We start from the raw sequence: 51,408 nt of genomic DNA, 5'->3' as shown, positions 1-51,408 counted from the left end.
CGGTTAGCGTCGCACGGTCAGCAGATTCGCATCCCGCGCAATCCGCCACTGGCCATCCGCGTCCTTGCGCAGAAGGGTCAGGGTGTTCCCGGAACGGCGAATGGGCTCCCCGGCGGGAGGAGTGATCTGCAGCTCAATGTGGTTGCGAACGAACGCCCAGTGTCCGAGCACCTGCAATTCCAGGATTTCGCTCGTACCCTCCAGCCGCATGTTGCCCATGCCGTCCGAAAGCCGGGCAAACACATCCTTGCCAAACGGCTCCTGCCCCGGAACCATGAAGATCACATCGTCGGTCATGAGAGCGAGAACAGCTGCGACATCGCCGTTCTTGCTTGCCGCCATCCAGGTCGCGACCACCTCCCGGACAGCCTCCGCATCGTCGCTCATGCAGCAACTCCGTACTCGCAGAACGCTAGGAGGCCTCTTCCCCCTCACAGTCCTTGGCTTCCCGCGCGCGCGCCTGCTCCTTGCGCTTCTTCAGGTTCTCGCGCAGGCGTTCGGCCAGCCGGTCTTGGCGGTCCGGGCTCTTGACCTTTCCCGGCTTGGACGTGGTCGTCTCGCTCATGCGGCGCTCGCGGTCGGTTCAGCGGCGGCGGGGGCCTTGTCCCAGCGCGCCTTCCAGGCCTGGAACATCAGCACCACCCACAGCTGGTGCTGCCGGTTGCGGCGGCCCGACAGGTGCTCGGCCCAGGCGCGGCGGACGACGGCGGCGTCGAGCAGCCCATCCTCGCGCAGACGGCGCTCGTCCAGCAGGTCCTCGGCCCAGGGGCGCAGCGGACCGCGCAGCCAGTCGGCGATCGGCACGGCGAAGCCCATCTTGGGGCGCTCGATCAGCGCGCGCGGGACGTGGCGGTAGAGCACCCGGCGCAGCAGGTGCTTGCCCTGTCCGTCGCGGAGCTTTTGGTGCAGCGGCAGGCGCCAGGCGAACTCCACCACCCGGTGGTCGAGCAGCGGCACCCGCGCCTCCAGCGCCACCGCCATGCTGGCGCGGTCCACCTTGGCGAGGATGTCGTCCGGCAGGTAGGTCGCGGAGTCGAGGTACTGCATGCGCTCGGTGAAGTCGGGCACTTGGTCGGCCACGCGCGCGTCCCACGGCAGGCCGTGCGGCTCGCGCCCGCCGAGGACCAGCGCTTCGGGGTGCTGCCACTGGCTGGCCAGCGTGCGGTACAGCGTGTCGGCGTCCGCCGAGCCGAGGATGCCCGCCAGCTTGTGCGCCTTGTCGCCGGCCATGCGCATGCCGGGAAGGCGGCCGAGCAGCGCGTCCCAGCGCCCCGGCGGCACGGCCTGGATCAGCCCGGCGGCGGCGGCGCGCAGGCCGGCCGGCACCCGGCCCATGCCGCGCCACAGCCGCGCGCCCAGCAGATAGCGGCGGTAGCCGGCGAACAGCTCGTCGCCACCATCGCCGGACAGCGCCACGGTGACCGAGCGGCGGGTCAGCTGCGACACCAGGAAGGTCGGCACCTGCGAGGAATCGGCGAACGGCTCGTCGTACCAGTCGGCCAGCGTCGGAATGACGTTCAGGGCGTCGGCGGGTTCGACGGTCAGCTCGGTGTGGTCGGTGCCGAGGTGCGCGGCGACGGCCCGCGCGTCGGCGGATTCATCGTAGCCGGCCTCGCGGAAGCCGATGGTGAAGGTGCGCACCGGACGGGACGACTGCGCCTGCATCATTGCGACGACGGTGGAGGAATCCACCCCGCCCGACAGGAAGGCGCCGAGCGGCACGTCGGCGACCATCTGCCGGCCGACGGCGTCCTTCAGCAGGGCTTCCAGGCGGTCGGCGGCCTCGTCGTCGGACAGGTCCAGCCGGTCCGACAGGCCGGCGCGCACGGCGCCCTCCAGCGACCAGTAGGCGGTTCGCTCCGGCTCGCCGTCCGGACGGACGGTCAGGATGCAGCCGGGCTCCAGCTTGTGCACGCCGGCGTAGATGGTGTGCGGCGCCGGCACGTAGGCGAAGCGGACATAGGCGGTGAGCGCGTCGCGGTCGATCTCCGCGCGGAAGGCGGGATGCGCGCGCAGCGCCTTCGGCTGCGAGCCGAACAGCACCGTGCCGCCGAAGCGCGCCCAGTACAGCGGCTTGACGCCCACCTGGTCGCGCACGAGGTGCAGCGTGCGCTCCCGCCGGTCCCACAGCGCCATGGCGAAGATGCCGACCAGCCGGCGTGCCGTCGCCTCGACGCCCCAGCGGGCGACGCCCTCTACCAGCACCTCAGTGTCGGAATGGCCGCGGAAGCGGTGCCCGGCGGCCTCCAACTCGGCGCGCAGGTCCTGGTAATTGTAGATCTCGCCGTTGTAGGCGACGACCCAGCGCCCGTCGGCCGACTCCATCGGCTGCCGGCCGAGCGGCGACAGATCGACGATGGCGAGGCGCCGGTGCGCCAGCGCAATCCCCGCCGCCTCGTCCACCCAGATGCCGTCGCCGTCCGGCCCGCGATGGGCGATGGTGTCGTTCATGCGGCGCACGGCCGCCTCCATCCCCCTCTCGGGGGACGTGGTCAGCACTCCGCAAAAGCCGCACACGGGCCGCCGGCCTCAGTGATCGGAGCGGTGCAGGATGTCGTCGCGCATCCCGGTGTCGTAGGCCATCGCGTCGGCCGTGAGCACGACCCCGCCGCCCTCGTTGGAGCGGACCAGCCCCTTGCGCTCCAGCGCCACCCAGACCGCCGGGTTGTTGAGTCCGGTGGCGTCGCGCCCGGACACCACTGCGTCGCCGAGGTGGAAGTGGTTGCCGTGCGCGTGCGGCAGCTGCGTGACCTTGAAGCCGCCCGGCTCCTCGGCCGGCGCGTTCTCGAGCCGCGCGATCTCCTGCAGCAGGGTCAGCGTCTTCAGCTGCAGGGGGTTCAGGTTCAGCGGATTCTTCTTGGGGGCCATGGGTGCTTTCGCCGCCGTTCGTTCGGGTGCGGCAGTAGATCGGGTGATCCTCGGCCCTGTCAAGCGCGGGGCTGGAATCCGGCACGCGCCTGGGGCATAAGGTCAGCCGTCTCCCCTATAGGATATGAGCGATATGACGATCCTGGTCACCGGCGCCGCCGGCTTCATCGGCTCGCACCTGTCGACGGCGCTGATGGCGCGCGGGGAGACGGTGCTCGGCATCGACAACGTCAACGCCTACTACTCGGTGGCGCTCAAGGAGGCGCGGCTGGCGCGCCTGACGCCCAACCCGGCGTTCCGCTTCCTCAAGGCCGACATCGCCGACCGCGCCGCCATGGAGGCCCTGCGCCCGCAGCTGGGCGATGTCACCGGCATCGTCCACCTCGCCGCGCAGGCGGGTGTACGCTACTCGCTGGAGAACCCGTACGCCTACGTCGAGGCGAACGTCATGGGCCACCTCTGCATGCTGGAGATGGCGCGCAACCTGCCGTCCGTGAAGAACTTCGTGTATGCCTCCTCCTCGTCGGTGTACGGCGGCAACACCAAGCTGCCCTTCTCGGTGGACGACCGCGTCGACAGCCCGGTGTCCATCTACGCCGCCACCAAGAAGGCGGACGAGCTGATGAGCCACGCGTACAGCCACCTGTACGGCTTCCCGGCGACGGGGCTGCGCTTCTTCACCGTGTACGGCCCCTGGGGCCGGCCGGACATGGCGGCGTACCTGTTCGCCGACGCCATCCTCGCCGGCCAGCCGATCCGCGTCTTCAACGCCGGCGAGATGCAGCGCGACTTCACCTACATCGACGACATCGTCGCCGGCATCCTGGCCGCGCTCGACCGCCCGGCGCAGCCGGACGGCAACGGCGTGCGCCACCGCGTCTACAACCTGGGCAACCACCGCTCGGAACGGCTGCTGGACTTCATCGGCGTGCTGGAGGCGGCGCTCGGCCGCACCGCCGTCAAGCAGATGGAGCCGATGCAGCCCGGCGACGTGCCCGCCACCTACGCCGACATCGAGGCGAGCCGCCGCGACCTCGGCTTCGAGCCCACCACGCCGGTGTCCGTGGGCATCCCACGGTTCGTCGAGTGGTACAAAGAGTATCACGGCGTCAAGTAAGGCCCTCCCCGTGCCCACCACGACCACGCGCCGCAAGAAGGCCACCACCGTTCCGGTCAAGACTTCCGCGTTGAAGCCCCTTGGAAAAGCCGGGGGCCGTCCGACGCTGCTCTACCTCGTCACCGAGGACTGGTATTTCTGGTCGCACCGCCTGCCGATGGCGCGGGCGGCGAAGAAGGCCGGCTTCGACGTGGTGGTCGCCACCCGCGTCGACCAGCACCGCGAGCGCATCGAGGCGGAGGGCTTCCGCGTCGTCCCGCTGAACTGGCGGCGGCGCAGCGTCAGCCCGTCGCACGCGCTGGCCTGCATCCGCGAGATCGACGCGGTCTACCGCCGCGAGCGGCCGGCCATCGTGCACCACGTGGCGCTGAAGCCGATCTTGCTGGGCGGCCTGGCCGCCATCGCCGCCGGGGTGCCGGCGGTGGTCAACGGGCTGACCGGGCTCGGCTCGGCGCTGATGGGCAAGGGCGGGCTGAAGGGGCGCGTCGCCGGGCTGGTGGCGCGGCCGCTGCTCGGCGTCGTGTTGAAGCGGCCGAACAGCCGGCTGATCCTGCAGAATGCCGACGACCGCGACCTGCTGGTCGAGCGCAAACTGGTGAAGCCCGACGCGGTCAGCCTGATCCGCGGCTCCGGCATCGACGTGAAGCACTTCGCCGTGTTGCCCGAGCCGGAGGGGCCGGTCACCGTCGGCTTCGTCGGCCGCCTGCTGGAGGACAAGGGCGTGCGCCCGCTGGTCGAGGCGCACCAGCGCCTGCGCGCCGAGGGGCTGGACATCAACCTGATCCTCGCCGGCACGCCGGACCCGGAGAACCCCACCTCCATCAAGCCGGCCGAGCTTGAGCGCTGGAAGGCCCTGCCCGGCGTCGAGCTGCCCGGCCACATTGCCGACGTGCGCGAGGTGTGGAAGCGCGCCCACATCGCGGTGCTGCCGTCGCGCCGCGAGGGCCTGCCGAAGAGCCTGCTGGAAGCCGCGAGCTGCGGCCGCGCCATCGTCGCCACCGACGTGCCGGGCTGCCGCGAGGTGGCGCACGCCGGCGAGAACGCGCTGCTGGTGCCGGTGGACGACGCCGCGGCGCTGGCCGAGGCCATCGGCACGCTGGCCCGCGACGCCGACCTGCGCCGCCGCTTCGCCAAAGCCAGCCGCGCGCTGGTCGAATCCGACATGGCCGCCGACCGCGTCGGGGCCCAGACGGTGGAGCTGTACCGTTCGCTGCTGGCCGGCATCACCCGGAAGACCGCGCGGTGAGCGCCCTGGCGGCCCTGCTGGTGCTGGCGGGAACGCTGGCCGCCTCCTGGCTGCTGGTCGGGCGGGTGACGGCGTACCTGCGGCACAGGGCGATCCTCGACCATCCCAACGACCGCTCCAGCCATACCATCCCGACGCCGCGCGGCGGCGGCTGGGGCGTCATGCTGGCGCTGCTGCCGGCGTGGGCTCTGATCGGCGGCGGACCCGGCGAGTTGCGCATCGTGCTGCCGGTCCTGGCGGGCGCCGCGGCGCTGATGGCGATCTCGTGGATGGACGACCGCCGGGGACTGGGGCCGGCGCCGCGATTCCTGACGCAGATCGGCGCGGTGGTGGTCGGCATGGCGGCGCTGCCGCCGGACGGGCTGGTGCTGCAGGGCTTGGCGCCGCTGTGGCTCGACCGCGTGCTGGCGGGCGTCGCGTGGCTGTGGTTCGTGAACCTCTTCAACTTCATGGACGGCATCAACGGGCTGGCCGGCAGCGAGGCGGCGACCGTGGGCGGCGGGCTGGCGCTGGTTGCCGCGCTGGCCGGTCTGAAGCCGGAGCTGGCGCTGTACGGACTGGCCGCGGCCGGGGCGGCGCTGGGCTTCCTGCGCTGGAACTGGGATCCGGCCAAGGTCTTCATGGGCGACGTCGGCAGCGTGCCGCTGGGCTACACGCTGGGCTGGCTGCTGCTGACGGTGGCCGCCGAGGGGATGTGGGTGGCGGCGCTGCTGGTGCCGGCCTATTTCCTGACCGACGCGACGGTCACCCTGCTGCGCCGCGCCGCCGAGGGGAAGAAGGTCTGGCAGGCGCACCGCGAGCACTTCTATCAGAAGGCCACGCAACGCGGCCGCAGCCACGCCGAAGTGGTGCGCGCCGTGCTGGCCGCCAACGCCGCCCTGGTGGCGCTCGCCGCCGCCTCGCTCAGCGTCGGCTGGGCGGCGCTGCCGGCGGGCGCGGCGGTGATCCTGCTGCTGCTGGCCCATCTGGCGCGGCCGGCGCGGCGGGTGCCCGCATGAGCCGCATCCTCGTCACCGGCGCCACCGGCTTCCTCGGCAGGGCCCTCGTGCCGTTGCTCGTGGAGCGCGGTCACCAGGTGCGCGCCGCGGCGCGCCGTCCCGAAGCGCACGTCCTCGGCGCGGACCTCGTCGCCGTCGGCGACATCGGCCCGGACACCGACTGGGCCGAGGCGCTGGAGGGCGTCGACGCCGTCGCCCACCTCGCCGCCCGCGTCCATGTGATGCGCGACACCGCGTCCGATCCGCTGGCCGAATTCCGCCGCACCAACACCGACGGCACCCGCCGCCTCGCCGAGGCGTGCGCCGGGCGCGGCGTGCGGCGCTTCGTCTATCTCAGTTCGATCAAGGCGGTGGTGGACGAGAGCCGGCCCGATCCGGTCACCGACGCCACCCCGGCTGACCCGCACTCCCCCTACGGGATCTCCAAGCGGGAGGCGGAGCAGGCGCTGGAACACCTCCACACCCTGGGCGTGCTCGACCCGGTGATCCTGCGCCCGCCGCTGGTCTACGGCCCGGGGGTCGCCGGCAACCTGCGCGCCCTGCTGCGCCTCTGCCAGAAGCGCGTCCCGCTGCCCCTGGGCTTGGTGGCGAACCGACGCAGCCTGATCGGCGTCGGCAACCTCGCGGACGCGGTCGCCCTGTGCCTGACGCACCCGGCGGCGCCCGGGCGGACGTTCCTCGTCAGCGACGGCACGCCGCTGTCCACGGCCGACCTCGTGCGCCATCTCAGCGCCGGCCTCGGCGTGCGCCCGCGCCTGCTGCCGGTACCGCCGGCGATGCTGGCTCTTGCCGCCGCGCTGCTCGGCCGGCGCGACGCCTGGGACCGGGTGGGCGGCTCGCTCGTTGTCGAGGATGCGGCGATTCGCGCCACGCTGGGCTGGTCTCCGCCGACCGACGCCGCGTCCGGCTTGCGCGCCACCGCCGAATGGTTCAAAGCTTCGCTCGGCTGAGCGTTCCGAAGGTCTCATGATGCGCATCCCGTCGCCGCGGGCGTTCCTCGTCTACCTGCATGACCTCGTGATGACCGGTGCTGCCTTCGTGGTGGCGCTGTACCTGCGCGTCGGCATGCAGGCCTTCGACCAGTACGCCGATGTGCTGACGCTGGCCGCGCCGATCATGGTCGGCATCTCTGGCCTGGTCTTCATGACGCTGGGCCTGTACCGCGGCATCTGGCGCTACGCCTCGGTCCCCGACCTCGCGCACGTGGTGCGCGCGGTGACGGTGTCGGTGCTGACCTTCGTGCTGGTCATGTTCATGGTGACCCGCCTGAACGCCCTGCCCCGTTCGCTGCCGCCGATCCTCTGGCTGGTGCAGATCGTGCTGCTAGGCGGGCCGCGCTTCGCCTACCGCCTGCTGAAGGACCGCCGTCTGGCGCTGCGCGAGGAGCTGTCGGGCGTGCCGCGCATCCCGGTGCTGCTGCTGGGCGTCGGCGACGCAGCGGAGCTGTTCATCCGCTCGCAGGCCAACACGGTGTACCGCGTCGTCGGCATGCTGGACGACAAGAACCGCCGCATGGGGCAGTCGGTGCGCGGTGTGCCCGTGCTGGGCGGCACCGACGACCTGCGCGGCGTGGTCGAGACGCTGGCCCGCAAGGGCGAGCGCCCGCAGCGCCTGATCCTCACCAAAGGGCACGCCGAGGTGACGGGCGCCGCCGTGCGCGCCCTGCTGGACGAGGCGGAGGCGCTGGGCCTCACACTGTCCCGCCTGCCCAGCCTGACCGAGTTCAAGTCGGCCCTCGACGAGGGCAAGATCGAGGTCCGCCCGATCGCCATCGAGGACCTGCTGGGACGGCCGCAGTCGGTGCTCGACCGCGGCGCCATCAGCGGCCTGATCGCCGCGCGGCGCGTGCTGGTCACCGGCGCCGGCGGCACCATCGGCAGCGAGCTGGTGCGGCAGATCGCGGCGCTGGGGCCGAGCGACCTCGTGCTGGTCGATGCCGGGGAGTTCAACCTCTACGCCATCGACCTGGAGATCCGCGGGCGCTTCCCGGACCTCGCCGTGCACACGGTGCTGGCCGACGTGCGCGACCGCGACCGCGTCCACCGCCTGTTCCAGGAGCACCACCCGGTCATGGTGTTCCACGCCGCGGCGCTGAAGCACGTGCCGCTGGTCGAGGAGAACCCGACCGAGGGCGCGCTGACCAACGTCGTCGGCACCCGCAACGTCGCCGACGCGGCGCGCGCGGCGGGCTGCCTCGCCATGGTGATGATCTCGACCGACAAGGCGATCCGCCCGACCAGCGTGATGGGCGCCACCAAGCGCTTCGCCGAGAGCTACTGCCAGGCGCTCGACGTGCTGCCGGGGCGCGACGGCGCCACCACCACGCGCTTCATGACGGTGCGCTTCGGCAACGTGCTGGGCTCGTCGGGCTCGGTGGTGCCGCTGTTCCAGCGCCAGTTGGCGGCCGGCGGGCCGCTGACCGTCACCCACCCGGACATGCGCCGCTACTTCATGACCGTGCGCGAGGCGGTGGAGCTGGTGCTGCAGGCCTCCGCGCACGGCGCCGCCCGGGCCGAGGAGCGCGGCAAGGTGCTGGTGCTCGACATGGGCGAGCCGGTGAAGATCGTCGATCTGGCGCGGCAGATGATCCGCCTCGCCGGCTACCGGCCGGACGTCGACATCAAGGTCGAGTTCACCGGCCTGCGCCCCGGCGAGAAGCTGTTCGAGGAGATCCTGTCCGCCGCCGAGGCGCCGACGCGCACCGAGGCCGACGGCGTCTTCCTGGCCTCGCCGCGGGTCATCGACTACGCGCTGGTCAACCGCGCGCTGGGCGAACTGGAGGCGGCGGCGCGGGCCGGCGACGCCGACCGCGTGCTGACCATCATCGCCAACATCGTGCCGGATTTCCGGGCCGAGGCGGTGGTCCCGCTGGCCGACGCAAAGGCCTGATTTTTTGTTTTAGGGGGTTGCGTGGGCCGAAAGCCTGTCGTATAACCCGCGCCACCTCAGGACGGGGCTGCCGTAGCTCAGTGGTAGAGCACTCCCTTGGTAAGGGAGAGGTCGAGAGTTCAATCCTCTCTGGCAGCACCATTCCCCTCCCCCCCCGATAGCGCCAGCACACACGGACATCGCCTTCCGGCGATGCGTCATGCAACCGTTGTATGCGGTCCGGCATGGTTGCGGCTTACCGCGACCTGTGATGTGCTTGTGACTTCCCGGTTGAGGCGCCCCTTTGGGGCATATCATCGAGCCATGATCAACGTCACGCTCATCGAAGACGACGCCATGGTCCGCGAAGGCACGGAGGCCTTCCTTCGCGCCGCCGGCTACCTGGTGATCTCCGGCGCCACCGGCGGCGAGTTGGCGTGGAAGATCGCCGAATCCGGCGTGCAGCCGGACGTGCTGCTCTGCGATTTCCGGCTCGGCGGCTGCACCGCGCTGGAAGCGGTGCCCGAGGCGATGGGCGCCATCGCCGGCCGGGTGCCGGTGATCATCCTGACCGGGGACTCTGCCCCGGAGGTGCGCGAAGAGATCCTCGCCCGCGGCTGGCACCGGATGCTGAAGCCGTTCACCCCGAACGAGCTGCTGTTCATGCTCAGCCAGATCGAGACCCGGGTCGCCTGACGGCGTGCCGATTCGCGTACGGCTTTGGCCACGGTCGTAGCGCTCCCCCTCCCTTCCTACCACCTCCCGCAGCCGCCGGACGTTCAGGCGTTTTCAGGCGAAAAGCCAAGGCGCCGACCGGCGGTTGCGCTGCTATGGTGAACCCAAGACCGGACTCGCTGTGGGACTTCTCCCGCGCGCCGGGCTTTCCTTCCTGGGGTTTGGGCCAGGGGTTAGGGGTACGGAATGCGCGTCACCGCCTTCCTCGTCGATTTCGAGAACGCCACGGACGTGGCTCGGAAACGGAAGCTGCTGCAGGGCTGGAGCGAGGACGCCCTGCGCGGCACGCTCAACCGCAACCGCCTTGAGACCATGAGCGACCCGGACGGCCCCACGCTGCGCCTGCTGCTGTCCGGCTCCATCCTGATCCGCTGCGAACTGGCCCGGCGCACCACCGACGCCGCGCTGGAGGCCCAAACGCCCGCTCCGCAGCCGGCCGGTCGCCGCTCCTCCGCTGCCTGAGCCGACGATATAACCCATTTACACTATGGGATATTTTCGCCCCCGAAGGGATTATCCCCAAAAGCTGTGGATAACCCTGTTGGCGAATCTCGGGACGAATCACTCCTCCTGTGACAGATAAAGGACCGAAGACGCTTTGCTCCCTTTTTAGGCAGCGCGGAAAACGGCGGAAATCCTGACCTCAAAGCGCATCCGCCTATTTTTTCGGCGCAATTTCGTGTTGCCGGCGGCCCTTGCTCGAGTCAAGCGAACGTCTCGGCAACCTGTGAACAATCCCCGCCGCGGCACGCCGTTTCCGGATCCCCCTTTGGTCGTAGGGCGTCGCCGCGCGGCCGGCCGAATTGGGGCGTGCGCGCCGGGACCGCGGCGTGGTAGGAACGCCGCGTCCAGGAAAGGGGTGCCGCCTTGGCTCCAGCGATCTTCAAGCCCTACAAGGTGCAGTTCAGCCGCATCACCAGCGGCCTGCGCGGCCGGTCGGAGCGCGACCTGCACGTCGACCGCCTGAAGCGCTTCGTCTCCGAGCAGGGCATGGCCGGCGAGTTGCACTCGATCCTGCCGTCGGGCGCCTTCGGCATCCTGGAGATCCTGTGCACCGAACGCCTCGCCCGCCGCCTCAGCGACCTGAGCGAGGTCGAGGTGGTGCTGGAGGGATAGCGTCGCGGCCCCCTCCCCATCCCTGCCCTGCGAGGCGGGAAAGGTCAGAGAAGGGGCACAATGCGTCCACCGCCCCCGCGTCACGCCAAGCGGGCGTTCAACGTGATCTCGGCTCCGGCCAGCGCCTTCGACACCGGGCAGCCCTTCTTGGCCTCGTCGGCGAGCTTGCTGAACGTCGCCTGGTCGATGCCGGGAACTTGCGCCTGGCAATCCAGCTCGACGCGGGTGATGGCGAAGCCGCCGCCAGCCTGCTCCAGGTGCACGCGCGCCGTGGTGCGCACGCTGGTGGGCGTGTGTCCGGCCGAGGCCAGCCCGTGCGAGAACGCCATCGAGAAGCAGCCGGCGTGCGCCGCCGCGATCAGCTCCTCCGGGTTGGTGCCCTGGCCGTTCTCGAATCGTGACGGAAAGGAGTACGAGCCCTCGAACGCCCCGGAGCCGAGCCGCATCGAGCCCTTGCCGCTCTTCAGGTCGCCGCGCCACTCGGCGTCGGAACTGCGCATCACCATGGTGGACCTCCCTCGTGTTGACTGGCACGCGAGGAAGCTAGGGCCGCCGCAGCGCCCTCCAAGGCTCATATGTCATATCAAAGGCGCTTGATGGCTCCCATCAAGCGCCTTTGATGAAAACCCGGCAGCTCAATGCAATGCATTGAGCGGGAGGGTGATACGGCCGGCCGATCATGGAAGCATCCATGCGCCGGCCGTATCAGTCGAACTCCTGCAGCACCTTCGGGCTCTGGTCGAGCAGGCGGCCGATCATCGCCAGCGTGTGCTCGATCTTGGTGCGGGTGGCGTCCAGCTCGTCGGCGGTTTTGTCGTCGATGCCCGCTTCGAAGAGCATCATGTCGAAGTAGCCGAGCACCTCGTTGAACGAGGCCTGCTCCGAGGTGAGCACGTCGAACGCCCCCAGCGAGTGGGTCAGCGCGATCGGCGGGTCGCTGATGAAGGCGTGGCTGATGTCGGTGAAGAACGCCAGCTCGTTCAGCTTCTGCCGCACCAGCCACTGCGCGAAATTGGCCGGCAGCAGGTCGCCGCTTTCGGCAATGCGCTCCTGGATGGAGAACATCAACCCCTGGATCTCGCGGTGCCGGTTCCGGATCTCGCGGAACTGCGGAAACGTCTTGGGCGGCGGCCCGTTGCGCAGCCTGCCCATGTCGGCAATGTCGGCCTGGAGCTTGCGCGCCATCTGCTTGACGACGTTCGCCACCCGCGGATCCGCGGGCTTCTTCTCCGCCATCGGGAACCCCTTGTCACCCCAGCGTCTTCAGAGATTCATACTCCCAAGCGACACCAAAGTGGAGAAACAAAAGCGCACGGCCCGCCCCGCCCGGTAGGGCTTTATTGCCGCAGCGCCTCGGCGATCATCGGCGCCAGCGGCAACGCGTTGGACGGGTGCGGGACGCCGTCGCAGGACATCACGCTGTCGATCCCCTCCGTCGGGAAGCGGGCCGCCGTCTCCGCGGTGAACAGCGCGTGCACCGCCGCCACGCGGACCGACGCGGCGCCCAGCGCGCGGGCGGCGCGGGCGCAGGAGAAGATGGTCTCGCCGGAGCTGATGACGTCGTCCACGATCACCACCGGCCGGCCGCGCAGGTCCGCGGTCTCGGGCAGCACCACGGTGACGTCGCGGTCGCCGCGCCGCTCCTTGCGGCCGCAGGCCCAGGCGACGCCGAGACCGCGGGCGGTCGCTTCGATCAGCGGTTCGGCCTCCTCGTCCGGGCCGACGACGACGCTGTCGGAGTCGAGGCCGCGCAGCGCGGCGGCGATCACCGGGGCGCCGGACAGCGCGTCGGTGCGCCGGCCGGGAAACACCTCGTCGAGCTGGCCGGTGCGGTGCAGGTGCGGCTCGACACAGAGGATGCGGTCGAAATGCTGCGCCAGCCACGCGCCGACCACCTTCTGGCTGACCGGCTCGCCGGGGCGGAACACGGCATCCTGGCGCATGTAAGCCATGTAGGGGGCGACCAGGCACAGCTCCTTCGCCCCCTCCCGCCGCAGCACCGAGGCGGCGAGCATCAGCTCGACCAGCTTGTCGTTCGGGCGGTGGAGAGAGCGGTAGACGACGGCGCGCTCCATGCGCTCCGGCACGCGCACCAGACTCTCGCCATCGGGGAAGCGGTGCAGCTCGGCGATGGCGCAGGGAACGCCCAGCGCCGCGGCCAGACGCTGTGCGCCCTCCGCCGATTCCGGGAAGCCGTAGACGCCGGTGTAGCGGCTTGACGGGGTTTGATGCGCGGTCACGATGGCGGACTCGGTTGCCGAAACGATGGGCAGCTTTGCAAAGGCACTCGGGCACGGTCAAGGGAGGCGGGCGGCCTATGCAGTCCTGGGTTGGCCGCGCGAAAGCTGGTCCAACCTATGATCCGCACGCCCGATCACCAGCCCTCGCGCTTCCAGCCCTGCAGGATCTTCTGGTAGTTGCCGCGCTCGAACGCCGCGGGGTCCGGGCAGCGCAGCAGGTTCATGCTGCCCTGCGCCTGGGCGAGGGACTCGTATTCGTGCTCCTCCAGCCAGCGGGTCAGGTCGTCCCGCAGGACCGTCAGCCGCTCCGGCCCGTGCCTGAGCAGCGCCGAGACCACCTGCACGGCGTGCGCCCCGGCCATCACCGCCTTCAGCGCGTCCACCGCCGTGTGCACGCCGCCCGACGCCGCCAGCGACGGCGTCACCCGCCCGGACAGCGCCGCCAGCCAGCGCAGCCGCAGGCGCAGTTCGTCGGGTCGCGACAGCTCCAGCGTCGGCGCGGCCTCCAGCGCCTCCACGTCGATGTCCGGCTGGTAGAAGCGGTTGAACAGCACCAGCCCGCTCACCCCCTCCGCCTCCAGCCGCTTCACCAGCGCCGGCAGCGCGGTGACGTAGGGCGACAGCTTGACCGCCAAGGGAATACCCACCGCCGCGCGGACCATGCGCACCAGCTCGACCATGCGGTCCTCGACCGCCTGCCCCGATACGCCGGGATCGGTCGCCATGAAGTACAGGTTCAGCTCCAGCGCGTCCGCCCCCGCCTGCTCGATCAAACCGGCGTAGCGGGTCCAGCCGGCGGGCGTCATGCCGTTCAGCGACGCGATCACCGGGACGGAGACCGCCTCCTTGATGCGGGCCACCTGCCCCAAATAGGCGTCGGGGCCGAGCGCGTAGCGGTCCAGCGGCGGGAAGAAGCCGCGCGCCTCGGCCGACAGGTGCGCGGTGCTCTCGCGCGCCTCCAGCGCGCCCATCTCGACGCGGGTGATCTGCTCCTCGAACAGCGAGTGCATGACGATGGCGCTGGCCCCGGAATCCTCCAGCCGGCGCACCACGTCCAGGTCGTCCACCAGCGGCGAGGCGCCGGGCATCAGCGGGTGGGCCAGCGTCAGGCCCAGGTACTCGGTCGTCAGGTCCATCGTGCCCCTCCGCGCAGGTGGTTCCCCGTAAGCCCCTCCCCCCTCGCGGGGGAGGGGTTTGGGGAGAGGGGGATGGCGGCCGGACGGCTGCGGATAATGTGGCCGGCATTCGCCGGCGCCACCCTCTCCCCACCCCCTCTCCCGTCAAGGGAGAGGGGCTTGCTTTCATTAATCGTCGTCGCTCGGCATGCCGGGCAGCGGTTCGGCGAAGCCGGCCATGTGCTTGTAGAGGTCGTATTTCAGCCGGTTGGTCTCCTCGGCCCGCTTCAGCAGCTCGCGAAAGCGCTCGGGGTCGTCGCGCTCGACCACCTGGAAGCGCGCCTCGCCGGCCATGAAGTCGCCCAGCTTCACCTTCGGCGGGCCGCTGTCCATCTCCAGCGGCGCCTCCCCGGTGTCGAGCCGGCGCGGGTCGTGCCGGTACAGCGGCCAGTGCCCGCTGTCCACCGCCAGCTTCTGCTGCCGCAGGCCGTGCGCCATGTCGTAGCCGTGCGCAATGCAGTGGCTGTAGGCGATGATCAGCGACGGGCCGCGGTGGCTCTCCGCCTCCATGAAGGCGGCCACCGTCTGCGAGTCCTTGGCGCCGAAGGCGACCTGCGCGACGTACACGTGCTCGTACGCCATGGCGATCATGCCCAGGTCCTTCTTGGCCACCGAGCGGCCGGCCATGGCGAACTTGGCCGAGGCGCCGATCGGCGTCGCCTTCGACTGCTGGCCGCCGGTGTTGGAGTACACCTCGGTGTCCAGCACCAGGATGTTCACGTCGCGGTCGGACGCCAGCACGTGGTCGAGGCCGCCGTAGCCGATGTCGTAGGCCCAGCCGTCGCCGCCGACGATCCACACGCTCTTGCGCACCAGATGGTCGGCCAGCTCCTCCAGCCGCCGCGCCGCCGGGCCGTCGAGGCGGGCGAGCTGCCGGCGCAGCTCCGCCACCCGCTCGCGCTGGGCGGCGATGCCGGCCTCCTGGTTCATGTCGGCTGGCGCCATGTCGGCGGACAGGATCGCCGTCACCAGATCGGGGTTCAGGCCGGACGCCAGCTGCGCCAGCAGGTCGCGCGCCTGCTCGCCCAGCGCGTCGAGCGCGACCCGGATGCCCAGGCCGAATTCCGCGTTGTCCTCGAACAGCGAGTTGGCCCAGGCCGGGCCCCGGCCGTCGGCATTGGTGGTGTAGGGCGTGGTCGGCAGGTTGCCGCCGTAGATCGACGAGCAGCCGGTGGCGTTGGCGATCACCGCCCGGTCGCCGAACAGCTGGGTGAGCAGTTTCAAATACGGCGTCTCGCCGCAGCCGGAGCAGGCACCGGGAAACTCGAACAACGGCTCCAGCAGCTGCGTGTGCTTGACGGTGAACGGCACCTGGGCGCGCGGCGCCTCGGGCAGCGTCAGGAAGTAGTCGAACAGCGGCTGCTCGTGCGCCATCTCGGCGAAGGAACGCATCTCCAGCGCCTTGCGGCGCGGGTTGGCCTTGTCCTTGGCCGGGCACACCTCGACGCACAGCGTGCAGCCGGTGCAGTCGGCCGGCGAGACCTGCAGGCGGTAGCGGCTCGGCCCGAACTCGTTGCCCTTGTAGGCCAGCGTGGTGAAGCCCTCCGGCGCCTCCGCCACGACCGCCTCGGGCACCGCCTTCACGCGGATCACCGCGTGCGGGCAGACCATCGCGCACTTGTTGCACTGGATGCACAGCTCGGCGTTCCAGGCCGGCACCTCGGTGGCGATGCAGCGCTTCTCGTACTTGGCGGTGCCGGTCGGCCAGGTGCCGTCCACCGGGAAGGCGGAGACCGGCAGCCGGTCGCCGTGCCCGGCGATGATCGCCGCGGTGACCCGCTGCACGAAGTCCGGCGCGTGCGCCGGCACCACGGCGGGCCGTCCGTGGTCGGCGGTGACCTCGGCCGGCAGCTCGATGCGGTGCAGGTGGGTCAGCGCCTCGTCCACCGCGGCGTAGTTGCGCTTCACCGCCTCCTCGCTGCGGCGGCCGTAGGTCTTCTGGATGGCGGCCTTGATGTCGTCGATGGCCTCGTCCTGCGGCATCACGCCGGACAGCGCGAAGAAGCAGGTCTGCATGATGGTGTTGATGCGCCGGCCCATGCCGGTCTCGCGCGCCACCGCGGTGGCGTCCACGGTGTAGAGCTTCACCTGCTTGTCGATGCAGGCCGTCTGCACCTCGCGCGGCAGCGTCGCCCACACCTCCGCCGGCGTGCCCGGCGCGTTGAGCAGCACGGTGGCGCCTGGCGCCGCCATCTCCACCACCTCCATGCGCTCCATCAGCGGGAAGTGGTGGCAGGCGACGAACTGCGCCCGACGGATCAGGTAGGGCGCGCGGATCGGCGTCTTCGCGAAGCGCAGGTGCGACACGGTGGTCGAGCCGGACTTGCGGCTGTCGTAGACGAAGTACGCCTGCGCGTACTGTCCGGTGTGGCCCTGGATGATCTTGATGGAGTTCTTGTTGGCCCCCACCGTGCCGTCGGCGCCCAGGCCGAAGAACACGGCGCGCTGCACCTCGTCACCCTCGATGGCGAAGTCCTCGTCCCAGGGGATGGAGCCGTGCGTCACGTCATCGACGATGCCCACCGTGAAGCGCCGCTTCGGCCGCTCGCGCGCCAGCTCGTCGAACACGCCCTTGACCATGGCCGGCGTGAACTCCTTGGACGACAGGCCGTAGCGGCCGCCGACCACCATGGGTTCGTCCTTGAGGCTGCCCGCCGCCCGCGCCTCGCCCAGCGCCGCGACCACGTCGAGGTACAGCGGGTCGGCGACGGCGCCCGGCTCCTTCGTGCGGTCGAGCACGGCAACGCGCCGCACCGTCTCCGGCAGCGCCGCCACGAAGTCGACGATGGAGAAGGGCCGGAACAGGCGCACGATGACGCAGCCGACGCGCTCTCCCCTTGCCGCGAGGAAGGCGGCGGTCTCGGCGCAGGTCTCAGCACCGGAGCCCATGGCGATCACCACGCGCTCGGCCTGCGGGTGGCCGACGTAGTCGAACAGGCGGTAGCGGCGGCCGGTGCGCTTGGCCAGCCGGTCCATCATCTCCTGCACGGTGGCCGGGCAGGCCTCGTAGAAGCGGTTGCAGGATTCGCGGGCCTGGAAGAACACGTCCGGATTCTGCGCCGAGCCGCGCAGCACCGGATGGTCGGGGCTCAGCGCGTGGCGGCGGTGCGCGGTGACCGCCTCGTCGCTCAAGAGCGCGCGGAGGTCCTCGTCCGACAGCGTCTCGACCCGGCTGACCTCGTGCGAGGTGCGGAAGCCGTCGAAGAAGTGCAGGAACGGGATGCGCGCGGCCAGCGTGGCGGCGTGCGCCACCAGCGCCAGGTCATGCGCCTCCTGCACGTTGGCCGAGGCCAGCATGGCGAAGCCGGTCTGCCGGCAGGCCATGACGTCGGAATGGTCGCCGAAGATGGAGAGCGCGTGCGTCGCCACCGTGCGCGCGGCCACGTGCATGCAGAACGGCGTCAGCTCCCCGGCGATCTTGTACATGTTGGGGATCATCAGCAGCAGGCCCTGCGACGCCGTGAAGGTCGTCGCCAGGGCGCCGGCCTGGAGGGCACCGTGCACGGCGCCGGCGGCGCCGCCCTCCGACTGCATCTCGATCACCTGGGGGATGGCGCCCCAGACGTTGGCCTTGCGGTGCGCCGCCCACTCGTCCGACAGCTCGCCCATCGGCGAGGACGGGGTGATCGGGTAGATGGCGATGACCTCGCTGGCGCGATACGCAACCGACGCGGCGGCCTCGTTGCCGTCCATGATGGCGATGGCGGGGTTCGGCATGGCGCTTCCCTTCGGCAGGCGATGCGGGCCTGTCGACTGTGCGCCTTCGAAGGGTTCGGTGCCATGACCGAGGTCAGTTCGTGGGCTGCGGCGTATTGCCCCCTTTTGCCCCCTCCCCATCCCTCCCCCGCTTCGCGGGAGAGGGGGCAGAGTGGCGGAGTTCCCTCCACCTCGAAGAGGGGGAGGGCCAGGGAGGGGGCAATCGTATCCTACGCCCCCCGCTTCGCCGTCGCCGCGAGGTATTGCGCCGCCGCCTTCAGCAGGAACTCCGCCACCGCGAGGTCGCCGACGTCGCGGTCCGGGCCGCCGAGCCGCTGGTCGCCCTCGGCGTGGACCAGCGCGGCGGCGATCACCTCGGCGGTGATCCAGGCCCGGCGCTCGTCTTCCGGCACCTCGTCCAGGCGCTCCATCAGTTCGCCGCAGGCGGATTCGATGTCGGCCAGCGTCGGGTGCTCGGCGGTGAGGTAGGCGACCTCGCCGTCCGGAGTCGCCGCGCCATGGTAGGCGCGGGCGAGCAGCGCCGTCTCGATGGCCTGCCGGAAGATCGTGCTGCGCGGCCGGGTGCGGCGGCGCAGGCGCATCGCCATCATGGTGAACAGCTGGGCCACCGGCTCCGCGCGGTCCGGCGGCACCTCGTCGAGGATGTCGAGGATCTCGGCCGTGACGGCGTTGCGCGCCGGCTGGCCGGGCCTCTGCACCGAGGTGGCGAAGACCGCGATCAGCGTGCGCAACGCGTCCGCCTGCTCGTCGGCGGTGATGCGGCCGAGGTCCCCGGGATCGAACATGAAGCACCCTCCGCCAGTTCAGGAACGATGGGATGGGATCGGATTCTTGAACTGGGGTGCTGCGGGCGGGCCGGAAAGCCGCCCCGTCCGTTCGCGCCGGGCGCGTTCTTCCGGCGGCATTTTCGTGTTATCACCTGAGGGCAGACGTTCCGGAGCCCCGTGCCATGGCCACCGCCATCTACGCCGCCAGCCTCGACCCGATCACCCGCGGGCACTTGTGGATGATCCAGCAGGGGACCCGGCTGTTCGACCGCGTCATCGTCGGCATCGGCCATAATCCCGGCAAGACACCCACCTTTCCGCTGGAGCAGCGCCTTGAGCTGACCCGCACCAGCATCGCCGAGGCCGGGCTGGACGGCCGCATCGAGGTGGACAGCTTCGAGCGGGTGTTCCTGGTCGACTTCGCCCGCACGCGCGGCGCCGACATCCTGCTGCGCGGCATCCGCAACGAGTCGGACTTCACCTACGAAATGACCATGCGCCACGTGAACGGCGATCTGGCGCCGGACATGCTGACCGTGGCGCTGATGCCGCCGCGCGAGTTGCGCGAGATCAGCTCCAGCTTCGTGCGCGGGCTGGTCGGGCATGCCGGATGGGAAAAGGTGGTCGGCCGCTACGTCACGCCCAGCGTGCTGGCCGCCATGCAGGACCGCTACGCCGACGGCCTGAACCTCTAGCCCCTCTGCGCGGGAACCACCCGGCCCTTGCCCTGTTCTCAGGGGCAGCACAGAGGGACCATGACCGCTCATCGGCCCCGCCGTCGTCATCAAGGACGCGGCGGGGCCGAACCGTTTCGGGGGATCAGTTCCCGCCGGTCTCGCCGGTGGTGCGCTTGCCGGCGTCGCCCGACAGGGTGCCCGGCGACAGGCTCGGTGCGTCGTTGGCCGGTTCGATGGGCATGCCGGCGCCCGGCGAGTTGCCGCTGCGGCGGTTCTGCGGCGCCACCCCATATCCGGGATCGCCGCTGCTGCCCGAAGCGGAGGCGGTGCTGCGGCTTCCCGAGGCGCCGGCGGTGCCGGCGTCCGTTCCCGTCCGATCCTGCGCACAGCCGGTCACCGCGACCAGCGCCGCCACGGACATCCCGGCGATCAGCGTACGATGCATGGCGTCTCCCGTCCTTCCCGGCCGGTCGGGCGGGCGGAATTGCACCGCTTGCGCCGGCCCCTCGGGCGGAAGAACAGCGCAGGCGCGCCTTCGTCGCGTCAGCGCTTCGCCTGCGCGGTGGCGCGTGCCTGCCGCTCGCGCGCGGCGGGCGGCCAGGCGCTCTTGATGTAGGCCAGCACGGCGACGATCTCGCGCTCGCTCAGCACGTCCTTGAAGCCCGGCATGTCGCTGACGTAGCCCGCCGGGGCGAAGGGCGCCATGCCCTCGCGCACCATGGCGAGCAGTTGCTCATCGGCGTGGTGCCACGTGTGCCCCTCGGCGTCGTGCGGCGGGGCCGGCAGGCGGCCGTCCGGCCGGCGCTCGCGCCAGTTCGGCTGGCCCTCCAGGCTGGCGCCGTGGCACGACGCGCAGTGCTGCGCGTACGTCAGCTTACCCAGCGCGACCAGCGGTGCGTTGTCGGGATCCGGACGGAGGTCGCCGTCGCCGCCGAGCACCAGGGCGTAGGCCAGCCCCGCCACCGCGGCGATTCCCAGCAGCCAGACGCTGATCCGCACCATGCCAAAGCCCTTCCCTCTCCGCCGCCACCTCGACAGCGGGCGGGCGGCGCGTCTAGGCTCCTAGCAGATTTCAGGGACCGGAGGAAACGCATGAGCCGGGTTGTCGCCTCCGCCGCCTACCACGAGGGCCGCCGCGTCGCCGACGTGCCGGTCGAGGAGGCCGGGGCCTGGGCGGCGCGCGAGGGCCACTTCGTGTGGGTCGGCCTGCTGGAGCCCGACGAGGCGCTGCTGCGCCGCGTGCAGCGGCAGTTCGCCCTGCACGACCTGGCGCTGGAGGACGCGCTGCACGCCCACCAGCGCCCGAAGATCGAGGTGTACGGCGACGCTCTGTTCCTGGTGCTGCGCACCGCCCGGCTGACCGACGGGCGCATCCATTTCGGCGAGACGCACGTCTTCGCCGGGCGCAACTACGTGGTGACGGTGCGGCACGGCGCGTCGGCCACCTACTCCCCGGTGCGCGCCCGTGCCGAGAGCGCGCCGGAGCTGCTGCGCCACGGCGTGGACTTCGTGCTCTACGCCGTCATGGACTACGTGGTGGACTGTTATTTCCCGGTGCTCGACGCGCTGGAGGCCGACGTCGGGCGGATGGAGCAGAAGCTGCTGCACCGCCCGCCGACCCAGGCGGAGGTGGAGCGCATCGCCCACGTCCGCCGCGACCTGGAGCGGCTGCGCCGCGCCGCCTCGCCGCTGCTGGAGGTGTGCTCGCGCCTGGAGCGCTTCCCGCTGCCGATGATCGACGAGGTGATGCACCCCTACTTCCGCGACGTCTACGACCACGTGATCCGGGTGAACGAGTCGGTGGTGAGCCTGCGCGAGCTGCTGTCCTTCGCCTTCGAGGCCAGCATGATGCTCGCCTCGGCGCGGCAGAACGACGTGACGCGCAAGCTGGCGGCCTGGGCCGCCATCCTGGCGGTGCCGACCGCGGTGGCGGGCGTCTACGGCATGAACTTCGAGCACATGCCGGAGCTGAAGTGGGCCTATGGCTACCCGATGGCGCTGGCGGTGATCATCGCCGTGTGCGGGCTGCTGTACTGGCGCTTCAAGCGGATCGGCTGGCTGTAGGAACGGATCTTTCGCCCTCTCTTTCCGTCATCCCCGCGAAGGCGGGGATCCATAAGCTCCACACTCGCATGCTTTGGGAGTCATGGATCCCCGCCTTCGCGGGGATGACGGATAAGTCATTGAAATGAAAGCGCGTTCGCACTGCAACATGTGTGCATGCCATAGCGCGAAGGCGGGGATGACGATGGAGGAAGGAATTGCAGGCCGGGAACGTGCGTGACGACGGGCGTCACCGCCTATGCGCCCTCGCGGGAATGACGTATTGAGAAGCCATTGGATTCTTGAGTTCAGGGAACCGCCATGACCCACCCCACAGACCCGAAGGACTCCCTGCGCGCGCTTCTGGAAACCTACCTGCGCTGCCCGGTGCAGCCGGTGCTGACCGAGCTGGAGCAGGGCCTGCGCGCCTACCAGACGGAGTGGATCCGCGCCCGCGCCGGCGGCGACGCCCCGCCCCTCGCCGATCCCGCCAAGGCCGCCATCCCCAAGGCGAAGTTCAAGGTGGACGGCGCCGACCGCGCCGTTCTGGAACGCATCGCCGGGGGCTGGGTGCCGACCACCGCCGAGGTGCCGCGCTGGGCGTGGCTGGAGGACCGCGAACTGGTCAGGCTGGAGCCCAACCCCGTCGGCTCGGGCCCCGAGGTGCTGCGCATGGCCGACGAGGGCTGGCGCGCGCTGGGCCGCAACCCGCCGGGCTGACCGGCGGGCAGCGTGAGGGCGGGGACTGGCCCCGCCCTCCGTCACATCACTTCGGCAGCTTGCCGACGACGCCCTCGACGAAGTAGTCCATCTTCAGGATCTGCTCGTCGGTGGCGTGCTTGCCGGCCGGGATGACCTCCTTGCCGGACTGATCCTTGACCGGGCCGGCGAAGGGGTGACGGGCACCCGACACGATGTCGGCCTTGGTCTTGTCGGCCATGGCCACCACGTCCGCCGGGATGCCCGGGTTGAACGGGGCGAGGTGCAGCATGCCGTCCTTGATGCCGCCCCAGGTGTCCTCGGACTTCCAGGTGCCGGCCAGCAGCTTCTTGGTGCGGTCGACGTAGTAGCCGCCCCAGTCGTCGACGATGGCGGTCAGGTGCGCCTTCGGGCCGAAGCGGGTCATGTCGGACGACTGGCCGACCGCCCACAGGCCGCGCTCCTCGGCGGCCTGGATCGGCGCCGGGCTGTCGGTGTGCTGGACGATGACGTCGGCGCCCTGGTCGATCAGCGCCTTGGCGGCCTCGGCCTCCTTCGGCGGGTCGTACCAGCTGTTCACCCACACCACGCGCACCTCGGCCTTCGGGTTGACCTTGCGCAGGGCGAGCGTCATGGCGTTGATGCCGCTGACCACCTCGGGAATCGGGAAGGACGCGACGTAGCCGATGACGTTCGACTTGGTCATCTTGCCGACGATCTCGCCGACGATCGTGCGCCCCTCGTAGAAGCGCGCCGAGTAGGTGGCGAGGTTGGCCGAGCGCTTGTAGCCCGTGGCGTGCTCGAACTTCACGTCGGGGTAGCGCTGCGCCACCTTCAGCGTCGGGTTCATGAAGCCGAACGAGGTGGTGAAGATCAGCTTGTGGCCCTGGGCGGCCAGCTGGTCGATGACGCGCTCGGCGTCGGCGCCCTCGGGCACGTTCTCGACGTAGGTGGTGGTGACCTTGTCGCCCAGCTCCTTCTCGAGCTGCAGGCGGCCCTGGTCGTGCTGGTAGGAATAGCCGTGGTCGCTGATCGGGCCGACATAGACGAAGCCGACCTTCAGCTTGTCCTGCGCCACCGCCCCGCCGGCACCGACCGCCAGCGCCACCGCGGCGCCGGCGAGGCCGAGGAGGGCCTTGCCCATGGTACGTCTGTTCACGTGAGAGCTCCCTGTATTGCTCATTGACCCTTGGACCGGTCCGCCTCAGCCGTCCGGATGGAACACCTTGCCGAGGCAGGCCGGCGCGTTCAGCCGGATGCGGGCGACGTCCCGCGAGATCGCCACAAGAACCAGGATCGTCGCCAAATACGGCAACATTGACAAGAGTTGTGCGGGCACCGCGAAGCCGTGCCCCTGCACGTGCAGCTGGGCGATGGTGACGCCGCCGAACAGCCACGCGCCGAGCAGCACGCGGCCCGGTTTCCACGTCGAGAAGACGACCAGCGCCAGCGCGATCCAGCCGCGCCCGGCGGTCATGTTCTCCGCCCACATCGGCGTGTAGTCGAGCGACAGGTAGGCGCCGGCGATGCCGCTCATGGCGCCGCCGAACAGCACCGCCAGGAAGCGGATGCGCACCACCTTGTAGCCCAGCGCGTGCGCCGCCGCGTGGTTCTCGCCCACCGCCCGAAGCACCAGCCCGGCGCGCGTCGAGAACAGGAACCAGTGCACCGCCGGCACCATCGCCAGGCCCAGGTAGACCAGCGCGTCCTGCCCGAACAGCGCCGGGCCGATCACCGGCAGGTCGGTGAGGCCGGGGATGCGCAGCTCCGGCACGTCCTGGATGGGGCGGCCGACCCAGCCCTGCCCGACCAGCGCCGACAGGCCGACTCCGAACAGCGTCAGCGCCAGCCCGGTCGCCACCTGGTTGGCCAGCAGCCCCAGCGTCAGCACCCCGAACAGCGCCCCCATCAGCAGCCCGGCCACCGCCGCGGCAATGAAGCCGAGGGTCGAGCTGCCGGTGCTCGCCGCCACCATGAAGCCGATCACCGCGCCGGCCAGCATCATCCCCTCGACTCCGAGGTTCAGCACGCCGGACTTCTCCACCACCAGCTCGCCCAGCGCGGCGAACAGCAGAGGCGTCGCGGCGGTCAGCATCGCCGCCAGCACCGGGCCGAGGAACACGACGAACTCGCTCATGCCGCGGCCCTCCGGGCGCCGAAGCGCACGCGGTAGCGGATCAGCACGTCGCAGGCGAGCAGGAAGAACAGCAGCATGCCCTGGAACACCCCGGTGATCGCCTTGGGCAGGCCGAGCGCGATCTGCGCCGCCTCGCCGCCGATGAAGGACAGCGCCATCAGCAGCCCGGCCAGCAGGATGCCCACCGGGTGCAGCCGGCCGAGGAAGGCGACGATGATCGCCGTGAAGCCGTAACCCGGCGAGATCGACGGCGTGATCTGCCCGATCGGTCCCGCCACCTCGCCCAGCCCGGCCAACCCGGCCAGCCCGCCCGACAGCAGCAGCGTCAGCCAGACGATGCGCTTCTCGTTGAAACCGGCGTAGCCCGCCGCCGCCGGGGTCAGGCCGATGACGCGGATCTGGAAGCCGATGAAGGTGCGGCTCATCAGCACCCAGCCGCCGGCCACCGCCAGCAGCGCGAACAGCGAGCCGAGGTGCACGCGCGTCCCCTGGATCAGGTGCGGCAGGGTGGCGTACGGCTCGAACATCCGCGATTCGGGGAAGGCGAAGCCCTCCGGGTCGCGGTACGGCCCGTTGATCAGGTAGTTGAGCAGCAGCAGCGCCACATAGGTCAGCATCAGGCTGGTCAGGATCTCGCTGGCGTTGAAGCGCAGCTTCAGCCACGCCGGGATCGCCGCCCACAGCATGCCGCCGGCGATGCCGCCGAGGATCATCAGCGGCAGCACCCACCAGCCGCCGTCGCCGTAGAACGCCAACCCGATGCCGCCGCCGACGATGGCACCCAGCGTCAGTTGCCCCTCGGCGCCGATGTTCCAGACGTTGGCGCGGAAGCCGATGGCCAGCCCGACGCCGATCAGCACCAGCGGCGTCGCCTTGACGATCAGCTCGCCCAGGCCGCGCGTGGTCGAGATCGGCTGGATGAAGAAGGCGTGCAGCGCCTTCACCGGGTCGAAGCCGAGCGCCAGGAACAGCAGGAAGCCGCTGGCCAGCGTCAGCGCGACCGCCAGAACGGGGGTGAGATACACCATCGCCCGCGACGCCTGTCCGCGGGGTTCGAGACGGAGGAGGCTCATGCGCGGGTCCCTGCGAAAACGTTACGCCACACGCCCAACCTCCCCCTCGTCTTCCCCGCCGCCGAACAGGCCGCCCATCAGCAGGCCGATCTGCTCCACCGTCGTCTGGTGCGACGGGGTGGAGGGCGACAGCCGGCCGTGGAACAGCACCGAGATGCGGTCGCACAGCACGAACAGCTCGTCCAGGTCCTGGCTGATGACCAAGACCGCGGTGCCGCTGCGCGCCAGATCGATCAGCGCCTGATGGATCGCCGCCGCGGCGCCGGCGTCCACGCCCCAGGTCGGCTGGCCGACGATCAGCAGCTTCGGCTTCTGCAGGATCTCGCGGCCGATGATGAATTTCTGCAGGTTGCCGCCGGACAACGAGCGCGCCTCGGCCCGGTGCCCATGCGTGACCACGTTGAACAGGTCGATGATCCGCTCGGCGTAGGAGCGGGCGCGGCCGAAATGCACGATGCCGCTGCGCACCAGCGGCTCGCGGGCGTAGCCGGACAGCAGCGCGTTCTCCGACAGGCTCAGCTCCGGCACCGCGCCGCGGCCCAGCCGCTCCTCCGGCACGAAGGCGAGGCCCAGTTCGCGCCGGGTGCGGGGCCCCAGATGGCCGACCGGACGCCCCTCGATCAGCACCGCGCCCTCGTCACCGATCAGCGTCTCGCCGCTCAGCGCTGCCATCAGCTCGGCCTGCCCGTTGCCGGCGACGCCGGCGATGCCGAGGATCTCGCCGGCGCGAACCTCCAGCGACACGTCCTTCAGCTCGGTCGCGAACGGCACGTCCGTGGTGGTGGAGAGGTGCCGCACCTCCAGCCGCGGCGCGCCGGTGACCGCCGCGGCCGCGCGCTCCGGCGTCGACAGCGAGGTGCCGATCATCATTTCGGCGAGGCTGCGCGCCGTCTCCTTGCGCGGGTCGCAGGTGGCCACCACCTTGCCGCCGCGCAGCACCGTGGCGCGGTCGCACAGCGTGCGGATCTCCTCCAGCTTGTGCGAGATGTAGAGGATGGTGCAGCCCTCGGCCGCCAGCCGGCGCAGAGTCTCGAACAGCCGCCCGACCTCCTGCGGCGTCAGCACCGAGGTCGGCTCGTCCATGATCAGCAGGCGCGGGTCCTGGAGCAGGCAGCGCACGATCTCCACCCGCTGCCGCTCGCCGACCGACAGGTCGAAGACGTGGCGGTCGGGGTCGAGGGCGAGGCCGTAACGCTCGGACACCGCGCGGATCCGCACCGCCAGGTCCTTCAGCGAGGTCGTCTTGTCCTCGATGCCCAGCGCGATGTTCTCCGTCACCGTCAGCGTGTCGAACAGCGAGAAGTGCTGGAACACCATGCCGATGCCCAGCCGCCGGGCAGCGTGCGGGTCGGCGATCGTGACCTCCCGTCCCTCCCAGTGCAGGGCGCCGGAGTCGGCGTGCTGGACGCCGTAGATGATCTTCACCAGCGTCGACTTGCCGGCGCCGTTCTCGCCGAGCAGCGCGTGGATCTCGCCCGGCAGCAGCGCCAGGTCGACATGGTCGTTGGCGAGGCAGCCGGGAAAGCGCTTCGTGATGCCGCGAAGGTCGAGGCGGGGCGTCGGTGAGGCCAAGGGTGTCGGTTCCGGAGCGGTCTGACGGGCGCGCACGCGCCAAAGTCACACTAAGCCGGGCCGGCGCCCCGCCGTCAACTCCCGCTGAGCGCCGATGGTACGACCAGCGCCGCGAACCTCTTGTTAGCCGCGCCCGATGCCGCCAAGTTTGAGGCCTGACACGGAGGACGGAATGGCCGAGACGACCGGATGCGTGGTTCTGGAGCAGCGCGGTGTGCTGGCGGTGACGGGCGAGGACCGCGTGGCGTTCCTGCAGGGGCTGGTGTCCAACGACATGCGCGCGGTGACGCCCGAACGCGCCGTCTACAGCCTGCTCCTGACGCCGCAAGGCAAGTACCTGCACGACTTCATGGTGGTCGCCGAGGGCGACGCGCTGCTGCTGGACGTCGAGGCGGCGCGGCGCGACGACCTGCTGAAGCGGCTGCGGATGTACAAGCTGCGCTCAAAGATCGCGCTGGAGGACCGCACGGCCGAGCGCATGGTGGTGGCGCTGCTCGGCCCGGACGCGGCGGCCAGGGCCGGACTGCCGGCGGAGCCGGGCGTGGCCGGGGCGTTCGCCGGGGGGGTCGCCTTCACCGACCCGCGCGCGGCGGATCTGGGCGTCCGAGCCATCCTGCCGGCCGGAACCGACCTCACGGCGCTGGGACTCGGCGTCCTGCCGTTCGAGGCGTGGGACTCGCGGCGGCTGGAGCTGGGCATCCCGGACGGCAGCCGCGACCTGGAGGTCGAGAAGGCGATCCCGCTGGAGAACAACCTGGACGCCTTCAACGCCATCTCCTGGGACAAGGGCTGCTACATGGGCCAGGAGCTGACGGCCCGCACCCGCTACCGCGCGCTGATCAAGAAGAAGCTGGTGCCGGTGACGCTGGACGGCCCCCTGCCCGCCCCCGGGACGCCGGTCCGCCTGGGCGACCGGGAGGCCGGCGAAATGCGAAGTGGATTGCAGAATCGGGCACTTGCCATGCTGCGCCTGGAAGATTTGGAACGCGCCGCGAAAGAACAGATCGCATTTCAATCCGGTGACACCATGGTCACACCACGAACGCCTTCATGAACATTGGTACCGGAACTATACTTTCGACCAAGGGGTGCCACCAAAGATATCCTTGGGCGCGGGACTAGTTCGCTCTCTCCGGTGTTGTTAGGGCTGCCATGGACGACGAACCATGCAGAACGAGGAGGAGAGAACCATGCGCAAGACCCTGATCGCGGCCGTTTCGACGCTGGCGCTGATGACCGGCGCGGCGTTCGCCCAGTCCACCACCGGCACGACCGCCGGCGGCTCGACCGGCAGCGGCGGCACGACGACCAATTCGCCGGCGATGCAGCGGACCGACAGCACGGCCGCCACCTCGGCCACCGGCGCCAGCAGCGCCACCCTCGCCAGCGCCGAGAAGCTGCTGGGCAAGAACGTCTACGGCAAGAACGACGAGAAGATCGGCGAGGTCGACGACATCATCCTCGACCCGGCGTCCGGTCAGGCCAAGCAGCTCGTCCTGTCGTCGGGCGGCTTCCTCGGCATCGGCGACAAGAAGGTCGCCATCGACTTCAATCAGGCCAAGTGGAACGACGCCGACAACCGTCTGCACGTCGCGACGCTGGGCCGCGACGACGTCAAGGCGATGTCCGAGTTCAAGTACGACGACCGCATGACGTCGCTGAACCGCAACCGCGACGCGCACAAGAACGACGCCTCGACGGCGCCGGCCAACCAGCGCTCCACCACCGGCACCACCAACCCGGCGGTCCCGCCGAGCGGCACGAGCCAGCCGAAGCAGTAACGCGCTTCGCACGAAAGGAACCCCCGCAGCCATCCCTGCGGGGGTTCTTTTTGTTTCAGCCCGCCAGCAGATCCACGAACCGCCGCGAAGCCTCGATGTCGGCCCGCAGCGCGGCGCGGCGCTTGGTGCTCTCGGCGTCCTCGCCCCACTGCTCGACCTGCCAGGTCTCGTCCACCTGGGACGCCTCGAAGGCCTCGGCGGAGTCGATGCGACGCTCGATCAGAGCCAGCGCCAGCACCAGCGAGCCGCAGGCCGCCGTGGCGTCCTGCAGGGCGCTCAGCGCCCAGTCGTCGTAGGCGTCCACGGCGCTGCGCAGCGCGCGGGTGGCGTCCTCGGGCTGGGGCTTGGGCATCAGGCCGGCGTGCACGTGCAGCGGCGCGTCGTAGCGCAGCGTCGCCCAGTCGAGGATCGGCTGCCACTGGCGGGCCTGACGGTCGACCAGTTCGCGCGGGTGTTCGGCGCGGTAGCACAGCAGGTCGGTCTCGGCGTACTTGGCCACGCCCTCGACGATGGCCGCGCGGTTCTTCGCCACCACGTCCACCGCGGTGCTGGCCAGCTGCATCATCGGCATGGAATGCGCGTCGATCTGCTCGCCCTGCGCCTCCCACTCGCCGGCCACCGCCTGGGCCAGGGCCTCGCTGCGGAGCACCAGCGGCGCCTTGGCCGGGCTGCGCACCGGACGGCCGTCCAGCCGCACCTCCCAGCCGCCATCCACCGCCGCGACGCTCACCGCCTTGTAGAAACGCTTCATCGCCTGCCTTCCAGAAGATCGAGCACCGCCGCGGCGACCTGCGCGCCGCCATCGACGATGCGGTCGGCGCCGGCCGCGCGAAGCTCCGGCACCTCGTGATAGCCCCAGGACACGCCGACCGACGCGATGCGGGCGTTGCGCGCCATCTGGATGTCGTAGGTGGTGTCGCCGATCATCACCGTGGCGGCCGGCTCCACGCCGGTCTCCGCCAGCGCGCGGTGCACCATGTCCGGATGCGGCTTGCCGGGGCCGGCGTCGGCGGTCTGCAGGGTGACGAAGCGGTGCGTCAGCCCGTGCCGCTCCAGAACCGAGCGCAGGCCGCGCATCGACTTCCCCGTGGCGACGCCGAGCAGCACGCCCGCCGCCTCAAGCGCGTCCAGCGTCTCGGCAATGCCGGGGAACAGAGGCTCCTCCAGCACGCCGCGCTGGCGGCGGGCCGCGAAGGCGTCCTTGTAGGAGTCGGCGACGGCGACGTGCAGGTCGTCGCCCAGGCCGGGCAGCAGCGCGGCCACCGCCGGCACCAGCGACAGGCCGACGACGCGGCGCACCGCGGTCGGGTCGGGCTCACCCAGGCCGTGGGCGCGCCACGCCTCCGTCATCGAATCGACGATGGCGTGCTGGCTGTCGACGAGGGTGCCGTCGCAGTCGAACAGGGCGAGACGGAGAGGTTTGGTCATGCGGGGTGACAGGTGGGGTGCTGCGGCGGCGCGCTCAAGGTTTTCAATCGACCTCGGCGAACGGGTCGCCCTTCAGGTTGCCGCTGAAGCCCAGGTACTTCCAGGTCGCCTGCATGTGCTCCGGCAGCGGCGCGGTGACGTCGATCGGCTTGCCGCCGCGCGGGTGCGGGATGATCAGGCGGCGGGCATGCAGGTGCAGCTTCTTCGGCACTTCGGCGCCGGGCAGGAAGGCACCCTGCCCGCCGTACTTGCCGTCGCCGAGGATCGGCGTGCCGATGGCCGCCATGTGGACGCGCAGCTGGTGGGTGCGCCCGGTGCGCGGCCACAGCGCCACGAAGGCGGCTTCCTTGCCGGCGTTCTCCAGCACCGAGAAGTAGGTGAGCGCCCGCTTGCCCTCGTCCTCGTCGGTGGCGACGCGCTCGCCGTGGCTGCTGCCCTCCTTGGCCAGGGCGAGGTCGATCTTGCCCTGGTAGGGCTTCGGCACGCCGACGGTGGCCGCCCAGTAGATCTTGCGGGCGTCGCGGCCGCGGAACGTCTCGGCCAGCCGGCTGGCGGCGAACACCGTGCGCGCCAGCAGCAGCACGCCGGAGGTGTCCTTGTCCAGCCGGTGCACCAGCCGCGGACGCTCGGCCGAGCCGAAGCGCAGCGCGTCCAGCATGGCGTCCAGGTGCTTGGAGGTGCCGGTGCCGCCCTGCACGGCCAGCCCGGCCGGCTTGTCGATGGCCAGCACGTCGTCGTCCTTGAAGAGGACGCGGGCCTGGAGGGCGGCCACCTCCTTGTCGCTGATCAGCGGCTGCGGCTTGGCGCGCGGCGCGCCGACGGACTCGGCGGGGACGTTCAGCGGCGGCACGCGGATCGCCTGCCCCGCCTCGAGCCGGGTGGCGGCGTCGGCGCGCTTGCCGTCGACGCGGACCTGGCCGGTGCGCAGCAGCTTCTGCAAGTGGCCGTGCCCGAGGTCCGGGTAGTGCCGCTTGAACCAGCGATCCAGGCGGATGTCCGCCTCGTCCGCCGAAACCGTCCGTGTCTCAACCGCCATGGTGCCGCTCCGCTCGAAAAGTGGGCGCATTTGACAGAAGTCGGGCGCCGTTGTCACGCGGACTGGTCGGCCACCCGCCGCAATGGCACCATGCGCGCTCCGCTTTTCCCTCCGGAGATCCACCGTGCCCGCCCTGCCCGCCACCGCCGCCCTGCTGATCGTGGACGTGCAGAAGGCCATCGACGATCCGCGCTGGGCCGTGCAGGGGCCGCGCAACAACCCGCAGGCCGAGGGCAACGTCGCCGCGCTGCTGTCCGCGTGGCGGCGCACCGGGCGGCCGGTCGTCCATGTCCGCCACGATTCCACGGAGCCGGAGTCCACCTACCGCCCCGGCAGCGCCGGCCACGCCTTCAAGGCGGAGGCGCAGCCCCTTCCCGGCGAACTCGTGGTGGGCAAGTCCACCAACAGCGCCTTCATCGGCACCGGGCTGGAGGCGTGGCTGGCGGAGCAGGGCTGCGCGACGCTGGTCATCGCCGGAGTGGTCACCAACAACAGCGTCGAGGCGACGGCGCGCATGGCCGGCAACCTGGGCTTCGACACCCACGTAGTGGCCGACGCGTGCTTCACCTTCGGCAAGCGCGACCGCACCGGCCGGCAATGGACCGCCGAACAGGTGCACGAGCTGTCGCTCGCCAACCTGGACGGGGAGTACGCGCGGATCGTCGAGACGGCGGACGTGCTGGCTATGGCGCATTAGCCCGGTCCCCGACTCCGAAGATCCAGCCCTCCTGGCGGCGGGCGGCATCGTCCAGCGCGGACGGCGACCAGACCTCCGGCCGGGCCGCCAGCCAGCGCAGTCCGGCCGCGGAGACCAGCGCATCGGCGTCGTGGTCGCTGACGGCCGCGGACAGTGCGGCGGGCCGCGAACCGAGATGGGCGAGCGCGGCGTCCACGTCCTCCGGCGCGCGGATCTTGCGCAGGCCGAAGCCCACGCGCTTGAGGAACAGGCGCGGGTAGATCTCCACGAACACCGTCCGGCCCGGCGCCGGCGCCTCGAACGGCCAGACGGAGAACCGCGGGTCGGCGGCCCGCAGCGCCCGCAGCATGCGGATACCGGCCAGCGCGCCGCGGCCGACCTGCTTGGAACCGATCAGCTTGTACGGGCTCTGCGGCGAGCCATAGCCGTCCGCGCGGCAGACTCGCTCGGTCAGGCGGTGCGGGTCGGTGTACCACGCCGGCTGCCGGCCGCCGGTCCAGAAGCCGGCGGCGAACACGGGATGCTCGGCGAAGGGGCCGCCGAGGAAGTCGGGGTGCTCGGCCGTGGCCTGCTCGATCAGATCCCACAGCTCGAAGGCGGTGGCCTCGGCCGGGAAATAGCTGCGGGCGATGGCGAAGGGCAGCGAGAAGGCGCAGTCGATGCCGACCAGCGCCGGGCCGCGCTCCAGCCCCGCACGCAGCCAGTCGAACACCGCCTGCCGCGACCACCAGCCGGTGGTCGGCTCCACCAGAGTGGGCGGGGCGTCGCCGGCCGCGCACTCGGCGACGGCGATTCCGGCGTAGCGCCTGCCCTTGGCGCCGGACCAGTCGATGGCGACGAAGCGGTCGAACGCCGGGATCACGGCGCCGGACGGTGGTCGCCGTAGCGGATCACCGTCGCCTTCTCCAGCGTGACGAGGCCACTGCCCATCATCGATTCCAGCCTCGGCAGGAAGGCCTGGATGCGTTCGTCGGAATCGACGATCTCGACAATGAACGGCAGGTCGTTGGACAGGCGCAGGATCTTCGCCGTGTGCACGCGGCTGGAGGCGCCGTAGCCCATCACCGCGCGGATCACCGTGGCGCCGGCCAGCCCGGCCTCGCGCGCCGCCATGACAATCGCTTCGTAGAGCGGCAGACCGCCGTGGCGGTCCAGCTCGCCGACGAAGATGCGCAGCAGGGTGGCTGTTTCCGGCATCGGCATGGTCAGGTCCCCCTGTTCAACAGCGCCGCGGCGACGTGCCCGGCCCACACCGCCACCATGCACAACACGAACGACCCGACGGTGTTCGCAGCGGCCCGCGCCCACTCGCCGTCCTGCACGAGGGTCAGCGTCTGCAGGCTGAAGGAGGAGAAGGTGGTGAAGCCGCCGCAGATGCCCACCATGACGAAGACCCGCGCGTCGGAGGGCACCAGCAGCCGCCCGTCCGGCCCGGTCAGCGTGGCGGTGAAGCCGATGATGAAGGACCCGACGACGTTGACCACGAGCGTTCCCCACGGGAACGTCGCCCCGAACGCGTTGGCGACGGCACCCGACGCCCAGTAGCGCGCGATGGAGCCGATGGCGCCACCGATGGCGACCCAGAGATAGGTCGTCATGATTCGCCCGCCTTCCGCTCCCTGATCTTCGCCCAGTAGTCCAGCCGCTTGCGGATCTCCCGCTCGAAGCCGCGCTCCACCGGCTGGTAGAACGCGCGCCGCGCCATGCCGTCGGGGAAGTAGTTCTGGCCGGAGAAGCCCTCCGCCGTGTCGTGGTCGTACTCGTAGCCCTTGCCGTAGCCGATCTGCTTCATCAGCTTGGTCGGCGCGTTCAGGATGTGCTTGGGCGGCATCAGCGAGCCGGTCTCGCCCGCGGCGCGCACCGCCGCCTTGTACGCCGTGTAGGCGGCGTTCGACTTCGGCGCGGTGCCCAGGTAGATCACCAGTTGCGCGATGGCCAGCTCACCCTCCGGCGAGCCCAGACGCTCGTACGCCTCCCAGGCGGCCATGGCCTGGGTCAGCGCGTTGGGGTCGGCGAGGCCGATGTCCTCCACCGCGAAACGGCACAGGCGCCGCGCGATGTAGCGCGGGTCCTCGCCGCCGGCCAGCATGCGCGCGTACCAGTACAGCGCCGCGTCGGTGTCGGAGCCGCGCAGCGACTTGTGCAACGCGCTGATGAGGTTGTAGTGCCCCTCCTGCGCCTTGTCGTACAGCGGCGCCCGACGCTGGATCGTCGTGGTCAGGGCGTTGGTGTCGAGCACCGTGCCCTCGGGGAGGGCGAACAGCTCCTCGCACAGGTTCAGGCAGAAGCGGCCGTCGCCGTCGGCCATCGCCTTCAGCGCGGCGCGCGCATCCGCGTCGAGCGGCAGCGGGCGGCCGACCTCCGCCTCGGCGCGGCTCAGCAGCTTCTCCAGCGCCGTGTCGTCCAGGCGGTTCAGCACGAACACCTGGGCGCGGCTGAGCAAGGCGGCGTTCAGTTCGAAGGAGGGGTTCTCGGTGGTGGCGCCGACCAGCGTCACCGTGCCGTCCTCCACGTAGGGCAGGAAGCCGTCCTGCTGCGAACGGTTGAAGCGGTGGATCTCGTCGATGAACAGCAGCGTCCCCTGCCCGGCCGAGCGCCGGGCGCGCGCCCCTTCGAACACCTTGCGCAAGTCGGCGACGCCGGAGAACACCGCCGACAGCGGCTCGAAGTGCAGGTCGGTGGTCTGCGCCAGCAGCCGGGCGATGGTGGTCTTGCCGCAGCCCGGCGGCCCCCACAGGATCATGGACGCCAGACGGTGCGCCGCCACCATACGGCCGACCGGCCCGTCGGGCTTCAGCAGATGCTCCTGCCCGACCACCTCGGCGAGCGTGCGCGGGCGCAGCCGGTCGGCCAGAGGCCGCGGGGCCTCCGATTCGAACAGGCTGTTTCCGGCGTCGCCGGGCGGCTTGCGGGCCATTAGGGGCACCCCGAGTCGGGCTTACTGCGTCGGCGCGCAGTTGCGGAAGCAGGAGCGCAGTTGCTCCTCGCAGCCGGCGGACGGGCCGAACAGGCGGTCGCGGCGCTCGTCCTCGCTACTGCGGCGCGGGGCCGACGAATCCATGCAGACACGGTAGCCGCGCTCGCAATGCGCCCGGCAATCCGGCCCGGCGACGGCTTCCGGCGAGGAGGTCCGCGACGGTTGCGAACGCTGGATCGGCATGCTGCAGCCGGCCAGCATCGTCAGCGCAACGGCGGCGACCAGGGCGGGGATCGGACGGAACATCGGCTTGCCTGCTTCCTTATCGTTGTATGGTGTGCCGGACGGCGCGCCCGGATCCGGCCCGGGGGCGTGGCCCACTATGCCGGGAACGCACGCGGAAAGGGAACGGCTCAAATGAATTCGCACATCCAGGACAAGCCGGCGCGCCGGCGCGGTACGGTGGTGTTTTTCGCCGTGCTTCTGGGCCTGGGCCTGCTGATGCTGGTCGGGCGGATGCTGGCGCTGCCCGGCTTCACGATCGGCGAAGCGCTCTTCCCGATCCTCGGCGGCGTGTTCATCGCCGCGGCGCTGGCCGTCATCGTGATGCGGGAGCGCCGCGAGCGCGCCCATATGACGCCCGAGGAGCGCAACCGGCAGGACCAAGGCACGCCGCGCTGAGACTCGGCCGCGCCATCCCGCGGGTTACGCGGTGGGGGCAACATTCACACGGATTTCACGGATTTAGGCACGGACTTCACGGATTTTTATGCTTGCCAGCTCTCAGACCTACCCGTCAGCCACAGCTGCGCACGAATAAAAGGATCCGTGTAATCCGTGAGAAAATCCGTGAAATCCGTGTGAACTCTGCTGTCCAGCGACGATCCTGAACCTATCCAATCGAACATCACACCAGCTTGAAGCTCAGCAGCCCGCCGATGACGATCACCAGCAGCACGGTGGTGACCAGCATCAGCCGCTTCTCGATGATCTCCTGCACCTGCGGGCCGTAGAAGTGCAGGAGAATGGCAATCATGTAGAATCGCGAGAAGCGCGCCACCACCGAGCACAGCATGAAGATGGTGAAGTCCAGCTTGGCGAAGCCGGCGGTGATGGTCAGCAGCTTGTACGGAATCGGCGTGACGCCCTTGAGGATCAGGAACCACGGGCCGTACAGCGCGAACATGTCCTGGAAGCGCTCGAACGAATCCTGGGCGTTGTAGAGGTCGATGACCATCCGCCCGACGCTCTCGAACAGGAAGTATCCGAGCGCGTAGCCGAAGGCGCCGCCGATGAGTGAAGCGAAGGCGCAGAGGTTGGTGTAGCGCCAGAGCTTCTTCGGCTGCGCCAGGCACATCGGCACCAGCATGATGTCCGGCGGCAGCGGGAAGAAGGAACTCTCGGCAAAGGACACGCCGGCCATCCACCACACCGCGTCCTTGCGGGCGGCGCGCGCCAGGATCCAGTTGTACAGCGGTCGCAACATGGAACGGTAACAGTCCCCTGAATGAGAAAGCCCCCTCCCCGGGCGAACCGGGAAGGGGGCCATCCTCGGCGGGTATGGGGATACCCGTCTATCGCAACAGTGTGACGCCGGTCTTACGACTCGGCCTCAGCCTCGGCGACCTCGACCGGGCCGCTGTCCTGGCCCTTGGCCTCCGGATCGCGGTCGACCAGCTCGATCACGCCCATGGCGGCGGCGTCGCCGTAGCGGAAGCCGGCCTTCAGCACGCGGCTGTAGCCGCCCTGGCGGTCCTTGTAGCGGTCGGCCAGGGTGGTGAACAGCTTGGTCACCATGGCGTCGTCGCGCAGCTGCGCGAACGCCAGGCGGCGGTTGGCGAGGCCACCCTGCTTGCCCAGCGTGATCAGCTTCTCGACGATCGGACGCAGCTCCTTGGCCTTCGGCAGGGTGGTCTTGATCTGCTCGTGCTTGATCAGCGCGTTCGCCATGTTCGAGAACATGGCCTTGCGGTGGGTGGTGGTCTTGCTCAGCTTACGTCCAGCAATGCCGTGACGCATGGCGATTCCCTCTCATGGCTTGGCCCCCCTCGGGGAGCCGATGGTGATCCCCACCGCCCTTGGTCCGGTACGGTGCGGGGTGGGCCGAAATGGCCCGGGAAGAACGCCGGAGCCTTGCGGCCCCGGCGTGGCAACGGGTGCTTAGTACGGCTCTTCCAGACGCTTGGCCAGTTCCTCGATGTTCTCGGGCGGCCAGTTCGGGATTTCCATACCCAGGTGCAGGCCCATCTGGGCGAGCACTTCCTTGATCTCGTTCAGCGACTTGCGGCCGAAGTTCGGGGTGCGGAGCATCTCCGCCTCGGTCTTCTGCACCAGGTCGCCGATGTAGACGATGTTGTCGTTCTTCAGGCAGTTCGCCGAACGGACCGACAGCTCCAGCTCGTCCACCTTGCGGAGCAGGTTCTTGTTGAACGGAACCTCCTCGTGCTTCTCCTCGGCGACGTGGTGCGTCGGCTCCTCGAAGTTGATGAACAGCTGCAGCTGGTCCTGCAGGATGCGGGCGGCGAGCGCCACCGCGTCGTCCGGACGGACGGCGCCGTTGGTCTCGATGCTCATCGACAGCTTGTCGTAGTCGGTGACCTGCCCGACGCGGGCGTTGTCGACCTTGTACGACACCTTGCGCACCGGCGAGAACAGCGCGTCCACCGGGATCAGGCCGATCGGCGCGTCCTCGGGGCGGTTCTGGCTGGCCGGGACGTAGCCCTTGCCGGTCTCGACCGTCAGCTCCATGTTCAGCCGCGCGCCGGAGTCCAGCGTGCAGATGACCAGATCCGGGTCCATGACCTGGATGTCGGCGCCGGTCTCGATCATGCCGGCCTTGACCTCGCCCGGGCCTTCGGCGCGCAGGCGCATCCGCTTCGGACCGTCGCCGTGCATGCGCAGGCCCATCGTCTTGATGTTCAGGACGATGTCGGTCACGTCCTCACGGACGCCGGGGATCGAGGAGAATTCGTGCAGCACGCCGTCGATGTGGATCGACGTGACGGCGGCGCCCTGGAGCGAGGAGAGCAGAACGCGGCGCAGCGCGTTGCCCAGCGTCAGGCCGAAGCCACGCTCCAGCGGCTCGGCAACCAGCGTCGCGACGCGGTCGGCGTCGTCGCCCGGGTTGATCTCGAGCTTGGAGGGCTTGATCAGCTCTTGCCAGTTCTTCTGAAGGGCCACGGAAGTACCTCATGCCATCGGGGTGGAACGAACCCGCGGGGCCCGGTCCGTTCCAATGCAGCGGCGGCCGCGATGGCAGCGGCCGCCTGTCCCGGAACGGTGAGCCCCGCGGGTGCGGGTAGACGCAGAAATCAGACGCGACGCTTCTTCGGCGGACGGACGCCGTTGTGCGGGATCGGCGTGACGTCGCGGATCGAGGTGATCTGGAAGCCGATCGACTGCAGGGCGCGCAGCGCCGACTCACGGCCCGAACCCGGACCCTTCACCTCGACCTCGAGGGTCTTCATGCCGTGCTCCTGGGCCTTGCGGCCGGCGTCCTCGGCAGCCACCTGGGCGGCGTAGGGGGTCGACTTGCGCGAACCCTTGAAGCCCATGGTGCCCGACGACGACCAGGCAATGGTGTTGCCCTGCGCGTCGGTGATGGTGATCATCGTGTTGTTGAACGAGGCGTTCACGTGCGCGACGCCGGCGGTGATGTTCTTGCGCTCGCGGCGGCGGAGGCGCTGCGAAGCGGCGGACGGCTTGGCCATGGACCGAGTTCCTTACTTCTTCTTGCCGGCGATCGGCTTGGCCGGACCCTTGCGGGTGCGGGCGTTCGTGTGGGTGCGCTGACCGTGGACCGGCAGGCCCTTGCGGTGGCGCAGGCCACGGTAGCAAGCCATGTCCATCAAACGCTTGATGTTCATCGCCGTCGCACGACGCAGGTCGCCTTCGACCTGGTAGTCGGCGTCGATGGTCTCGCGGATGCGCAGGACCTCGTCGTCGGTCAGCTGGTTCACCCGACGCTCGGCCGGGATGTTCAGCTTGCCGCAGATCTCCTTGGCCTTGGCCGGACCAATGCCGTGAATGTAGGTCAACCCGATCTCCACGCGCTTCTGCGCGGGGATGTTGACGCCAGCGATACGCGCCACGTTGCTCTCCTCGATATCTCAACGATGCCCTTCATGGGCATCTACACACCGATCACGCCGCGAATCCGTTGCGCACGATTCAAGACGCAAAACGTCGCCCGGGGCCACCTTGGCCGCGGGAGGTGGTGGACTATAGAAAAATGCGGACGCTTGTCAAGCGCGCAAAACAGAAAGGGGCAGCACGACGGCCGCCCCTTCCCTCCTCTTCCGGCGAACCGGCCTTACTGGCCGACGATCGCCGCGATCTGCTCGGTCACCACGTCGATGTCGGCCATGCCGTCCACCGACTTCAGCACGCCGCGATCCCGGTAGTAGGGCAGGATCGGCGCGGTCTGCGCGTGGTACTGGTCGAGGCGGGTCTTCACCGTCTCGGCGTTGTCGTCGGCGCGGCGCTTGAACTCGGTCGAGCCGCAGACGTCGCACACCCCGGCGACCGCCGGCTTCTCGAACGAGTCGTGGTAGCCCTTGCCGCACTTGGCGCAGGTGTAGCGGCCGGTGATGCGCTCGGTCAGCGCCGCGTCGTCGACCTTCATCTCGATCACGTGGTCGAGCTTCAGGCCCTTGTCGGCCAGCATCCGGTCGAGCGCCTCGGCCTGCGCCACCGTGCGCGGGAAGCCGTCGAGGATGAAGCCGGCCTTGACGTCCGGCTGGTCGATTCGATCGGAGATCATCTGGATGACCAGCTCGTCCGGGACGAGCTTGCCGGCCGTCATGATCTCCTTGGCCTGCTGGCCGAGCGGGCTGCCGCTGGCGACGAGCGCCCGCAGCATGTCGCCGGTGGAGAGCTGCACGAGACCGCGCGCGTCCTCGAGACGGCGGGCCTGGGTTCCCTTACCCGCACCCGGCGGACCAAGCAGGATCAAATTCATTTCTTCCCCCGAAGCTTCGCTTTCTTGATCAACCCCTCATACTGGTGAGCCAGCAGATGGGAGTGGATCTGTCCGACCGTGTCCATCGTGACCGACACCACGATCAGCAGACTGGTGCCGCCGAAATAGAACGGAACGGACTGCTGAGCAATCAGAAACTCGGGGAGCAGGCAGACAACCACCAGGTAGGCGGAGCCGATCACCGTCAACCGGGTCAGCACGTAGTCCAGGTAGTCCGACGTGTTCTTGCCCGGACGGATGCCCGGGATAAAGCCGCCGTACTTGCGCAGGTTGTCGGCCGTCTCGGTCGGGTTGAAGACGATGGCGGTGTAGAAGAAGCAGAAGAAGACGATCAGCGCGGCGTACAGGAACATATAGACGGGCGTGCCGTGCGCGATGATGCGCGACACCGTCTGCAGCCATTCCGGCCCCTCGCCGCCGGCGAAGCCGACCGCGGTCAGCGGCAGCAGCAGCAGCGACGACGCGAAGATCGGCGGAATGACGCCCGAGGTGTTGAGCTTCAGCGGCAGGTGCGTCGATTCGCCGCCCATCATGCGGTTGCCCATCTGGCGCTTGGGGTACTGCACCAGCAGGCGGCGCTGCGCGCGCTCCATGAAGACGATGAAGAACACCACGCCGACCGCCATCAGCAGCATGAAGATGATGAAGACGGTCGAGAGCGCGCCGGTGCGGCCCAACTCCAGCGTGCTGGCCAGCGCCTTCGGCAGCTCGGCGACGATGCCGGCGAAGATGATGAGCGAGGTGCCGTTGCCGATGCCGCGGGCGGTGATCTGCTCGCCCAGCCACATCAGGAACAGCGTGCCGCCGACCAGCGTGATGACCGCGGTCAGGCGGAAGAACATCCCAGGGTCGGTGACCGCCGGCCCCATGGAGCCGGTCATGCTCTCCATGCCCACGGCGATGCCCCAGGCCTGCACGGTGGCCAGCAGGACGGTGCCGTACCGGGTGTACTGGTTGAGCTTCTTGCGGCCGGCCTCGCCCTCCTTCTTCAGCGCCTCCATCTGCGGCGACACGGCGGTCAGCAGCTGCACGATGATGGACGCCGAGATGTACGGCATGATGTTGAGCGCGAAGATGGTCATGCGCTGCAACGCGCCGCCGGCCAGCATGTCGAACATGCCCAGGATGCCGCCGCCCTGGCGGCGGAAGACGTCGGCGAGAACGTTGGGATCGATGCCCGGCAGCGGAATGTAGGTGCCCAGGCGGTAGATGATCAGGGCGCCCAGGGTGAACCAGATGCGCTTCTTCAGCTCGGTCGCCTTCGCGAACGCGCCGAAGTTGATGTTCGCGGCAAGCTGTTCGGCCGCTGATGCCATGGCTTCTGTCCCTCGATCCGAATCTTTTGTGTGAGCCACTCGTGCGGACGGGGCGGCCCTGAAAGCAGGACCGCCCCTCGCAGTGTCGCTTCTTGGTGACGGAAGCGCCCTCCCCCGTCAAGGGTCAGGCGCACCCGGTCACTCGGCCGCTTCGGCCTTCGGCTCGGTCACCGTGACGGTGCCGCCGGCCTTCTCGACGGCCTCGATGGCCGCCTGGGAAGCGCCGGTCACGGTGACGTTCACCTTGGCGGTGAGCGCACCCTTGGCCAGCAGGCGGACGCCGTCCACCTTCGCCTTGCCCACGAGGCCGGCGGCCTGCAGGGCGGCGGCGTCGATGGCGTTGGCGATGTCCAGCTTGCCCGCGTCGATCGCCTTCTGGATCGAGCCCAGGTTGACGACCGCGTACTCCTTGCGGAACGGCTTGCTGAAGCCGCGCTTCGGGAGACGGCGGTGCAGCGGCATCTGGCCGCCTTCGAAGCCGTTGATGGCGACGCCGGTGCGCGAGGTCTGACCCTTCACGCCACGGCCGCCGGTCTTGCCCTTGCCCGAGCCGATACCGCGGCCGACGCGCATGCGCTCCTTGCGGGCACCGGGATTGTCCCGGAGATCATTGAGCTTGGTCATGCCTTCAGCCCTCGTTCTCGACGCGGACCAGATGCGCGACCTTGGCGATCATGCCGCGCACGGCCGGAGTGTCCTCCAGCTCGCGGGTCCGGTTCAGCTTGTTGAGGCCCAGACCGACCAGCGTGTCCCGCTGGTCCTTGCGGCGGCCGATCGGGCTGCCGATCTGGGTGACGACGACGGTCTTCTTGTCGGCCATGATCAAGCCTCCTGAGCGCCGGCGCCGGCGCCGGTCTCGCGCTTGCCGAGGATGTCGCTGACGCGACGGCCGCGGCGGGCGGCCACCGAACGCGGGCTGACCACCTGGGTCAGCGCGTCGAAGGTCGCCTTGATCATGTTGTGCGGGTTCGAGGTGCCGATCGACTTGGTCACCACGTCGGCCACGCCGAGCGCCTCGAAGATGGCGCGCATCGGACCACCCGCGATGATGCCGGTACCGGCCGGAGCCGCACGCAGCACGACCTTGCCGGCACCGTAGTGGCCGAAGGTGTCGTGATGCAGGGTGCGACCCTCGCGCAGCGGCACCCGGATCATGCCGCGCTTGGCCTGATCGGTCGCCTTGCGGATGGCCTCCGGAACCTCACGGGCCTTGCCGGAGCCGTAGCCGACCCGACCCTTGCCGTCACCGACGATGACCAGGGCGGCGAAGCCGAAGCGACGGCCGCCCTTTACCACCTTGGCGACGCGGTTGATCCCGACGAGCTTCTCGATCAGCTCGCTCTCTTCACGCTCGCGCGGCTGCCGATCGCGGTCGCCCCGTTCGCCTCTTTCACGTGCCATATCAGGGACTCCCTTAGAACGACAGCCCGCCCTCGCGGGCGGCCTCGGCCAGGGCCTTGACCCGACCGTGGTAGAGGTTGCCGCCGCGGTCGAAGACGACCTCGGTGACGCCGGCAGCCTTGGCGCGCTCGGCGATCAGGGCGCCGATGCGCTTGGCCGCCTCGACGTTGCCGCCGTGCTTCAGCTCCGCGCGGAGATCCTTCTCCAGCGACGACGCGGCCGCGACGGTGCGGCCGTCGGCGTCGAGGATGATCTGCGCGTAGATGTGCAGGTTGGTGCGGTGGATGGACAGGCGAGGCCGCCCACCAGCCTTCTTCGCGATCTGAGCGCGCACGCGTTGCTTGCGACGCTCCTGGAGTTGCTTGGAGTTCAGCATGGCGGGCCTACTTCTTCTTGCCTTCCTTGCGGAGGATGGTCTCGGTGTCGTACTTGATGCCCTTGCCCTTGTACGGCTCCGGCTTCTTCCAAGCGCGGATCTCGGCAGCCACCTGCCCGACCTTCTGCTTGTCGTAGCCAGTCACCGAAATGGCGGTGGGCTTGTCGCACTTGATCGAGATGCCCTCCGGGATCGGGTACTTGACGTCGTGCGAGTAGCCGAGCTGCATGACCAGCTCCTTGCCCTGCACGGCGGCACGGTAGCCGACGCCGTTGATCTCCATGTTGATCGTATAGCCCTGCGACACGCCGACGACCAGGTTGTTCACCATGGTGCGCGAGGTGGCCCACATGACGCGGCCACGCTTGCTGTCGTTGCGGGGCTTGACGACGACCTTGCCGTCCTCGAGGGAGGCGAGGATGTCGTCGATCAGGGTCACGCTGAGCTGACCCAGCTTGCCCTTGGCGGTGACGGTCTGGCCATCGACGCGGACGTCGACCTCGGCCGGGACGGTCACCGGATGCTTGCCAATGCGCGACATCGGGTCAGCTCCTTAGAACACGCGGCAGAGGACTTCGCCGCCGACGTTGGCGGCGCGGGCCTCGTTGTCCGACATGACACCGCGCGGCGTCGAAAGGATCGCGATGCCGAGGCCGTTGTAGACCCGCTGCATGTCGGCGATCTTCGAGTAGACGCGGCGACCGGGCTTCGACACGCGGGAGATCTCCTTAATGACAGGCTCTCCCTCGTGGTACTTCAGCTCGATCTTCAGGTTGCTAACGCCGGGACGCACTTCTTCCTGGGCGTAGCCACGGATGTAGCCTTCGCGCTTCAGCACCTCCAGCACGGACGTGCGGAGCTTGGAAGCCGGGCTTTCCACAGACGACATGCGTGCACGCTGGCCGTTGCGGATGCGGGTCAGCATATCGCCGAGGGGATCGCTCAAAGCCATCTTGCGGTCCTCCTTACCAGCTCGACTTCACCATGCCCGGGATCTGGCCGGTGGAGGCCAGTTCGCGGAGCGCGATGCGCGACAGTTTGAACTTGCGATAGAAAGCGCGCGGGCGGCCGGACAGCTCACACCGGTTGCGGATGCGCACCTTCGACGAATTGCGGGGAAGCTCGGCGAGCTTCAGACGGGCCTGGAACTGCTCCTCGGGCGAGAGCGAGCGGTCCTTGGCGATCGCCTTCAGCTTGGCGCGCTTGTTGGCGAACTGCTTCACCATCTTCGCGCGGCGCTTGTTCTTCTCGACAGCGCTGGTCTTAGCCATGGATGTACTAGCTCCTGCCTATCAGGCCACGAACGGCATGTCGAAGCCCTTGAGGAGAGCCTTGGCCTCCTTGTCGGTCTTCGCCGAGGTGACGATGATGATGTCCATGCCGCGGATCTGATCGATCTTGTCGTAATCGATCTCCGGGAAAATGATCTGCTCCTTCAGGCCCATGGCGTAGTTGCCACGGCCGTCGAAGCTCGTGCCGGACACGCCGCGGAAGTCGCGGACGCGCGGCAGCGCGATCGTGATCAGACGGTCCAGGAACTCGTACATGCGCTCACGGCGCAGGGTCACCTTGCAGCCGATCGCCATGTTCTCGCGCAGCTTGAACTGGGCGATCGACTTGCGCGACTTGGTGATCACCGGCTTCTGGCCGGAGATGGCCTGCAGGTCGGCGACCGCGCTCTGGATCTTCTTGGAGTCGGCGACAGCCTCGCCGACACCCATGTTGATGACGATCTTCTCCAGCCGCGGAACTTGAAGGTCGTTCCCGTAGCCGAACTCAGTCTTGAGCGCGGCGCGGATCTTGGAGTCGTAGATGTCCTTAAAACGTGCAGCCATGGTCCGGGCCCTCAAAGATCGATGGTCTCGCCGGACCGCTTGGCGACACGCACCTTGCGGCCGTCCTCCAGGACCTTGAAGCCGACGCGGGTCGGCTTGCCGTCCTTCGGATCGACGTGAGCGACGTTGGAGACGTGGATCGGCGCCTCGACCTCGACGATGCCGCCCTGCGAGCGGGCCGACGGACGGGTGTGCTTCTTGACGACATTCACACCCGCAACGACGACGCGCTCTTCCTTCGGGAGCACCTTCACGACCTCGCCGGTCTTGCCCTTGTCCTTGCCGGACAGGACGACGACCTTGTCCTTGGTCTTGATCTTCTGGGCCATCACAGCACCTCCGGCGCCAGCGAGATGATCTTCATGAACTTCTTCGCGCGCAGCTCGCGGGTGACCGGCCCGAAGATACGGGTGCCGATCGGCTCGCCCTGCTTGTTGATCAGCACGGCGGCGTTGCGGTCGAAGCGGATCGCCGAGCCATCGTCGCGGCGCAGTTCCTTCGCGGTGCGGACGATGACGGCGCGATGCACGTCACCCTTCTTCACGCGGCCCTTCGGAATCGCCTCCTTGACCGACACCACGATGATGTCGCCCACGGAAGCCACCTTCCGCTTGGAACCGCCAAGCACCTTGATGCACTGCACCCGGCGCGCCCCGCTGTTGTCGGCGACTTCCAGGTTGGTTTGCATCTGAATCATGGATTAGACCTCTCTAATCACGCGGCGCCGGTCGAGCCGGCGGACTCCGTCACGACCGTCCAACGCTTGCGCTTGGAGATCGGGCGGCACTCGATGATCGAAACCGTATCGCCGGCCTTGAACGAGTTGTTCTCGTCGTGGGCGGCGTACTTCTTCGACTGACGGATGAACTTCTTGTACACGGGGTGCATCACGCGACGCTCGACGAGGACGATCACCGTCTTGTCGCCCTTGTCGCTGACCACCGTGCCCTGCAGAACGCGGCGAGGCATTGGTAGTCTCCCTCTTACTTCGCGGCCGCGGCGGCGTTGGCACGCTCGCCGAGGATGGTCTTGATGCGCGCGATATCGCGACGCACCGCACGAACCCGCGCCGTGTTCTCCAGCTGGCCGGAGGCCTTCTGGAAGCGCAGGTTGAACTGCTCCTTCTTGAGCTGGAGGAGCTGGTCGTTCAGCTCGTCCGCGCTCTTGGTACGGATGTCCTGGGCCTTCATGCCGCAGTCTCCTCAGCACCGCCGAGGCGGGTGACGATCTTGGTCTTGATCGGCAGCTTGGCAGCCGCCAGCTCGAACGCCAGCTTGGCCACGTCGAACGGGACGCCGTCCAGCTCGAACATGATGCGGCCAGGCTTGACGCGGGCCGCCCAGTACTCGGGCGAGCCCTTACCGGAGCCCATGCGGACCTCGGCCGGCTTGCTGGTGACCGGGACGTCCGGGAAAATGCGGATCCAGACGCGGCCCTGACGCTTCATGGCGCGGGTGATCGCGCGGCGGGCCGCCTCGATCTGCCGGGCCGTGACGCGCTCGGGCTCCATGGCCTTGAGGCCGTAGGCGCCGAAGTTCAGCTCGTAGCCGCCCTTCGCCACGCCGTGGATGCGGCCCTTGAAGGCCTTGCGGTACTTCGTACGCTTGGGGGAAAGCATCGCTCTCTATCCCTTTACTGGGCGTCGCGGCGGTCGCGGCGGTCGCGACGGTCACCGCGGTCCTCGCGGTCGCGGCGCTCGCGGCGCGGCTGGTGCTCGCCGTCGGTGGAGACCGGCTCGCCGGCCATACGCTTGTCCTGGGCCATCGGATCGTGGGCGAGGATCTCGCCCTTGAACACCCACACCTTGACACCGCAGGTGCCGTAGGTGGTCTTGGCGGTGCCGATGCCGTAGTCGATGTCCGCACGCAGCGTGTGCAGCGGAACACGACCCTCGCGGTACCACTCCATGCGGGCGATTTCCGCACCGCCCAGGCGACCCGAGCAGTTGATCCGGATGCCCTGGGCGCCCAGGCGCATGGCCGACTGCACGGCGCGCTTCATGGCGCGACGGAAGGCGACGCGGCGCTCGAGCTGGCTGGCGATGTTCTCGGCGATCAGGCGGGCGTCGATCTCCGGCTTGCGGATCTCGATGATGTTCAGGCTCACTTCCGAGCCCGTCATCTTCGCCAGTTCGCCGCGCAGCTTCTCGATGTCCGCACCCTTCTTGCCGATCACCACGCCCGGACGGGCCGAGTGGATGGTGACGCGGGCCTTCTTGGCCGGACGCTCGATGACGACGCGCGAGCAGCCGGCCTGCTTGAGGCGCTCCTGCAGAAACTCACGCAGCTTCAGGTCCTGGTGCAGCAGCTTGGCGTAGTCGCGACCGGCGAACCAGCGGCTGTCCCAGGTGCGGTTGATGCCGACCCGGAGGCCGATCGGATTGACTTTCTGACCCATCTTACTCGGCCCCTTCGGCGGCTTCCTCGCGCTCGCGCACGATGATCGTCAGATTGGAGAACGGCTTCATGACGCGGGCGCCACGGCCGCGGGCGCGGGCGTGGAAGCGCTTCATGACCAGCGCCTTGCCGACCGTGGCGGTGGCGACGTAGAGCTTGTCCACGTCCAGCTGGTGGTTGTTCTCCGCGTTGGCGATCGCGGCCTGCAGGACCTTCTTCACCTGGCCGGCGATGCGGCGCTTCGAGAAGGTCAGCTCGGCGACGGCACGGCTGGCGTCCATGTTGCGGATCAGCTGCGCGACGAGGTTGAGCTTCCGCGGGCTCGTCCGGATCATCGGATCGAACGCCTTGGCCTCGTTCTCAGCGGTGCGGCTGGGATTGGCGGGCTTGCCCATCGGTTACTTCCTCTTCGCCTTCTTGTCCGCCGCGTGGCCGTAGAAGGTCCGCGTCGGAGCAAACTCGCCGAACTTGTGACCGATCATGTTCTCGGTCACCAGCACCGGCAGAAACTTATGGCCGTTGTAAACGCCGAACGTGAGCCCGACGAACTGCGGCAGGATGGTCGAACGACGGGACCAGATCTTGATGATCTCGTTACGGCCCGAAGCCCGCGACTTGTCCGCCTTCTTCAGCAGATAGCCGTCGACGAACGGACCCTTCCAAACGGAACGTGCCACGGTCCGACCTCCTTACTTCGTCCGACGGCGCAGGATCAGGCCGTCAGTCTTCTTGTTGTGACGCGTCTTCTTGCCCTTGGTCGGCTTGCCCCACGGGGTGACCGGGTGACGGCCGCCCGAGGTGCGACCCTCACCACCACCGTGCGGGTGGTCGATCGGGTTCATGGCGACGCCGCGGACCGCCGGGCGCTGGCCGAGCCAGCGGTTGCGGCCGGCCTTGCCCAGATTGATGTTCATCTGGTCCGGGTTCGACACGGCGCCGATGGTGGCCATGCACTCGCCGCGCACCACGCGAACCTCGCCCGAGGGCAGCTTCAGCTGGGCGTAGCCGCTGTCGCGGCCGACCAGCTGCAGGTAGGTGCCGGCCGAACGGGCGATCTGGCCACCCTTGCCCGGCTTCAGCTCGACGTTGTGGATGATCGAGCCGACCGGGATGTTCTTCAGCGGCATCGCGTTGCCGGGCTTCACGTCCGCGCGCTCGCCGGAGATCACGGTGTCGCCCACCTTCAGGCGCTGCGGCGCCAGGATGTACGACAGCGTGCCGTCGGCGTACTTGATGAGCGCGATGAAGGCCGTCCGGTTCGGATCGTACTCCAGACGCTCGACCGTCGCCGGGACGTCGAACTTGCGGCGCTTGAAGTCCACCAGGCGGTAGACGCGCTTGTGACCACCGCCCATGCGGCGGGCGGTGATGCGGCCGGTGTTGTTACGGCCGCCAGACTTGGTCAGACCCTCGGTGAGAGCCTTGACCGGCTTGCCCTTGTACAGCTCCGAGCGGTCGACGATGACCAGCTGGCGGAGCGACGGCGTAATCGGGCGGTATTGCTTCAGAGCCATCGGATCACACTCCCGCTCAGATGCCCGTGGTCACGTCGATCTTGTTCCCCTCGGCGAGGGTCACGACGGCCTTCTTGAAGTCCGAGCGACGACCTTCGATGCCGCGGAAACGCTTGGTCTTGCCCTTGGAGATGAGCGTGTTCACCGCCGTCACCTTGACGTTGAACAGGCCTTCCACGGCAGCCTTGATTTCCGGCTTCGAGGCGGAGAGCGGCACCCGGAAGGTCACCTGGTTGTGCTCCGACGCCATCGTCGACTTCTCGGTGATCACCGGCGCCAGGATGAGGTCGTACATCCGCTCGCGGCTCACCGCAGGTTTCGACTGCTTGCTCATTTCAGACGAGCCTCCAGCTGCTCGACCGCGTTGCGGGTCAGGACCAGCGTGTCGCGGCGAAGAATGTCGTAGACGTTGGCGCCCTGCTCCGGCAGCACGTCCACCAACGGAATGTTGCGCGAGGCCTTGACGAAGTTCTCGTCGAGGTTCGCACCGTCGATGAACAGCACCGAGGTCAGGCCCAGCTTGGCGAAGCGGGCGACGAGCTCCTTCGTCTTGTGCGACTCGGCGGTGGCCGTGTCGAGGACGATGAGCTTGCCGTCGGCGGCCTTGGCCGACAGGGCGGTCTTGAGCGCCAGCTTGCGGACCTTCTTGGTCAGGCCGTGCTCGTGCGAGCGGACGACCGGGCCGAAGATGGTCGCGCCGCCGCGGAACTGCGGCGAGCGGGTCGAACCCTGGCGGGCGCGGCCGGTGCCCTTCTGCTTGTACGGCTTCTTGGTGGTGCCGCGGATCTCGCTGATGCCCTTGGTCTTGTGGGTACCGGCGCGGCGCTTGGCCAGCTGCCAGTTGACCATGCGGTGCAGCAGGTCGCTGCGGACCTGGAGGCCGAAGATCTCGTCGGCGAGCTCGATCTCGCCCACGGCTTCGTTGTTCAGGTTCTTGATGGTGGCCTTCATCGATCTCACTCCTGCGCCGCGGCCGGGGCTTCACCCGCCGGGGCAGCCTTGATCGCCGCCGGGAACGGCAGGCCGTCCGGCTGCTTGCGCTTCACGGCGTCGCGGATCTTGACCCAGCCGCCTTCGCTGCCGGGGACCGCGCCCTTGACCAGGATGAGGCCGCGGGCCTCGTCGACCGAGACGACCTTCAGGTTCATCACGGTGACCGTCTCGTCGCCGAGGTGGCCGGCCATCTTCTTGTTCTTGAAGACCTTGCCGGGATCCTGGCGGTTACCGGTGGAGCCATGCGAACGGTGCGACACGGACACGCCGTGCGAAGCGCGCAGACCGCCGAAGTTCCAGCGCTTCATGGCGCCGGCGAACCCCTTACCGATGGAGGTGCCCTGCACGTCCACGAACTGGCCGGGGATGAAGTGGGCCACCGACAGCTCGGCACCGACCTCGATCAGCGCGTCGGGGGTGACGCGGAATTCGACCAGCTTGCGCTTCGGCTCGACGCGCGCCTTGGCGAAATGCCCGCGCATCGGCTGGGTCACGTTCTTCACCTTGATCGCGCCGGCGCCGAGCTGAACGGCGGTGTAGCCGTCCTTGTCCTCGGTGCGAACGGCGACGACCTGGCAGTTGTCCACTTTCAGCACAGTCACCGGAACGTGCTCGCCCTCATCCGTGAAGATGCGGGTCATGCCCAGCTTCTGTGCGATCAGACCGGATCGCATTCTTGTTGTCTCCTTGCCAGGGACATCCGTTGGTGGAGAGGTCCCTTAACGACTCAAAACCAGACTTAGAGCTTGATCTCGACGTCCACGCCGGCGGCGAGGTCGAGCTTCATCAGCGCGTCAACCGTCTGCGGGGTCGGGTCCACGATGTCCAGGAGCCGCTTGTGGGTGCGGATCTCGAACTGCTCGCGGGACTTCTTGTCCACATGCGGCGAACGGTTGACGGTGAACTTTTCGATCTGCGTCGGCAGCGGGATCGGGCCCCGCACGCGCGCGCCGGTCCGCTTGGCGGTGTTCACGATCTCGCTGGTCGACTGGTCGAGCACGCGATGATCGAACGCCTTCAGGCGAATACGGATGTTCTGACTATCCATGTCCAAACGTCCCTTACACAACGTGGCGGTGACGCCGAGCGCCAACCGAACCTTGAACCTTGACCGGCAGGCCGGCCGCGCGCTTCCGCCCCGGCCGACCCTGTCGGAGGATCCGGCGGCGGCGCGTCCGGCAATGCAGGAACCGATGACGAAAAAAGAACACCCCGCCGCGGGCTGCGCGGATCGGGATGTTTTTGGCCGGGTTCGCTTGGAACTCCAGCGCTTCTTCTTCGTATCGGGCTGCGTCTAGGCCGAACGTGCCTACCACCAACCCTCAAACCAGAGGCCGGATGTTTATGCCTTGGCGCACCGGCTGTCAACCGGAATTCCACCGAAAGTCACAAAAGCAGAAAGCCGCCGGCCCGAGGGCCGGCGGCTTCCACCTTACGGCCGGCTGGGCCGTTACTCGATGATCTTGGCAACCACGCCGGCGCCGACGGTGCGGCCACCCTCGCGGATGGCGAAGCGCAGCCCCTCGTCCATGGCGATCGGGGCGATCAGGTGCACCTCGATGGCGACGTTGTCGCCCGGCATCACCATCTCCGTGCCCTCCGGCAGAACCACCTGGCCGGTCACGTCCGTCGTGCGGAAGTAGAACTGCGGGCGGTAGTTCGAGAAGAACGGCGTGTGACGGCCACCCT

General features: G+C 69.2%; 68 protein-coding genes, 1 tRNA gene and 1 pseudogene. 17 read left to right on the top strand and 53 right to left on the bottom strand.

Annotated features, from left to right (window positions below):
* Positions 1–3: 3 nt before the first annotated feature.
* From ACRWK7_RS10615 to ACRWK7_RS10600, 4 genes are read right to left on the bottom strand one after another with little or no spacing between them, the layout of a single operon-like run.
* On the bottom strand, positions 4–387 hold the full coding sequence (locus ACRWK7_RS10615) for a YybH family protein (RefSeq protein WP_431856175.1): 384 nt from the start codon (positions 385–387) through the stop codon (positions 4–6).
* Positions 388–412: 25 nt separating this feature from the next.
* Positions 413–565 carry a hypothetical protein gene (locus ACRWK7_RS10610; RefSeq protein ID WP_431856174.1) on the bottom strand — a complete coding sequence of 51 codons (153 nt, stop codon included), beginning with the start codon at positions 563–565 and terminating at the stop codon, positions 413–415.
* Positions 562–2,517, bottom strand: coding sequence for an asparagine synthase (glutamine-hydrolyzing) (gene asnB, locus ACRWK7_RS10605; protein WP_431856173.1), 1,956 nt, complete (start codon positions 2,515–2,517; stop codon positions 562–564). Before asnB ends, ACRWK7_RS10610 begins: the two co-directional genes overlap by 4 nt.
* 12 nt (positions 2,518–2,529) lie before the next feature.
* Positions 2,530–2,868 (bottom strand): hypothetical protein, encoded by a 339-nt coding sequence (locus tag ACRWK7_RS10600; protein ID WP_431856172.1) that lies wholly within the window; start codon positions 2,866–2,868, stop codon positions 2,530–2,532.
* A 133-nt stretch (positions 2,869–3,001) separates the two neighbouring features.
* On the opposite strand from ACRWK7_RS10600, the gene ACRWK7_RS10595 reads away from it, so the two are divergent.
* From ACRWK7_RS10595 to ACRWK7_RS10555, 9 genes are all read left to right on the top strand, one after another.
* On the top strand, positions 3,002–3,985 hold the full coding sequence (locus ACRWK7_RS10595; RefSeq protein WP_431856171.1) for an NAD-dependent epimerase/dehydratase family protein: 984 nt from the start codon (positions 3,002–3,004) through the stop codon (positions 3,983–3,985).
* 10 nt (positions 3,986–3,995) lie between these two features.
* Complete coding sequence (locus ACRWK7_RS10590) at positions 3,996–5,231, top strand: glycosyltransferase family 4 protein (RefSeq protein WP_431856170.1); 1,236 nt, start codon at positions 3,996–3,998, stop codon at positions 5,229–5,231.
* A complete protein-coding gene (locus ACRWK7_RS10585) occupies positions 5,228–6,229 on the top strand; it encodes an MraY family glycosyltransferase (protein WP_431856169.1) in 1,002 nt (333 codons plus the stop codon). Before ACRWK7_RS10590 ends, ACRWK7_RS10585 begins: the two co-directional genes overlap by 4 nt.
* Positions 6,226–7,179 carry an NAD-dependent epimerase/dehydratase family protein gene (locus tag ACRWK7_RS10580; protein ID WP_431856168.1) on the top strand — a complete coding sequence of 318 codons (954 nt, stop codon included), beginning with the start codon at positions 6,226–6,228 and terminating at the stop codon, positions 7,177–7,179. The genes ACRWK7_RS10585 and ACRWK7_RS10580 overlap by 4 nt, the downstream gene beginning before the upstream one ends.
* A 19-nt stretch (positions 7,180–7,198) precedes the next feature.
* Positions 7,199–9,118, top strand: coding sequence for a polysaccharide biosynthesis protein (locus ACRWK7_RS10575; RefSeq protein ID WP_431856271.1), 1,920 nt, complete (start codon positions 7,199–7,201; stop codon positions 9,116–9,118).
* Between the two features lie 66 nt (positions 9,119–9,184).
* Positions 9,185–9,259: transfer RNA gene (locus ACRWK7_RS10570), tRNA-Thr, on the top strand.
* A 162-nt stretch (positions 9,260–9,421) separates the two neighbouring features.
* The gene (locus ACRWK7_RS10565; RefSeq protein ID WP_109120155.1) at positions 9,422–9,793 is read left to right on the top strand and encodes a response regulator; all 372 of its coding nucleotides are present in this window, start codon (positions 9,422–9,424) and stop codon (positions 9,791–9,793) included.
* A 225-nt stretch (positions 9,794–10,018) separates the two neighbouring features.
* Entirely contained in the window at positions 10,019–10,294 is a 276-nt protein-coding gene (locus ACRWK7_RS10560; RefSeq protein ID WP_431856167.1) for a hypothetical protein, read from the top strand.
* A 405-nt stretch (positions 10,295–10,699) separates the two neighbouring features.
* On the top strand, positions 10,700–10,948 hold the full coding sequence (locus ACRWK7_RS10555) for a hypothetical protein (protein ID WP_431856166.1): 249 nt from the start codon (positions 10,700–10,702) through the stop codon (positions 10,946–10,948).
* An 80-nt stretch (positions 10,949–11,028) separates the two neighbouring features.
* Here ACRWK7_RS10555 and ACRWK7_RS10550 read toward each other — a convergent pair whose 3' ends face one another.
* From ACRWK7_RS10550 to ACRWK7_RS10525, 6 genes are all read right to left on the bottom strand, one after another.
* The gene (locus ACRWK7_RS10550) at positions 11,029–11,454 is read right to left on the bottom strand and encodes an OsmC family protein (protein ID WP_431856165.1); all 426 of its coding nucleotides are present in this window, start codon (positions 11,452–11,454) and stop codon (positions 11,029–11,031) included.
* Positions 11,455–11,653: 199 nt separating this feature from the next.
* Complete coding sequence (locus tag ACRWK7_RS10545) at positions 11,654–12,184, bottom strand: hypothetical protein (protein ID WP_431856164.1); 531 nt, start codon at positions 12,182–12,184, stop codon at positions 11,654–11,656.
* Between the two features lie 101 nt (positions 12,185–12,285).
* On the bottom strand, positions 12,286–13,188 hold the full coding sequence (locus ACRWK7_RS10540; RefSeq protein ID WP_431856163.1) for a ribose-phosphate diphosphokinase: 903 nt from the start codon (positions 13,186–13,188) through the stop codon (positions 12,286–12,288).
* Between the two features lie 134 nt (positions 13,189–13,322).
* Entirely contained in the window at positions 13,323–14,324 is a 1,002-nt protein-coding gene (locus tag ACRWK7_RS10535) for a dihydroorotate dehydrogenase-like protein (protein WP_431856162.1), read from the bottom strand.
* Between the two features lie 168 nt (positions 14,325–14,492).
* Positions 14,493–18,080 (bottom strand): pyruvate:ferredoxin (flavodoxin) oxidoreductase, encoded by a 3,588-nt coding sequence (nifJ, locus tag ACRWK7_RS10530; protein ID WP_431856161.1) that lies wholly within the window; start codon positions 18,078–18,080, stop codon positions 14,493–14,495.
* Positions 18,081–18,289: 209 nt separating this feature from the next.
* Complete coding sequence (locus ACRWK7_RS10525) at positions 18,290–18,865, bottom strand: hypothetical protein (RefSeq protein WP_431856160.1); 576 nt, start codon at positions 18,863–18,865, stop codon at positions 18,290–18,292.
* A 164-nt stretch (positions 18,866–19,029) separates the two neighbouring features.
* Here ACRWK7_RS10525 and coaD point away from each other — a divergent pair, with 164 nt between their 5' ends.
* Positions 19,030–19,542, top strand: a complete 513-nt coding sequence (gene coaD / locus ACRWK7_RS10520; protein ID WP_431856159.1) for a pantetheine-phosphate adenylyltransferase — start codon at positions 19,030–19,032, stop codon at positions 19,540–19,542.
* A 124-nt stretch (positions 19,543–19,666) separates the two neighbouring features.
* Here coaD and ACRWK7_RS10515 read toward each other — a convergent pair whose 3' ends face one another.
* Both ACRWK7_RS10515 and ACRWK7_RS10510 read right to left on the bottom strand, forming a co-directional pair.
* The gene (locus ACRWK7_RS10515; protein ID WP_431856158.1) at positions 19,667–19,969 is read right to left on the bottom strand and encodes a hypothetical protein; all 303 of its coding nucleotides are present in this window, start codon (positions 19,967–19,969) and stop codon (positions 19,667–19,669) included.
* A 98-nt stretch (positions 19,970–20,067) separates the two neighbouring features.
* Positions 20,068–20,526 (bottom strand): c-type cytochrome, encoded by a 459-nt coding sequence (locus tag ACRWK7_RS10510; RefSeq protein ID WP_431856157.1) that lies wholly within the window; start codon positions 20,524–20,526, stop codon positions 20,068–20,070.
* Between the two features lie 90 nt (positions 20,527–20,616).
* Between ACRWK7_RS10510 and corA the strand changes: the two genes are divergently transcribed.
* Together corA and ACRWK7_RS10500 are read left to right on the top strand one after the other, a co-directional pair.
* On the top strand, positions 20,617–21,588 hold the full coding sequence (corA, locus tag ACRWK7_RS10505; RefSeq protein ID WP_431856156.1) for a magnesium/cobalt transporter CorA: 972 nt from the start codon (positions 20,617–20,619) through the stop codon (positions 21,586–21,588).
* Between the two features lie 300 nt (positions 21,589–21,888).
* Positions 21,889–22,287: a hypothetical protein gene (locus tag ACRWK7_RS10500; RefSeq protein ID WP_431856155.1), complete on the top strand. Its 399-nt coding sequence runs from the start codon at positions 21,889–21,891 to the stop codon at positions 22,285–22,287.
* A 46-nt stretch (positions 22,288–22,333) separates the two neighbouring features.
* On the opposite strand, the gene ACRWK7_RS10495 is transcribed toward ACRWK7_RS10500, so the two are convergent.
* From ACRWK7_RS10495 to ACRWK7_RS10480, 4 genes are read right to left on the bottom strand one after another with little or no spacing between them, the layout of a single operon-like run.
* Positions 22,334–23,410 (bottom strand): BMP family ABC transporter substrate-binding protein, encoded by a 1,077-nt coding sequence (locus ACRWK7_RS10495; RefSeq protein ID WP_431856270.1) that lies wholly within the window; start codon positions 23,408–23,410, stop codon positions 22,334–22,336.
* Positions 23,411–23,470: 60 nt separating this feature from the next.
* Positions 23,471–24,403 (bottom strand): ABC transporter permease, encoded by a 933-nt coding sequence (locus tag ACRWK7_RS10490; RefSeq protein ID WP_431856154.1) that lies wholly within the window; start codon positions 24,401–24,403, stop codon positions 23,471–23,473.
* Positions 24,400–25,476, bottom strand: coding sequence for an ABC transporter permease (locus tag ACRWK7_RS10485; RefSeq protein ID WP_431856153.1), 1,077 nt, complete (start codon positions 25,474–25,476; stop codon positions 24,400–24,402). Before ACRWK7_RS10485 ends, ACRWK7_RS10490 begins: the two co-directional genes overlap by 4 nt.
* 21 nt (positions 25,477–25,497) lie before the next feature.
* Complete coding sequence (locus ACRWK7_RS10480; protein WP_431856152.1) at positions 25,498–27,048, bottom strand: ABC transporter ATP-binding protein; 1,551 nt, start codon at positions 27,046–27,048, stop codon at positions 25,498–25,500.
* A gap of 172 nt (positions 27,049–27,220) precedes the next feature.
* On the opposite strand from ACRWK7_RS10480, the gene ACRWK7_RS10475 reads away from it, so the two are divergent.
* Positions 27,221–28,102 carry a YgfZ/GcvT domain-containing protein gene (locus tag ACRWK7_RS10475; RefSeq protein ID WP_431856151.1) on the top strand — a complete coding sequence of 294 codons (882 nt, stop codon included), beginning with the start codon at positions 27,221–27,223 and terminating at the stop codon, positions 28,100–28,102.
* 136 nt (positions 28,103–28,238) lie between these two features.
* On the top strand, positions 28,239–28,829 hold the full coding sequence (locus tag ACRWK7_RS10470) for a PRC-barrel domain-containing protein (RefSeq protein ID WP_431856150.1): 591 nt from the start codon (positions 28,239–28,241) through the stop codon (positions 28,827–28,829).
* Positions 28,830–28,884: 55 nt separating this feature from the next.
* Here ACRWK7_RS10470 and ACRWK7_RS10465 read toward each other — a convergent pair whose 3' ends face one another.
* Genes ACRWK7_RS10465 through ACRWK7_RS10455 form a run of 3 tightly spaced genes read right to left on the bottom strand, consistent with a single transcriptional unit; the run spans position 28,885 to position 31,293 of the window.
* The gene (locus ACRWK7_RS10465) at positions 28,885–29,580 is read right to left on the bottom strand and encodes an ATP12 family chaperone protein (protein WP_431856149.1); all 696 of its coding nucleotides are present in this window, start codon (positions 29,578–29,580) and stop codon (positions 28,885–28,887) included.
* The gene (locus ACRWK7_RS10460) at positions 29,577–30,257 is read right to left on the bottom strand and encodes an HAD-IA family hydrolase (RefSeq protein ID WP_431856148.1); all 681 of its coding nucleotides are present in this window, start codon (positions 30,255–30,257) and stop codon (positions 29,577–29,579) included. Before ACRWK7_RS10460 ends, ACRWK7_RS10465 begins: the two co-directional genes overlap by 4 nt.
* A 43-nt stretch (positions 30,258–30,300) precedes the next feature.
* Positions 30,301–31,293 carry an RluA family pseudouridine synthase gene (locus ACRWK7_RS10455; protein ID WP_431856147.1) on the bottom strand — a complete coding sequence of 331 codons (993 nt, stop codon included), beginning with the start codon at positions 31,291–31,293 and terminating at the stop codon, positions 30,301–30,303.
* A gap of 124 nt (positions 31,294–31,417) precedes the next feature.
* Here ACRWK7_RS10455 and ACRWK7_RS10450 point away from each other — a divergent pair, with 124 nt between their 5' ends.
* Complete coding sequence (locus tag ACRWK7_RS10450; RefSeq protein WP_431856146.1) at positions 31,418–31,990, top strand: cysteine hydrolase family protein; 573 nt, start codon at positions 31,418–31,420, stop codon at positions 31,988–31,990.
* Here the strand turns inward: ACRWK7_RS10450 and ACRWK7_RS10445 are convergent.
* The 5 genes from ACRWK7_RS10445 to ACRWK7_RS10425 are packed head-to-tail and all read right to left on the bottom strand — an operon-like array spanning position 31,977 to position 35,213.
* Entirely contained in the window at positions 31,977–32,852 is an 876-nt protein-coding gene (locus ACRWK7_RS10445; protein WP_431856145.1) for a hypothetical protein, read from the bottom strand. The genes ACRWK7_RS10450 and ACRWK7_RS10445 overlap by 14 nt on opposite strands.
* Entirely contained in the window at positions 32,849–33,193 is a 345-nt protein-coding gene (locus tag ACRWK7_RS10440; protein WP_431856144.1) for a DUF190 domain-containing protein, read from the bottom strand. Before ACRWK7_RS10440 ends, ACRWK7_RS10445 begins: the two co-directional genes overlap by 4 nt.
* 2 nt (positions 33,194–33,195) lie before the next feature.
* Positions 33,196–33,588 (bottom strand): fluoride efflux transporter CrcB, encoded by a 393-nt coding sequence (crcB, locus tag ACRWK7_RS10435; RefSeq protein WP_431856143.1) that lies wholly within the window; start codon positions 33,586–33,588, stop codon positions 33,196–33,198.
* The gene (locus ACRWK7_RS10430) at positions 33,585–34,907 is read right to left on the bottom strand and encodes a replication-associated recombination protein A (RefSeq protein WP_431856142.1); all 1,323 of its coding nucleotides are present in this window, start codon (positions 34,905–34,907) and stop codon (positions 33,585–33,587) included. Before ACRWK7_RS10430 ends, crcB begins: the two co-directional genes overlap by 4 nt.
* A 21-nt stretch (positions 34,908–34,928) precedes the next feature.
* The gene (locus ACRWK7_RS10425; RefSeq protein WP_431856141.1) at positions 34,929–35,213 is read right to left on the bottom strand and encodes a hypothetical protein; all 285 of its coding nucleotides are present in this window, start codon (positions 35,211–35,213) and stop codon (positions 34,929–34,931) included.
* A 111-nt stretch (positions 35,214–35,324) separates the two neighbouring features.
* On the opposite strand from ACRWK7_RS10425, the gene ACRWK7_RS10420 reads away from it, so the two are divergent.
* Positions 35,325–35,588 carry a hypothetical protein gene (locus ACRWK7_RS10420; RefSeq protein WP_431856140.1) on the top strand — a complete coding sequence of 88 codons (264 nt, stop codon included), beginning with the start codon at positions 35,325–35,327 and terminating at the stop codon, positions 35,586–35,588.
* Between the two features lie 226 nt (positions 35,589–35,814).
* Here the strand turns inward: ACRWK7_RS10420 and ACRWK7_RS10415 are convergent, their stop codons facing one another.
* The 28 genes from ACRWK7_RS10415 to rpsJ form a co-directional block, all read right to left on the bottom strand.
* A complete protein-coding gene (locus ACRWK7_RS10415) occupies positions 35,815–36,393 on the bottom strand; it encodes a YqaA family protein (RefSeq protein WP_431856139.1) in 579 nt (192 codons plus the stop codon).
* A gap of 113 nt (positions 36,394–36,506) precedes the next feature.
* The gene (rplQ, locus tag ACRWK7_RS10410) at positions 36,507–36,926 is read right to left on the bottom strand and encodes a 50S ribosomal protein L17 (RefSeq protein WP_431856138.1); all 420 of its coding nucleotides are present in this window, start codon (positions 36,924–36,926) and stop codon (positions 36,507–36,509) included.
* A 141-nt stretch (positions 36,927–37,067) separates the two neighbouring features.
* Entirely contained in the window at positions 37,068–38,087 is a 1,020-nt protein-coding gene (locus ACRWK7_RS10405; RefSeq protein ID WP_431856137.1) for a DNA-directed RNA polymerase subunit alpha, read from the bottom strand.
* Positions 38,088–38,218: 131 nt separating this feature from the next.
* Positions 38,219–38,617, bottom strand: a complete 399-nt coding sequence (rpsK, locus tag ACRWK7_RS10400; protein WP_012974490.1) for a 30S ribosomal protein S11 — start codon at positions 38,615–38,617, stop codon at positions 38,219–38,221.
* 12 nt (positions 38,618–38,629) lie between these two features.
* Positions 38,630–38,998, bottom strand: coding sequence for a 30S ribosomal protein S13 (rpsM, locus tag ACRWK7_RS10395; protein WP_431856136.1), 369 nt, complete (start codon positions 38,996–38,998; stop codon positions 38,630–38,632).
* A 221-nt stretch (positions 38,999–39,219) separates the two neighbouring features.
* Positions 39,220–39,867, bottom strand: coding sequence for an adenylate kinase (locus ACRWK7_RS10390; RefSeq protein WP_431856135.1), 648 nt, complete (start codon positions 39,865–39,867; stop codon positions 39,220–39,222).
* A complete protein-coding gene (secY, locus tag ACRWK7_RS10385) occupies positions 39,864–41,204 on the bottom strand; it encodes a preprotein translocase subunit SecY (protein ID WP_431856134.1) in 1,341 nt (446 codons plus the stop codon). Before secY ends, ACRWK7_RS10390 begins: the two co-directional genes overlap by 4 nt.
* 138 nt (positions 41,205–41,342) lie before the next feature.
* Positions 41,343–41,828 carry a 50S ribosomal protein L15 gene (gene rplO, locus ACRWK7_RS10380; RefSeq protein ID WP_431856133.1) on the bottom strand — a complete coding sequence of 162 codons (486 nt, stop codon included), beginning with the start codon at positions 41,826–41,828 and terminating at the stop codon, positions 41,343–41,345.
* A gap of 4 nt (positions 41,829–41,832) precedes the next feature.
* Positions 41,833–42,024 carry a 50S ribosomal protein L30 gene (gene rpmD, locus ACRWK7_RS10375; protein ID WP_431856132.1) on the bottom strand — a complete coding sequence of 64 codons (192 nt, stop codon included), beginning with the start codon at positions 42,022–42,024 and terminating at the stop codon, positions 41,833–41,835.
* Positions 42,025–42,026: 2 nt separating this feature from the next.
* Positions 42,027–42,605 (bottom strand): 30S ribosomal protein S5, encoded by a 579-nt coding sequence (gene rpsE / locus ACRWK7_RS10370; protein WP_431856131.1) that lies wholly within the window; start codon positions 42,603–42,605, stop codon positions 42,027–42,029.
* Positions 42,606–42,618: 13 nt separating this feature from the next.
* On the bottom strand, positions 42,619–42,981 hold the full coding sequence (gene rplR, locus ACRWK7_RS10365) for a 50S ribosomal protein L18 (RefSeq protein ID WP_431856130.1): 363 nt from the start codon (positions 42,979–42,981) through the stop codon (positions 42,619–42,621).
* 7 nt (positions 42,982–42,988) lie between these two features.
* Complete coding sequence (rplF, locus tag ACRWK7_RS10360; RefSeq protein ID WP_431856129.1) at positions 42,989–43,522, bottom strand: 50S ribosomal protein L6; 534 nt, start codon at positions 43,520–43,522, stop codon at positions 42,989–42,991.
* Positions 43,523–43,534: 12 nt separating this feature from the next.
* Positions 43,535–43,933: a 30S ribosomal protein S8 gene (rpsH, locus tag ACRWK7_RS10355; RefSeq protein WP_109120107.1), complete on the bottom strand. Its 399-nt coding sequence runs from the start codon at positions 43,931–43,933 to the stop codon at positions 43,535–43,537.
* Between the two features lie 13 nt (positions 43,934–43,946).
* The gene (rpsN, locus tag ACRWK7_RS10350) at positions 43,947–44,252 is read right to left on the bottom strand and encodes a 30S ribosomal protein S14 (protein ID WP_431856128.1); all 306 of its coding nucleotides are present in this window, start codon (positions 44,250–44,252) and stop codon (positions 43,947–43,949) included.
* 21 nt (positions 44,253–44,273) lie between these two features.
* The gene (rplE, locus tag ACRWK7_RS10345; protein WP_431856127.1) at positions 44,274–44,816 is read right to left on the bottom strand and encodes a 50S ribosomal protein L5; all 543 of its coding nucleotides are present in this window, start codon (positions 44,814–44,816) and stop codon (positions 44,274–44,276) included.
* A gap of 11 nt (positions 44,817–44,827) precedes the next feature.
* Positions 44,828–45,145 (bottom strand): 50S ribosomal protein L24, encoded by a 318-nt coding sequence (gene rplX, locus ACRWK7_RS10340; protein WP_431856126.1) that lies wholly within the window; start codon positions 45,143–45,145, stop codon positions 44,828–44,830.
* Positions 45,145–45,513 carry a 50S ribosomal protein L14 gene (rplN, locus tag ACRWK7_RS10335; RefSeq protein WP_109120103.1) on the bottom strand — a complete coding sequence of 123 codons (369 nt, stop codon included), beginning with the start codon at positions 45,511–45,513 and terminating at the stop codon, positions 45,145–45,147. The genes rplX and rplN overlap by 1 nt, the downstream gene beginning before the upstream one ends.
* A 17-nt stretch (positions 45,514–45,530) precedes the next feature.
* A complete protein-coding gene (gene rpsQ / locus ACRWK7_RS10330; protein WP_109120102.1) occupies positions 45,531–45,785 on the bottom strand; it encodes a 30S ribosomal protein S17 in 255 nt (84 codons plus the stop codon).
* A gap of 14 nt (positions 45,786–45,799) precedes the next feature.
* Positions 45,800–46,006 (bottom strand): 50S ribosomal protein L29, encoded by a 207-nt coding sequence (gene rpmC, locus ACRWK7_RS10325; protein ID WP_431856125.1) that lies wholly within the window; start codon positions 46,004–46,006, stop codon positions 45,800–45,802.
* On the bottom strand, positions 46,003–46,434 hold the full coding sequence (gene rplP / locus ACRWK7_RS10320) for a 50S ribosomal protein L16 (protein WP_431856124.1): 432 nt from the start codon (positions 46,432–46,434) through the stop codon (positions 46,003–46,005). The genes rpmC and rplP overlap by 4 nt, the downstream gene beginning before the upstream one ends.
* Before the next feature lie 14 nt (positions 46,435–46,448).
* On the bottom strand, positions 46,449–47,213 hold the full coding sequence (gene rpsC / locus ACRWK7_RS10315; protein ID WP_431856123.1) for a 30S ribosomal protein S3: 765 nt from the start codon (positions 47,211–47,213) through the stop codon (positions 46,449–46,451).
* A 1-nt stretch (position 47,214) separates the two neighbouring features.
* Positions 47,215–47,607, bottom strand: coding sequence for a 50S ribosomal protein L22 (gene rplV, locus ACRWK7_RS10310; protein WP_109120098.1), 393 nt, complete (start codon positions 47,605–47,607; stop codon positions 47,215–47,217).
* Positions 47,608–47,610: 3 nt separating this feature from the next.
* Positions 47,611–47,889 (bottom strand): 30S ribosomal protein S19, encoded by a 279-nt coding sequence (gene rpsS, locus ACRWK7_RS10305; RefSeq protein WP_014241034.1) that lies wholly within the window; start codon positions 47,887–47,889, stop codon positions 47,611–47,613.
* Between the two features lie 12 nt (positions 47,890–47,901).
* Complete coding sequence (gene rplB / locus ACRWK7_RS10300; protein ID WP_431856122.1) at positions 47,902–48,726, bottom strand: 50S ribosomal protein L2; 825 nt, start codon at positions 48,724–48,726, stop codon at positions 47,902–47,904.
* Positions 48,727–48,742: 16 nt separating this feature from the next.
* A complete protein-coding gene (locus ACRWK7_RS10295; protein WP_109120095.1) occupies positions 48,743–49,060 on the bottom strand; it encodes a 50S ribosomal protein L23 in 318 nt (105 codons plus the stop codon).
* Positions 49,057–49,677: a 50S ribosomal protein L4 gene (rplD, locus tag ACRWK7_RS10290; protein ID WP_431856121.1), complete on the bottom strand. Its 621-nt coding sequence runs from the start codon at positions 49,675–49,677 to the stop codon at positions 49,057–49,059. The genes ACRWK7_RS10295 and rplD overlap by 4 nt, the downstream gene beginning before the upstream one ends.
* A gap of 5 nt (positions 49,678–49,682) precedes the next feature.
* Positions 49,683–50,393, bottom strand: a complete 711-nt coding sequence (rplC, locus tag ACRWK7_RS10285; protein WP_431856120.1) for a 50S ribosomal protein L3 — start codon at positions 50,391–50,393, stop codon at positions 49,683–49,685.
* Positions 50,394–50,458: 65 nt separating this feature from the next.
* Positions 50,459–50,767 (bottom strand): 30S ribosomal protein S10, encoded by a 309-nt coding sequence (rpsJ, locus tag ACRWK7_RS10280; protein ID WP_014241039.1) that lies wholly within the window; start codon positions 50,765–50,767, stop codon positions 50,459–50,461.
* Between rpsJ and ACRWK7_RS10275 the strand changes: the two genes are divergently transcribed.
* Positions 50,766–51,017, top strand: a complete 252-nt coding sequence (locus ACRWK7_RS10275) for a hypothetical protein (protein WP_431856119.1) — start codon at positions 50,766–50,768, stop codon at positions 51,015–51,017. The two genes, rpsJ and ACRWK7_RS10275, sit on opposite strands and share 2 nt — an antisense overlap.
* A gap of 152 nt (positions 51,018–51,169) precedes the next feature.
* Here ACRWK7_RS10275 and tuf read toward each other — a convergent pair.
* Positions 51,170–51,408 (bottom strand): annotated as a pseudogene (gene tuf, locus ACRWK7_RS10270) (elongation factor Tu); the annotation flags it as partial.

The sequence above is a fragment of the Azospirillum sp. genome, from assembly GCF_050789165.1.
This window is presented reverse-complemented; position numbering and strand designations above follow the sequence as displayed.

Excerpts from the sequence above, each read along its gene's own strand:
- ACRWK7_RS10390 (WP_431856135.1), bottom strand. The coding sequence starts at position 39,867 with ATGAATTTGATCCTGCTTGGTCCGCCGGGTGCGGGTAAGGGAACCCAG.
- ACRWK7_RS10525 (WP_431856160.1), bottom strand. The coding sequence starts at position 18,865 with ATGTTCGATCCCGGGGACCTCGGCCGCATCACCGCCGACGAGCAGGCG.
- ACRWK7_RS10595 (WP_431856171.1), top strand. The coding sequence starts at position 3,002 with ATGACGATCCTGGTCACCGGCGCCGCCGGCTTCATCGGCTCGCACCTG.
- ACRWK7_RS10460 (WP_431856148.1), bottom strand. The coding sequence starts at position 30,257 with ATGACCAAACCTCTCCGTCTCGCCCTGTTCGACTGCGACGGCACCCTC.
- ACRWK7_RS10295 (WP_109120095.1), bottom strand. The coding sequence starts at position 49,060 with ATGAGCAAGCAGTCGAAACCTGCGGTGAGCCGCGAGCGGATGTACGAC.
- ACRWK7_RS10490 (WP_431856154.1), bottom strand. The coding sequence starts at position 24,403 with ATGAGCGAGTTCGTCGTGTTCCTCGGCCCGGTGCTGGCGGCGATGCTG.
- ACRWK7_RS10615 (WP_431856175.1), bottom strand. The coding sequence starts at position 387 with ATGAGCGACGATGCGGAGGCTGTCCGGGAGGTGGTCGCGACCTGGATG.
- rpsQ (WP_109120102.1), bottom strand. The coding sequence starts at position 45,785 with ATGCCTCGCCGCGTTCTGCAGGGCACGGTGGTCAGCGACAAGGGCGAC.
- corA (WP_431856156.1), top strand. The coding sequence starts at position 20,617 with ATGAGCCGGGTTGTCGCCTCCGCCGCCTACCACGAGGGCCGCCGCGTC.
- ACRWK7_RS10465 (WP_431856149.1), bottom strand. The coding sequence starts at position 29,580 with ATGAAGCGTTTCTACAAGGCGGTGAGCGTCGCGGCGGTGGATGGCGGC.
- secY (WP_431856134.1), bottom strand. The coding sequence starts at position 41,204 with ATGGCATCAGCGGCCGAACAGCTTGCCGCGAACATCAACTTCGGCGCG.
- ACRWK7_RS10565 (WP_109120155.1), top strand. The coding sequence starts at position 9,422 with ATGATCAACGTCACGCTCATCGAAGACGACGCCATGGTCCGCGAAGGC.
- ACRWK7_RS10430 (WP_431856142.1), bottom strand. The coding sequence starts at position 34,907 with ATGGCCCGCAAGCCGCCCGGCGACGCCGGAAACAGCCTGTTCGAATCG.
- ACRWK7_RS10560 (WP_431856167.1), top strand. The coding sequence starts at position 10,019 with ATGCGCGTCACCGCCTTCCTCGTCGATTTCGAGAACGCCACGGACGTG.
- ACRWK7_RS10500 (WP_431856155.1), top strand. The coding sequence starts at position 21,889 with ATGACCCACCCCACAGACCCGAAGGACTCCCTGCGCGCGCTTCTGGAA.
- rplB (WP_431856122.1), bottom strand. The coding sequence starts at position 48,726 with ATGGCTCTGAAGCAATACCGCCCGATTACGCCGTCGCTCCGCCAGCTG.
- ACRWK7_RS10575 (WP_431856271.1), top strand. The coding sequence starts at position 7,199 with ATGCGCATCCCGTCGCCGCGGGCGTTCCTCGTCTACCTGCATGACCTC.
- nifJ (WP_431856161.1), bottom strand. The coding sequence starts at position 18,080 with ATGCCGAACCCCGCCATCGCCATCATGGACGGCAACGAGGCCGCCGCG.
- ACRWK7_RS10510 (WP_431856157.1), bottom strand. The coding sequence starts at position 20,526 with ATGGTGCGGATCAGCGTCTGGCTGCTGGGAATCGCCGCGGTGGCGGGG.
- ACRWK7_RS10545 (WP_431856164.1), bottom strand. The coding sequence starts at position 12,184 with ATGGCGGAGAAGAAGCCCGCGGATCCGCGGGTGGCGAACGTCGTCAAG.
- rpmC (WP_431856125.1), bottom strand. The coding sequence starts at position 46,006 with ATGAAGGCCCAGGACATCCGTACCAAGAGCGCGGACGAGCTGAACGAC.
- rplP (WP_431856124.1), bottom strand. The coding sequence starts at position 46,434 with ATGCTTTCCCCCAAGCGTACGAAGTACCGCAAGGCCTTCAAGGGCCGC.
- rplQ (WP_431856138.1), bottom strand. The coding sequence starts at position 36,926 with ATGCGTCACGGCATTGCTGGACGTAAGCTGAGCAAGACCACCACCCAC.
- ACRWK7_RS10610 (WP_431856174.1), bottom strand. The coding sequence starts at position 565 with ATGAGCGAGACGACCACGTCCAAGCCGGGAAAGGTCAAGAGCCCGGAC.
- coaD (WP_431856159.1), top strand. The coding sequence starts at position 19,030 with ATGGCCACCGCCATCTACGCCGCCAGCCTCGACCCGATCACCCGCGGG.
- rplD (WP_431856121.1), bottom strand. The coding sequence starts at position 49,677 with ATGAAGGCCACCATCAAGAACCTGAACAACGAAGCCGTGGGCGAGATC.
- ACRWK7_RS10495 (WP_431856270.1), bottom strand. The coding sequence starts at position 23,410 with ATGGGCAAGGCCCTCCTCGGCCTCGCCGGCGCCGCGGTGGCGCTGGCG.
- ACRWK7_RS10485 (WP_431856153.1), bottom strand. The coding sequence starts at position 25,476 with ATGAGCCTCCTCCGTCTCGAACCCCGCGGACAGGCGTCGCGGGCGATG.
- rplF (WP_431856129.1), bottom strand. The coding sequence starts at position 43,522 with ATGTCGCGCATTGGCAAGCATCCGGTGACCGTCCCGGCCGAGGTCGAC.
- ACRWK7_RS10535 (WP_431856162.1), bottom strand. The coding sequence starts at position 14,324 with ATGGACCTGACGACCGAGTACCTGGGCCTGACGCTGGCCCACCCGCTG.
- ACRWK7_RS10470 (WP_431856150.1), top strand. The coding sequence starts at position 28,239 with ATGCGCAAGACCCTGATCGCGGCCGTTTCGACGCTGGCGCTGATGACC.
- rpsJ (WP_014241039.1), bottom strand. The coding sequence starts at position 50,767 with ATGGATAGTCAGAACATCCGTATTCGCCTGAAGGCGTTCGATCATCGC.
- rpsN (WP_431856128.1), bottom strand. The coding sequence starts at position 44,252 with ATGGCTAAGACCAGCGCTGTCGAGAAGAACAAGCGCCGCGCGAAGATG.
- ACRWK7_RS10275 (WP_431856119.1), top strand. The coding sequence starts at position 50,766 with ATGTCCAAACGTCCCTTACACAACGTGGCGGTGACGCCGAGCGCCAAC.
- ACRWK7_RS10440 (WP_431856144.1), bottom strand. The coding sequence starts at position 33,193 with ATGCCGATGCCGGAAACAGCCACCCTGCTGCGCATCTTCGTCGGCGAG.
- rplE (WP_431856127.1), bottom strand. The coding sequence starts at position 44,816 with ATGGCTGCACGTTTTAAGGACATCTACGACTCCAAGATCCGCGCCGCG.
- ACRWK7_RS10455 (WP_431856147.1), bottom strand. The coding sequence starts at position 31,293 with ATGGCGGTTGAGACACGGACGGTTTCGGCGGACGAGGCGGACATCCGC.
- rpsE (WP_431856131.1), bottom strand. The coding sequence starts at position 42,605 with ATGGCACGTGAAAGAGGCGAACGGGGCGACCGCGATCGGCAGCCGCGC.
- rplR (WP_431856130.1), bottom strand. The coding sequence starts at position 42,981 with ATGCTGAACTCCAAGCAACTCCAGGAGCGTCGCAAGCAACGCGTGCGC.
- crcB (WP_431856143.1), bottom strand. The coding sequence starts at position 33,588 with ATGACGACCTATCTCTGGGTCGCCATCGGTGGCGCCATCGGCTCCATC.
- ACRWK7_RS10550 (WP_431856165.1), bottom strand. The coding sequence starts at position 11,454 with ATGGTGATGCGCAGTTCCGACGCCGAGTGGCGCGGCGACCTGAAGAGC.
- ACRWK7_RS10475 (WP_431856151.1), top strand. The coding sequence starts at position 27,221 with ATGGCCGAGACGACCGGATGCGTGGTTCTGGAGCAGCGCGGTGTGCTG.
- ACRWK7_RS10580 (WP_431856168.1), top strand. The coding sequence starts at position 6,226 with ATGAGCCGCATCCTCGTCACCGGCGCCACCGGCTTCCTCGGCAGGGCC.
- rpsC (WP_431856123.1), bottom strand. The coding sequence starts at position 47,213 with ATGGGTCAGAAAGTCAATCCGATCGGCCTCCGGGTCGGCATCAACCGC.
- ACRWK7_RS10415 (WP_431856139.1), bottom strand. The coding sequence starts at position 36,393 with ATGTTGCGACCGCTGTACAACTGGATCCTGGCGCGCGCCGCCCGCAAG.
- ACRWK7_RS10600 (WP_431856172.1), bottom strand. The coding sequence starts at position 2,868 with ATGGCCCCCAAGAAGAATCCGCTGAACCTGAACCCCCTGCAGCTGAAG.
- rplO (WP_431856133.1), bottom strand. The coding sequence starts at position 41,828 with ATGACCAAGCTCAATGATCTCCGGGACAATCCCGGTGCCCGCAAGGAG.
- rplV (WP_109120098.1), bottom strand. The coding sequence starts at position 47,607 with ATGGGCAAGCCCGCCAATCCCAGCCGCACCGCTGAGAACGAGGCCAAG.
- ACRWK7_RS10420 (WP_431856140.1), top strand. The coding sequence starts at position 35,325 with ATGAATTCGCACATCCAGGACAAGCCGGCGCGCCGGCGCGGTACGGTG.
- ACRWK7_RS10515 (WP_431856158.1), bottom strand. The coding sequence starts at position 19,969 with ATGCATCGTACGCTGATCGCCGGGATGTCCGTGGCGGCGCTGGTCGCG.
- rpmD (WP_431856132.1), bottom strand. The coding sequence starts at position 42,024 with ATGGCCGACAAGAAGACCGTCGTCGTCACCCAGATCGGCAGCCCGATC.
- rplX (WP_431856126.1), bottom strand. The coding sequence starts at position 45,145 with ATGGCCCAGAAGATCAAGACCAAGGACAAGGTCGTCGTCCTGTCCGGC.
- rplC (WP_431856120.1), bottom strand. The coding sequence starts at position 50,393 with ATGCGATCCGGTCTGATCGCACAGAAGCTGGGCATGACCCGCATCTTC.
- rpsH (WP_109120107.1), bottom strand. The coding sequence starts at position 43,933 with ATGGCTTTGAGCGATCCCCTCGGCGATATGCTGACCCGCATCCGCAAC.
- rplN (WP_109120103.1), bottom strand. The coding sequence starts at position 45,513 with ATGATTCAGATGCAAACCAACCTGGAAGTCGCCGACAACAGCGGGGCG.
- ACRWK7_RS10425 (WP_431856141.1), bottom strand. The coding sequence starts at position 35,213 with ATGTTCCGTCCGATCCCCGCCCTGGTCGCCGCCGTTGCGCTGACGATG.
- rpsK (WP_012974490.1), bottom strand. The coding sequence starts at position 38,617 with ATGGCCAAGCCGTCCGCCGCTTCGCAGCGCCTCCGCCGCCGCGAGCGC.